Genomic DNA, 56,989 nt, shown 5'->3' with positions numbered 1-56,989 from the left:
GACGATGCCCAGGTCGCACACCCCTTGGGCAATCAGCCCCGGGATATCGTCGTCCCGCACCAGCAACAGATCCACCGGCTCGCCTTCACCGAAGCAGAACAGCTTGTCGCGGCTCTGGCGGAAGCTGAGACCACAGCGATTGAGCAGGTCCAGCGCCGGCTCGGTCAGCCGGCCGGATTTCTGCATCGCGATACGCAGGCGATCCCTGGGTTTCATGCGCGTGTCCTTTTTACCGCCGTGCGGGCGCGCGTGGCGCGCGCCGCCGCAGCGAGATAACCGCCGCTGCCCTGATTGAGATAGCGGGCCACGCGCCCGATGGTGGTGATGCTCACCGCCGTGCGGTCGTGAATCTCACGATAGGACACGCCCTCCAGCAGGTACGGCACCACCCGCCAGCGATCCACCAGTACCTCCAGCTCGGCCGGGGTGCACAGGTCGTTGAGGAAGGCGTTCATCTCCTCCGCATTCTTCAGCGAGAGCAAGGCGCGGCACAGGCTGAGCCTGGCGGATTCTTCCGGGGTTTCGGGGTCGATCGATCGGCGCTTCATAATGTACTAACGCGTTAATACAGTGGAGCGCATTCTAATGGCCGGGCAGAGATCGCGCAAGCCGTAGGCTGGGATGCCAATCCCAGCATCGTTTGCGCTGCATGCATGGCAATGCTGGGATTGCCATCCCAGCCTACCTAAGCCTGTCAGCGCCGGTATGATGAAAGGATTGGCGCCCTCCGCCCTTACAAGGAGACGTTATGGACCGCGGAGTTGCCTCCCCGGTAATGCGCCCCGCGGCTCACCTGATGATCATTGCGGTGATTGCGTTTGCTGCCGTCTGCGGTGCGGCACAGTTCTGGCGCACGGACCTGGATCCCATCGCCGTGCCATTGAGCATCTATCTCACCGGCCCAGGCGGTGCGTATGTGCGCTTGACGTATTACTTGATGGGCGTAGCGCTGATCTTCTTTGCCGTGGGCGCCTATCGCGCAACGACGCCACCGCTACGAAGCATTCTGGCGCTTGCGCTGTTTGCCCTGCCCGGACTGCTGCTACCCATTGTGGCGGCCACCGAACTGTTCAAAGGCAGCGCCTACGAAAACCTCGCCGCACTGATTCACGGCTTGTCGGCACAAGCGACCTTTCTCATGCTGAGCTTCGGCATGCTGATGCTTTCCAGCCGCTGGCGACGCGACCCGCGCTTGAGTGCGAGCCGCCTCGCCGGCCTGCTGCTCGCGTGGCTGGGCACGGCCGTGCTGTGGATGCAGGTGTTCCTGCCCAAGCTTCCGCACGGACTCATGCAGAAGCTGACGATCGTATTGATCCTGCTGTGGCTCGGCTGGGCGGCACGGCAGTTGCTGCGCGTGCCCCAGCCTTCCCGCGTTCGCGTTTAGGCGCCCGCAAACGCCCGCTGCTGCACCAGCTCGCACACGGTACGCACGTCCCCATCCATGGCGCGGTCGCGATGCATGAACCGGATGTGCTTGCGCAAGGTTTCATATGCCTTGCGTACCGTCTCACCCGCGTGGAACTCGCCGACTTCGGCGAGCGCAGCGGTGAGCTGCTGCACTTCTTGTGCAAACTGCGCGTAATGCACATGGTCTTCGCGCGGCGCGTTGCTCACCTTGGAAGCCAGCGCCTGCCAATCACCTTGCGCGGCAAGGCGGCGGGCGGCATTGAGCATTTCCTGGCGATAGTCCAGCGCCTGCGCGGCCGTGTACAGCTCCAATGCCAGTACGTGGCTCAGGTCTTCGGTCATCTCAAGGACATGGCGCGCTTCGTTGGCGCCCATCGAAACATGATCCTCGGCGTTGGCGCTGGTCGGCACCGAATACACGCTGGCCGGATGGGCACGCGTGGCCAGGTCGTTCACCAGCGCGGCGGCCGTGTACTGCACGATCATGAAACCGGAATCGGTGCCGTCCTCGTTGCCGGTGAGGAAGGCCGGCAGGCCGTCGTTGGTGGCCGGGTCGACCAGCTTGTTGAGGCGGCGCTCGGAGATCGAGGCCAGCACCGGAATCGCGGCCTTCACGTAGCTCATCGCCAGCGCCAGCGGCATGCCATGGAAATGGCCGGCGGAGATCACCTGCTCCTCGATGTGCTTGGCGTCGGTGTTGTCCGGGAAGATCAGCGGGTTGTCGGTAACGGCGTTCAACTCGATATCGATGATGCGACAGGCCTGCGCCCAGGCATCGCGTACCGCGCCATGTACCTGCGGCATGCAACGCAAGCAGTACGCATCCTGCGGCTGGTGCTTCTTACCGCCCTTGAACGGCAGGAAACGGCTGTAGAACGCCTCGCGGCCATGGCGCTGGTTGGCAGGCACCCAATCCCAGCCGATGTCGAAGCTCAGCGCCTGGTCCTCCGGCTTGCTCCATGCCTCGGCGCTCCAGGGACGGAAGCGCGGCACCAGGTGATACGGGATATCGACCAGGGTGGAGCCGGCCAGCAGGTCGCGCACATGGTCGGCCGTCTGCACCTGGCCCGGATGCGGGCGCAGCGCATGCACTTCCGGGCGCAAGGCGCCGCTGCGGCCGGCAAAGGCGTCCAGGGTCATCGAGGCGGCCAGGTCCGCCACGTTGAGCAGATATTCCAGCGTATCCAGCGCCAACACCGCGGTAGCCAGCATCTGCGCCGTGCCATTGTTGAGCGCCAGACCTTCCTTGAAGGACAGACGGATCGGCTTGAGGCCGGCGCGCTGCAGCGCCTCCGCGCCCGGCAGGCGCTCGCCCTGGTAGAAGGCCTCGCCACCGCCGAGCAGCACGATCGCCAGATGCGACAGCGGCGCCAGGTCACCGCTCGCGCCTACCGAACCCTTTTCCGGCACCACCGGAATCACCTCGCGGTTGAGCAGCTCCGTCAGCGCCTCCAGCGTTTCCACACGAATGCCGGAATGGCCGCGCATCAGGGTATTGATGCGAATTACCAACAGCGCGCGCACCACTTCGGCGGAAAACGGCTTGCCAACGCACACGGCATGGGTCGTGATCAGGTTGTGCTGCAGCTCTTCCAGCAGAGTGCCTTCCGGCTTGTGCGGATTACCGCCGGGCAGTTCATCACGCAGGCGATAAGCGCCCAGCAACTTGTCCGCATTGCTGCCGAAACCGGTGGTGACGCCATAGGTCGGCTCGCCGCAGCTCACCTTCTCCGCCAGGAAATCCGCCGTGCGCCGCACCCGCGTGAGTTGATCCGGATCGAGCCGCACACCGTAGCCATGGCGCGCCACGGCTACGAGTTGCTGCCGGCTGAGGCTGTTGCCGTCGAGGAGAATGGTCTGTTTCACAAAAGCTCCAACGTATTAGTTATGTAGGCTGGGATGACAATCCCAGCTATAAAACGACGCTGAAATGCTGGGATAGGCATTCCAGCCTACGCGCGGTCAGTCAGCCCATTACCGCGGCTTGCTCCAGCTCCACCCGCAGCGTTTTCACCAACTCCGTCCGCGCCACCTCGAACTGATCCTCGCGGCGCAGGTCCTTCACCGTCACCACGCCCTTCGCCAGCTCGTCCTCACCCAGCACGAGCACAAAGCGAATGCCCGCGCGATCGGCGTACTTGAACTGCTTGCCGAGCTTGCCGCCGTCCAGCACCACCTCCGTGGCGATGCCGGCTGCGCGCAACTCACTGGCTACCGCCAGGTAGGCCGGCAGCTGCGCGGCATCCATCTGGGTGACGAGCACGTCCACCGTGCTGCGCGCGGTATGAATCAGGCCGGCATCGCGCAGCTGCCAATACAGGCGCGTGAGGCCGATGGAAATGCCCACGCCCGGCAGGTGCGACTTGGTGTACTGACCGGCCAGGTTCTCGTAGCGGCCGCCGGAACAGATCGAGCCGATCTGCGGATGGTCGTTGAGCGTGGTCTCGTAGACCGTGCCGGTGTAGTAGTCCAGCCCGCGCGCGATCGACAGGTTCAAGGCATAGTGCGTTTCCGGCACGCCGAAATCGCGGATCAGGCCCAGCACTTCTTTCAGCTCGGCGCGGCCCTGCTCCATCACCTCCGGACCGGGGCCCAGCGCATCGAGCTTGGCCAGCGCATCCTGCAGGGAACTGGAGCGCACCTGCACGAAATCGAGGATCTTTTGCGCCGCCTCGGCGCCCAGGCCGAAGGCCTCGCCGGTGAGGGTGTCGCGCACATAGTCGGCGCCGCGCTTGTCCAGCTTGTCCACCTCGCGCAGCACCAGCGTCTGTTGCTCCGGATCGGTCACGCCCAGGCTCTCGAAGTAGCCACGCATCAGCTTGCGGTTGTTGAGCTGGATGGTGAACGGGCCGATGTCCAACTCGCGGAAGACGCTATAGATCACCGCCGGCACTTCGGCGTCGTAACGGATCGACAGGCTGTCCTTGCCGATCACGTCGACGTCGCACTGGTAGAACTCGCGGAAACGCCCGCGCTGGGCGCGTTCGCCCCGGTACACGCGCTGCATCTGGTAGCGGCGGAAGGGAAAACTGAGGTCGTGCTCGTGCTCGGCCACATAGCGGGCGAGCGGCACGGTAAGGTCGAAGCGCAACGCCAGTTCGGGCTTTTCCCCCTGCTCCAGCGAACCGGTCGACTGCACGAAATACACCTGCCGCTCGGTCTCGCCGCCGGTCTTGGTCAGCAGCACGTCCGAATACTCGATCACCGGCGTCTCCACCGGCAGGAAGCCGAAGCGCTCGTAGTTGCGACGGATCACGTCGAGCATGCGCTGAAAAGCAATCTGGTCGAGCGGCAGCAGCTCGAGCACGCCGGGCATGGTGCGGGCCTGGGTAAGCGCCATGGAATCCTCTGCTTAAGGGTGAAAACATCGCGGAACGACAGCCCAATAGGGTAACAGATGCACCCGCCGCCCCCCTCGCCGGCCATGGGCGGGATGTCATCACCAGCGACCGCTACGCCTGTTGCCAAGCTCACCCGGGACCGTTAAGATACGCGGCTCCCGCGGGGTGTAGCTCAGCCTGGTAGAGCGCTACGTTCGGGACGTAGAAGTCGCATGTTCGAATCATGTCACCCCGACCAATGTTTCTGAAAAAAAGCCGGCCCTTGGGCCGGCTTTTTTCGTAGCTTGGGGTGCAAAACCCCAACATCGGGATGTGCGCGTAAACAGGTTGGGGTTTGCGCCCCAGCCTACGTGCAAGACACCATTTGCAACAAACACATCGCCACCTGCGGCCGGGGCGTGCCGCCTTTCGGTTAAAGGGATTTCAGCCCAACGCTGCTGCATGCTTGCGGGGTCGACCGCCCTTCCGCCCATTCTCGCGTGAAGATGCCGCCTTCGCCTCGCTGCTGCGACTGCCATGACTGGCAGCCACCACCGTGTTGGCCATGGCCATCAGCGACTTGCTGGCAGCCACCAGGCCGGTGATGGAGATATGCAGGTCGCGCTTATCCAGGCATAACGCACTACCGCCGAAGCCCACTTCCAAGCCTTTCAGTTCGGCGGCGCTCAACCCAGCCAGCTCCGGATAGTTCTTCACTGGCAACGCGACTGCACTGAGATCGGCGAAGCCCACCAGCAACGCATGAAGCTTCGAGACATAATTCACTGAGGTGGCATGCACGCCGATGTTCTTGCGCTGCTTCCCGCGTTCGATCGCACGATCCAGCACTTCATCCGTCACCGGCTGATCGAAGCGCACGGTTGCTTTGATCTTGCTCATAGCTCCAACTCCAAAGATTCGGGTTGCCCCTCTAACCTCAAGATAGTTTGGTACTTCGCAGCATCGAAGCGGGCTGACTGGATGTTTATCGCACTGGCTCGTTTCGCCTTCGGACTCACCACCTCTTGCGCCCGGACATCCCATTGCAGGCTGTCCAGACACATCGTCCGCATGGAACTCCACCACACCTCGCGAGCCTTGCTCAGATGAGCTGGCTTCATCAGCGTCTGGCGCAAGCCTTCCAGCACCTTGGCGGATGGTCTGTTTTGCACGGGCACGACGTCCCATAAGCACACGCTGTTATGCCAAAAGCTAAATTTAAAACGGGCTCTCCATCCAGAGGCCCCCACATGTACGTGGGGCGGGCAATGCTCGTCGCAGGTCAGGACGGCGAGCACCAGTCCGGCATATTTGCACACCTGCATAATAACCTATCCGTTAGGTTTTTCAAGCACGACCCACAGGTCATTCAGCTAGCACCGCAGCGTGCCACAGCACTTAAATCAACGCCGTCGCTCCATGGCGCGGGTGTGTGTCAGTGAAGAATTACATCACTCGTGACTCGCCTCTTGCGGATGATGGGTGTCCTGAAATCCGCTCTGAAATCCGCTGAAATCCGCTGACGCCCGCTCGTTTCGCCGTCGATCTGACTACCTCTTGCACCCAGGCATCCCATTGCAGGTTCTCCAGGGAATCCTCAACGCCCGTCGCTGAGATGCCATTGGCGGACAAACGCCAATGATTGGCTGACTACATGTATGAGTCGATAGCGGCGCGCGCTAAGTTTCGGGCTAACCAACCCAGGAAGCACCCATGTCCATCGCCTACCCATCCGACTGCTCCTCGCATGAACGCAACATCGACCTGATCCGACGCTTTATCGACGAAGTTTGGAATGCCGCCAATCCAGAGGCCGTACCGGCATTCGTAGACGACGCATACGTCGACCACGCCTATCAGCCAGCTGATGCACAAGGTCATATGGCCATGGTCAAGGTATTCAACGAGTCCTTCGCCAACGCCAGACACCGCATTGAGGAAATAACCGCCGACTCAGAACGTGTGGTAACGAGAATTCGCGTCGAAGCAACGCACGTTCGTTCCTTTCGTGGCATTGCCGCCACGGGCGCGACCATCGCCGTAGTTCAATACCGCAGCTTCCGCATCGCGAACGAGCACATCGCCGAACATCATGCGCTACTGGATACTGCCGCCTTGCTGCTGCAGATCGGAGGTTCGCTCGATGCCGCGCAAGCTTGCAAGCCAAGATGAACTACCCCACCCTTTGCCGATGGTATCCCATGCGTTCCACAAATTATTTGACGCGCCCGTTGACACCGGCGTTCGAACTTTTGACCAACCGTACTTGCTTTATGCCTCCTCGGGTGCCTTCCACCTGGAAACCGAAAGTCGGACGTTGCTATTGCTCCCGCATCGTGCTGCCCTGATCAGAAAGCAATGGCCGCTTCGCATCTGGACCGCCGGACCGGCCACATCTTCCTCGGTGTTATTCGATACCGTCCTGGATGCGTTATTGCCGGAACCTTGCCTGGTTGTGCCTGTAAGCCCGCTCATGGTGCATATGATCGGCTATGCCGCTCGCTGGGACCTGGAAGGCGCAACACGCGATCCGTCATCTGCCGTATTCCTCCAAGCCTTGGCGCACGTCGCCGTTGATGCAGCCAGAAAACCCGATCCCATGTGGTTTCCCAACGCGCAGTCAGCAGAATTGCGAAGGGCAATCGCATGGACAATGAAAGAACTCGGCTCGCCACTACGCTTCGCTGATGTGGCATCCGCGGCGGAAGTTTCCGAACGAACTTTGGCCCGCCGTTTTGCGGACGAACTCGGCCTAAGTTGGCAGCAGTTCCTGAAGCGTGTGAGGCTGATGCACGCAGCCAAGCTCCTCACTCTGACCGAAAAATCCGTTTCGGAGATTGCCTACGAGACGGGGATGGCCAGCTCGAGTGCCTTGGCCTCACACTTCAGCAAGTTGATGGGTGAAACACCCACCCAATACCGTCATCGGCTGCACAAGAAGTAAAGTCAAAGGGACCGGAGTGTATGCAACTACCCCGCGAGCCGTCTCCAATCCCATCTCCGTAATGCCCCGATAGCCCGTCGGCGAAGGCCCAACTTCGTGGCTGCCCCAGAGCCGCCCATGGCGATCACGCTAGCCCTTTGCTAGGTGCCCCAAATCTCCTCAGCCGGGAAACCATCTTCCGCAGAAAGAGATGGATTCCCGGCATTCATGTCGCATCGAATGCCGGGATGGCCATTGCCATGGCTAGCTACTCGTCATGCTTCGCAGCAATGGTATGCATGGGGCGGCACTGGCCGCCATCGCAGTCGATCACGATGCTGTACGTACCGCAAGGCGCGACGAAAGTCGTAGCGCCGTTGGCTTGAACCGCACCGCAACCGACCTGGCTTGCAACGGATTGGGCAACCGGCTCGATGGCTGCGGTGGCGGCAGATTCCTGCGAGCCCGTTGAAGCAATAACCGATGTAGCAGCGACAGATGGGGCCGGCGTAGAAGCTGGGGACGCCACTGCCGACCCTGGAGAATCAGTCACCGCGGCAGAGGCATTCGGGGCCATTGCCGCAACGCTGTTGCCGTAATGGTCAAGATGATTCCTGATGGCGAGTTGCACGGCATTCGACAGTGGATCCTCATCGCCATGTTTTTGCATCGATGCCACCGTCCGGGTAAACACGTTCTTCCCGTCAATATCCGTATCCAGGTAAATGACAAAGACGGAGGCTCGATCCGGGTTTTCCGAACTCGTATAAAATCCGCGCCGATACTCTTCCGATACGTCGAAGGCGTTCTCGTCGATGACCCGTGTCATGGAAGACGTATCATGGTTGGCGATCGAATTGCCTATCATCGCCCCGACCATGCCGCCAACCCCTGCGCCCACGGCCCCCGACCGAAGCTGCGACTTCGCGTTCACATAAATCACGAAATGATTGACGGTGACCTTGGGCAGCGGGTTCGCCGTGCTGAATTTCTGAAACGCCTGATACTGCAACAAGCGAACAGGGGGCGGCGACAGCTTGCCATCGCCCATCCGTATGATTCCGTATTCGCTGCTGGTGATCAGCAGGCTGAAAAGCTTCTTCTCCTTTTCACTGCTCGGCCTCATGTCGGCCACTTGCAGAGAGTCGGATTTGGCGATGTCCGGCACGTTGACTTTCACGGGAGCGCAGCCCGTGCAGGCCAGCATCAAAAGCACAGCAAAATATCGTTTCATGGTATCCCCTGTTTGTGAGCACTGAATTTCCTGATTGAACGGCTTAGTCACTCTTTGCTGACAACAACCCGCTCTTCTTCAAATCCCCCACGGAAACGCTCCTTTACGAGATGATGACCGGCAGATCGCCAACGGCAAGGCTCTGAAACGGGCTGGACTACTCGTCTATCCAGCGGCAGGCACGTTCAGAAATGAAATCCGCGGACGATCGAAACGGGAACGCTTCCCGTGCCACGTCGAAATAAGCGCGAAACCGACCCGCGGAACGGCGTCAGCGAAGAATTTGCGATCAACCTGCAAGCGCGCAGCGCTGCGAATATCCTTTTCATGACCGCCCCTGATTCGGTCAATACCCTTTGCGAAGGTTGATGCGGATCAAGCCCGGGGTCAATAGCACATCCGCCACGCTCCTCTTTCCGCTCGAAACGCGATGACTGGCTGCCACGCACTTTAATCGGCCACGTTTTCTACTTCTTACAGGCAGGAGCGGAGCTTGCGCACCCCATCCCGGATCTCCGCCACACTCGCCCCCGAATAGCCGAGTATCACCCCGCCCCGCTTGGGTGGCTTGGCATAGCAGATTGAGAGCGGCCGGGTGGAGATGCCCAGCTTGGCGGTCTTGATGGAAAGCGCGACGTCGTCGATGCCGCTTGGCAGTAGCGCGGCGAGTTGCATGCCGGCGTTGGTACCTACAACTTCGAGTTTGTCGTCCAGGTGCTGGGCGATGCCTTCGAGCAGGGCCACGCGCCGTTCGAGGTACATCGCGCGCATGCGGCGGATGTGCCGCGCGAATTGGCCTTCGCGGATGAAGTCGGTGAGCGCGGCCTGGTACAGGGTGGAGGAGAAGGTGTCGAAGGCGTCGCGTACTGCGGCGAAGCCTGTGACGAGATCTTTGGGGACGACGATGTAGCCAACGCGCAACGCGGGGAACATCACTTTGCTGAAGGTGCCAACGTAGATGACGCGGTCATCGGTGTCCATGCCTTGCAACGAGGCGAGTGGACGTCCGCCGAAGCGGAATTCGCTGTCGTAGTCGTCTTCGATGATCCATGCACCGGCGCGGGAAGCCCAGCTCAGCAGTTGCATGCGTCGCGCGGCGCTCATGGTTACGCCGAGGGGGAACTGGTGCGAGGGCGAGATGTAGGCGACGCGTGCATGGCGTTCGAGCCGGACGGCTTCGTCCACGTTCAGGCCTTCTTCGTCCACGGGCACCGGCACGATGGACGCATCCACGGTGTGGAAGGCCTGCCTGGCGCCGGGGTAACCTGGATCTTCCATCCACACGCGGTCCTTAGCTTCCAACAGCGCGTGCGCGCAGACCTGCAAGCCTTGTTGCGATCCGGTAGTGATGATGATTTGCGTGGCGTCGCAGCGCACGGCGCGCACAGTGCCGAGGTATTCGGCAATGGCTTCGCGTAGCGGCAGATAACCCATGGGGCTGCCGTAGATCATGTGCTCGAGCTTCGGCTGGCGCACATGGCGATGGATCAGCTTGGACCATGCCGCGGTTGGAAAGTGATCGATCGCGGGCAAGCCGACGCGAAATGCCCCGTTGTTGTCCGCCCAGGTTTGCGGCGGCGCGCGCAGCCCCGCCACGCGTTGGGCGATACGCCGCGGTGCGCTTGGTGCAAGCGATCGCTGCGATTCGCGCTGCGCGGGTTTCACCGGCTTGGTTTCGACGGGGATCGAACGGGCCACGCAGGTACCGGCGCCGACGAACGTTTGCAGATAACCCTCCGCGTACAGCTGTTCGTAGGCGCTCAGCACCGGCACGCGTGAAATGTTCAATTCCTTCGCCAGGCTGCGGGTGGAGGGCACACGCTGCCCCGGCCGCAAGCGCCCGTCGAGGATGGCGCGCCTAAACCATTCGGATAGCTGGTCATACATCGGTGCGGCATGGGCCGCATCGAGCGTGACCGGGGGCAGAAAACCTTTGGGCAACCGTTTCATGGCAGTGGTCTGAAGTGGTTGCCGCAGATCATACCGAAGTGGCTATTTCCGCCAACCACTCCCGGATTTAATTTATCGCCACCCCACCCCCCGACAATTTCCGGATGGCGAGCGTAGTGCCGGCAGCGGAAGCTGGCCGACATCCGATCCAGGGCTTCTCATGAGAACGCGGCAACGTACCGGACTTTTTCTCTCGCTTTGCATGCTTGGCTGTACCGCCCCCTTGAGCTCCTTCGCGCAGACGGCCAGCCCACCCTCGACGCAAGAAGCCATGAGCGATGCCTGGTGGACCGGCCCGATGCTGGCGAACTCCGCCGAAACGCTGCCGCCAGGGCACTTGCTGTTCGAGCCTTACGTTTACGACGTCCGCACTGCGCATACGGACGGTTTCGGCTCGCGTGCGTACATGCTTTACGGCCTGGTCAATCGCTTTTCGGTCGGCATGATTCCCGCCATCGGCTACAACAAAGTCAGCAACGGACCGAACAGCTCAAGCGTCGGCGTTGGCGATTGGACCCTGCAGGCACAGTACCGGCTCACCGAATTCCAGCAAGGCCGCTGGATACCGACCACGGCGATCCTGGTGCAGGAAACCTTTCCCACCGGCAAATACGACCAGTTGGGCAAGCGGCCCGGCGATGGCATGGGCAACGGCACCTATACCACCACCGTGTGGCTCAATTCGCAGATGTATTTCTGGCTGCCGAATGGCCGCATCCTGCGCACGCGCTTCAATGTGTCGGAGTCGTTTTCGCGCAGCGCACCGGTGAAAGGCGTGAGCGTATATGGCACGGATGAAGGCTTTCACGGCAGGGTAAAGCCCGGCAACGGCTTCTTTGCCGACCTGGCTTTCGAATACAGCCTGACGCAACGCTGGGTGCTGGCGATGGACCTTACCTACAGCCATAACAACAACACGCGTTTGGCCGGCGTGGATATGGTAGATCCCAACAATGTGCCGTATCCGCAGCCTGTATCCTCGAATTCGGGCACCAGCACAGCGTTTGGCGTGGCCCCTGCGATCGAGTACAACTGGTCGCCGGCGATCGGTGTGCTGCTGGGAACGCGGGTGATTTTCGGGGGGCACAACAGTACCGGGAGTGTCACGCCGGCGTTGGCGATCAACTACGTTTATTGACGATTGCCACGATGTCCTCCCTCCCCAGCATGCAGGGGAGGGCCAGGGTGGGGTAGCTTGCGCTTGCCGCATTGTTTGAATGTAACGCGAGGTTGCTTCACCCCACCCCAGCCCTCCCCTACTACACGTAGGGGAGGGAGCGGGTCACGGCGAAAAGCGAGTACTCCACCACCACGCTCATGCAAGCGCTAACGAAGTGAGCTGGTCCAGCTCGGCCTCATCGAAGCCCGCCTGCAAGCGCGCAGGCCGGTTGAATGGCCCGCGCAAGTTCCGCCCCATGTAATCGCGCACCAGATCCAGAAACGTCTCGCGTGGATCCACGCCGTCACGCTCGCAGCACCACTTGAACCAGCGCGTACCGGCTGCAACGTGGGCAACCTCTTCGCGCAGGATCACTTCCAGTATCGCGATGGTGCTTTCATCGCCCACACCGCGCAGGCGTTCGATCATCCCTGGCGTAACGTCCAGGCCACGAGCTTCCAGTACACGCGGCACCAGCGCCATGCGAGCGGTATCGCGATGCGCGGTTTTCTCCGCCATTTCCCACAGGCCGTTGTGCGCATCGAAATCGCCGTACACATGGCCGAGTTCGGCAAGGCGGCGGGACAACATGGCGAAATGGCGCGCTTCGTCGTTGGCGCAGCTGGCCCAGTCTCGGTAGTAGTCCAGCGGCATGCCGCGGTAGCGGTAGACCGCGTCCCAGGCGAGGTTGATGGCGTTGAATTCAATGTGTGCAACGGCGTGCACGAGTGCCGCGCGGCCTTCGGCCGTACCCAGGCCCCGGTGGGGTACCTGGCGTTGTGGAACCAGATGAGGGCGCAGCGGGCGGCCGGGAGCGCTGATGGGCTCGGCGGCGGGTGAACCTGCATCCGGCTGCAGCGCGCCCGATTGCAGGCCGTCCCAGGCCGAGTGGGTAAGGCGCAGCTTCTCCGCCGGATCGGTAGCGTCGAGACAGCGTTTCGCAGCGGCGTGAAGGTCGGTCATGACGCGAAGCATAGTAGGCTGGGTTGTAAAACCCAGCATCGCCATACATGCAACCGGCGCGATGCTGGGATTGTCATCCCAGCCTACATGCAGAGGAGGAAACTAAACTCAAGCGCTGCGCCGCGCCGCCTTCGCATCATCCGAACGCAGCATCTCGATCTGCTCCAGGTAATGCTGCTCCAGGCCGGTGATGTACTCGCCGGAGAAGCACGAAGTGTCGAAACGCTTGAGGCTTTCGTTGCCGTCCTGCACCGCCCAGATCAGGTCCTGCAGATCCTGGTAGATCAGCCAGTCGGCGCCGAGCATCTTTTCCACTTCGCCCACGGTGTGGCCGGCGGCAACCAGTTCGGATGCGGCTGGCATGTCGATGCCGTACACGTTCGGGTAGCGCACCGGCGGCGCGGCGGAAGCGAAGTACACGTTCCGGGCGCCGGCATCGCGCGCCATCTGGATGATCTGGCGCGAGGTGGTGCCGCGCACGATGGAATCGTCCACCAGCAGCACGTTCTTCTTGCGGAACTCCAGTTCCACCGCGTTGAGCTTGCGGCGCACGGATTTCACGCGCTCGCCCTGCCCCGGCATGATAAAGGTGCGGCCGATGTAGCGGTTCTTGACGAAACCTTCGCGGAACGGCACGCCGAGCATTTCGGCCAGCGCGCTGGCTGCCGTGCGCGCCGTGTCGGGAATCGGAATCACCGCTTCGATGCCATGATCGGGACGTTCGCGCAGGATCTTCTCGGCCAGCTTCTGGCCCATGCGCAGGCGCGCCTTGTACACGGACACGTTTTCGATCATCGAGTCGGGGCGCGCCAGGTACACGTATTCGAAGATGCACGGCGCATGCACACCACCTTCCGCGCACATGCGCGTGTGAAGCTGGCCGTCGTTGGTGATGAACACCGCTTCGCCCGGCGCCACATCGCGCAGGCGCTTGAAGCCCAGGATGTCCAGCGCCACCGATTCGGAGGCGAGCGCATATTCACGCCCTTCCGAGGTCACGCGTTCGCCCAGCACCAGCGGACGAATGCCGTTCGGATCGCGGAAACCCAGCAAGCCGTAGCCGAGCAGCAACGCCAGGCAGGCATAACCGCCGCGCGCACGCGCGTGTACGCCTGCTACGGCCTTGAAGATCTGGTCCGGCGTGAGCGCCATGCGGTCCTGGATCTGCAGCTCGTGTGCAAGCACGTTGAGTAGCACTTCCGAATCGGAATCGGTGTTGATATGGCGGCGATCGTCCTCGAACATCTCGCGCCGCAGCGTTTCGGTGTTCACCAGATTGCCGTTGTGCGCGAAGGCGATGCCGTAGGGCGAGTTCACGTAGAACGGCTGCGCCTCGGTGGCGCCTTCGGAACCTGCCGTGGGATAGCGGCAATGGCCGATACCCACCCGGCCGCGCAGCCGGTTCATGGCTGTCTGGTTGAAGACGTCGCGCACCAGGCCGTTTTCCTTGTGCAGTCTCAGTCGCGCACCGTCCACGGTGGCGATCCCGGCCGCGTCCTGCCCGCGATGCTGCAGGACGGTGAGGCCGTCATAAAGCGCCGATGCCACCTCGGTGGTACCGACTATGCCGATGATTCCGCACATGGTGTTGCTACCCGTTAGTGTGATGCGTTGTGCCGGCCGCGCTCGAAGCTGCAGCCGGTGAAGTGGAAATGTGCGCCGGCAGTCCATCCAGCTGCACTTTGGGCAGGTGCACCGGGAAGTTCTCCGCGTGCAGGTGCTCGCGTACGTTCGGCGGCATTTCGCTTTCCAGCCAGGCCGCCATGCTCTTGAACTGCGGCAGCAGGGTCGATTGCTGCCACAACGGCTCGTGCGCGAAACCGGTCTGGCTGACCAGGAACACCAGCAACGTCACCAGCAGCACGCCGCGCGCAAACCCAAAAACCATGCCGAGCAGACGATCCGTGCCGCCCAGTCCCGTGCCGTCCACCAGCGCCCGGATCGCAAACCGCAGCAGGGCACCGACAATCAGCACGGCGATGAAACACAATCCGTAGCCTACCGCCAGGCGCAGCAACTGGGTCTGGATCGAATGCTCGAAGTGCATCGACACCACCGGGCCATACGCCAAAGCCACCCAGAACGCGGCGATCCACGTCACCAGCGCCAGCACCTCGGATATGAGGCCGCGCCACAGTCCCACAAGGACCGAAAGCGCCAGCACCGCCACGATGATGAGGTCAACCGCGTTCATCGATGAATTCGCTTCCGGCCGGCCAGGAGACTCAATGGGCGCTTACGACGTTGCCGTCGAGGCCCAGCTTGGCCTTGATCTGGTCGCGCAGGGATACCGCGTCGCTACGTTGGGTTTGCGGACCGGCACGCACGCGCCACAGCTGGCGACCGCCGGCATTCACCGTATCCACGAAACCGTCGAAACCGCTGGCGCGCAGCTTGTCGCGCAGGGCCACCGCTTCCGTCTGGCTGCCCATCGCCGCCACTTGCACGGCCCAGGCGCCAGCCCTGGCCGGCGCACCCGCGGCCGGCGCCGGCTCGTCGCCCTGCGGGGTAGTGGCGCCGCTTTCCAGGCGGGCGGGCACGCTGGGGATGCCCTGGCTGATCCTTAGCCGCGCCGCTTCGGCCTGCGCCCGGGTTTCGAACGGGCCGGCGCTGACCAGGGTCAGCGTCTTGCCGGCGCGCTGGATGGTTTGTCCCCGCACCGGATAGCCCATGGCGCGCACTTTCTGCATCAGGCGGTTGGCGCCATCGGCGGCGTAAGCACTGAGATTGACAGCGTAGATGCCGCGCGCTGCCGTGGCCGGCGGGGTATCCGGGATGACTGGCGCGACGGTCGGTGCTGACGGGGGCGCCGTGGGGTGGGTCGCCGTTGCCACGTGTTTCGGCGGCATCGCTGGAATGATGGGTTGCGGTGGCTGGGGCGTCGGCTGTGGCGGAGCCGCCGGGGTCGGAGCCGGCGGCGCCGTGCTAGCGGCGGCCGCCTGCACGGGCGTCATGCCTTCCACATTCGCCGCCGTGCTGGCTGGCGCCGGCGTGGTGCTGCCCGCGGCGGCGGCCTGGCCGGAAAGGTTCATCGTCTTGGTCTGCAGGTCGCGGTCGGGAGCCGGGGGAATCGCCAGGCTTACCGATTGATCGCCGCTGGTGGTCGACGGCGGCTTGCTCGAAAACATCATCGGCACGAACAGGATGGCCAGCGCAACGAGTACGGCAGCTCCCAACAGGCGTGTGTTCAAGATGGACTCCAGACAACCAACTTGTGCGTGACGCGGCGGATTATACCTGCCCGTGCCCGTCCATATGACAAACCGACGATGATTGGCCACGTAGGCTGCGACGGTCATCGTAAGCTGGGTTGCGAAACCCAGCATTGCCATGTAGTCAACCCGCGCGACGCCGGGATTCGCATCCCGGTCATCTCGCGATCAACGAGTGTCGGGCTTTCCGTTACGTGCCGGCTTCGTTCAGCACCGCGGCAGCCACGAAGAACGAGCCGAACGCAAGAATGCGCTCGCCGCGGCGTGCCACAGCGCGTGCTGCGACAAGTGCCTGCCGCACATCGGCGTGCGTATCGAAATGCGCGCGCGGCAATACCTGATGCAATACGCCAGCCAGTACCCCGGCGGTAAGCCCGCGCGGAGTGTCCTGCTCCAGGCCGGCCAGATGCCAATGGGCGACGCGCGATCCCAGCGCGGCCATCACGCCGCCTACATCCTTGTCGGAAAGCGCTCCGTATACGGCATGGACGCGGCCTCCGGGCTGCGCATCCAGCCAGTCTGCCAATGCCCGCGCCGCTTGCGGGTTGTGGCCGACATCGACGATCAAGGCCGGATCCCCGCCCAGCGATTGCAAGCGGGCCGGCACGCGCGCAAAGTGCAGACCCAACGCGGCAATGCGCTCCAATTCGAATGGATCGACCACCTTCAAGGCGTGCAGCGCGGCTATCGCGGCCGAGGCGTTCGCATATTGCACCGGCGCGGCGAGTTCCGGCGCAGGCAGATGCAGCACGCTGCCGTCACGATGATGCCAGCGCCAGCGAGGTCCTTCGCGCTCTCCATGGAAATCTTGCCCGGCCCGCTCAAGGTAGGCGCCCTCCTTGGCGAGCGCTTCCAGCAAGCCCCTGGGCGGGTCGGTTTCCCCCACAATGGCAGGACGGTCGCGGCGGGCGATGCCGGCTTTTTCGCGGCCGATGCTGTCGCGGTCCGGCCCCAGCCACTCCACATGGTCCAGATCCACCGTGGTGATGATGACTGCATCCGCGTCGATGAGGTTGACCGCGTCCAGGCGCCCGCCTAGCCCCACTTCCAGTACGGCCGTGTCAAGTTCCGCACGCGCAAACTGGTCCAGCGCGGCCAGCGTGCCGAACTCGAAATAGGTCAGTGTGATATCGCCGCGCGCCCGATCGATGCGCTCGAAGCTGTCGATCAGCATCTCGTCATCGGCATCGGTGTCGGCGATACGCACGCGCTCGTTGTAGTGAAGCAGATGCGGCGAGGTGTAACAGCCTACGCGCTGCCCCGCTGCCGCCAGCATGGCTTCGAGAAACGCCACCGTCGAACCCTTGCCGTTGGTACCGCCTACCGTGATCACCCGCTGCGCGATAGCCGGCGCGCCCATGCGTTGCCACACGGCGCGCACCCGGTCCAGCCCCAGATCCACGCCCAACGCATGGATGTTTTGTTGATAGTCCAGCCATTCGGCAAGGGTGGTCGGTCTCACGCGCAGCTCCGGTTTCAAGCCCGCGCAACATATAGGCAGTGGCGTGGCTGCACAATCCTAATACTCTGGGACGACGAGCGTAGGCTAGGGTTTTCACCCCGACCTACGAGAAGGTGTGCATCCCGTGAAACACCCAATACATGGCGAACGCAGTCCAGAACATGCGTTTCAGCGCTTTGCCCGCCAGGAAGGCGGCCAGCAGGCCAATCAGCCAGGGCATGTATTTGTCGAGCGTGCTGCGTGTGTCGTTGATGGTGTTCATGACTGACCCTCCCGCACCCCGTTGGTGCGGGAGAAATCATCGGCTTGAAGGGTTTGCGGCGGCAGGTGCGCGAGTCATCGGTCGTATCTGACAGACGTCATGAGTCTCGGTGCTTGCCACAATGCGCTCCCTCCTCTGCATGCACCTGATTAATGTCGAATCTCAGTTGCTTGATAGGCAGTTCCCTCCCCTGCTTACACAGGGGAGGGTTAGGGTGGGGTTGCACGAGCTTGCTGCAGTCCTTGAGCTCACCTCGAGGTTGCTTCACCCCACCCCGGCCCTCCCCTACTACACGTAGGGGAGGGAGCGGACCATGGCCGCAACGAAATCCTACGACCCCTTGTCCAGCAAAGGCCTCAACAAATCCAGCGGCAGCGGAAACACGATGGTGCTGGATTGCCCGCTACTGGCCATGCCCGCCAGCGTCTGCAAATAACGCAGCTGCAATGACTGCGGCTGCTGCGACAGCATCGCCGCGGCGTCGCGCAGTTTTTCGGCGGCCTGCAATTCACCTTCGGCATGGATCACTTTCGCGCGGCGTTCGCGTTCGGCTTCGGCCTGGCGGGCGATCGCCCGTACCATGGTTTCGTTGAGATCCACGTCCTTGATCTCGACATTGGTGATCTTGATGCCCCACGGGTCGGTCGCCTCGTCGAGAATCTGCTGCAGGCTGTGGTTGATCGAATCGCGCTGCGAGAGGATTTCGTCCAGCTCGTGCTGGCCCAGCACCGAGCGCAAGCGTGTCTGCGAAAGCTGGCTGGTGGCCTGGTAGAAGTTCTCCACCTTCAGCACCGATTTGTCCGGCTCCACCACGCGGAAATACACCACCGCGTTCACGCGCACCGAGACGTTGTCGCGGGAAATAACATCCTGCGGCGGCACATCCATGACCGCCACACGCAAATCCACGCGTATCATCCGCTGCACCATCGGCACCAGGAAAAAAAGGCCCGGCCCTTTGGTACCGGTGTAGCGGCCCAGCGTCAGCACCACGCCACGCTGGTATTCCGGCAGCACCTTGATCGAGGAAGACATCAGCGCAATCACGAAAATCACGATAACGCCAGCAAAACCGATCATGAAGACTCTCCTTCACCTGTACGTAACGAGGTTACCCGCAGCAGCAAGCCCCGGCGGCCGGTCACCCGCACCCGCGCGCCGGCGGGAAGTGCAGCTTCGCTCTGCACACGCCAGCGTTCTCCGCCGATGCGTGCCCAGCCTTGTTCACCCGCCCCGATGGTCTCAAGCAGTTCGCCCGTATCTTGCAGCATCTGCTCTTCGCCGTTGAAGGCTCGTGCGCGGCGCGCGCGCATCACCAGGCGCAGCAGCATCGCGAGTATCGCCATGGCGCACAAGCCGATGCCGGCGATCACCCCAAGGTTCACCGAATAGCCCGGCACATCAGTGCGAAACAACAGGATCGAGCCCAGCACGAAAGCGATCACGCCGCCTACACCCAGCACACCTGCCGTGGGTATGAACACCTCCGCCAGCAACAGCGCTACGCCCAGCGCCATCAGCGTCAACCCGGCGTAGCTGACCGGCAACAGTTGCAGGGCATACAGGCCGATCAACAGGCAGATGCCGCCGGTCACGCCCGGATAGAACGAGCCGGGATGGAAGGCTTCCAGGATCAATCCATAGATGCCCGCCAGCAGCAATACGTACGCGATGGTCGGGTTGGTGATGACGCCGAGAAAACGTGCGCGCCAGTCCGGCAGGTAATCGCGCAAGGGCAGTCCGCGTAAAGCGAGCGTGAGGTTGCTACCGTTCACATGCACGGTACGGCCGTCGGCCTGCGCCAGCAGCGCTTGCGTATCGGGCGCAACGAAATCGATCACGTGCTGCGCAGCCGCTTCGCTTGCGGTAAGCGTCGCCGCCCCACGCACAGCCTGTTCGGCCCATACCGCGTTGCGCCCATGCATCTGCGCAAGCGCGCGGATGTTGGCAATGGCATCGTTGAGGATCTTGTGGCTTTCTGCGTCGTCCGCGTGTTCGCCGCCGGCCTTGTCACTGGACTTGCTGGACGAAGGCAAGCCGTTATCCAGCGGTGAAGGCATGGGCGAGCGGCCGCCCAAGGTCACTGGAGTCGCCGCGCCCAAGTGCGTCGCGGGCGCCATCGCCGCGATCGGGCAGGCATAAAGTATATACGTGCCGGCCGAAGCGGCGCGCGCACCGCTTGGCGCTACGTAGCCGAGCACAGGGATCTTCGCCGCCAGGATGCCGCCGATGATGTCGCGCATGGAATCCAGCAAGCCGCCCGGCGTATCCAGCTGAAGCACGATCGCTTTCGCACCGTCGTCGGTAGCACGCTCAATGGCGCGGTCGACGTATTCGGCGGCGGCCGGACCAATCGGGCCATTCAGTTCAATGCGAGCCACGAAGGCTTCGTCGGCCGGCGCTTCCACCGTCGGGCGCGTCCACGCCAGCGCCAACGCAGCCGCCAGGATGGCCCCCCATACGATCCAGCCCTTCCGTGACATGGCATTTGCCCTCGGCCGGCATGTTCAACGCGCAGCCGTCGTGCGTGGCGGCTATGGATGGGATATTACGCCGACCTTGTCACGATGCGCTCCCTCCCCTGCTCGCAGGGGAGGGCTGGGGTGGGGTTGCTTGAGCTTGCCGCCCTGTGTGAACTCTCCGCGAGGTTGCTTCACCCCACCCCAGCCCTCCCCTACTACACGTAGGGGAGGGAGCAGTTTGCATTCCAAATTACTTCCCGACGTAATCCACCCGCCAGATCGAATTGGATCCGTCGTCGGTCACCAGCAGCGAACCATCCGGCGCAGTGGTGATGCTCACCGGCCTGCCCCACACACGTCCGTCCGGCAACACGAAACCGGTGAGGAAATCTTCGTATTCACCACTCGCCTTGCCGGTGTGATGGCGCGGGATACGGATCACTTCGTAACCGGCCCGCGTGGCCTTGTTCCAGGAACCGTGCTCGGCGGCGAACAGATCGCCCTGGTATTCGCCGGGGAAATGCCTGGCTTCATAGAAGCTGATCTGGAGCGACGCGTTGTGCGGCTGCAGGACCACGTCAGGGGTGATCACCTTGTCTTTCAGCTCCGGATGCTTGCCCTGGTGGCGCGGATCCTGATGGCCACCCATGTACCACCATGGCCATCCGTAGAAACCGCCTTCGCGCACGGAAGTGATGTAGTCCGGCACGAGGTTGTCACCCAGGCCGTCGCGCTCGTTGACCGTGGTCCACAATTGTCCGTTCTGTGGATCGACGGCGATGCCGGAAGGATTGCGGATGCCTGCTGCATAAACCCGTTTGCCTGAACCATCCGGCTTGAAAGCGAGGATATTCGCGCGCTCCCTCTCGGCCGGTGTGGTATCCGGATCGTCCACATTGGAAGCCGAGCCCACCGCCACGAACAAGGTCTTGTCGTCGAGCGAAAACGCCAGATCGCGCGTCCAATGGCCACCGCCGGGCAGATCCGCGATGTGTTCGGCCGGTCCGCGTGCCTTCAGGTCGCCGTTGCGGTACGGAAAACGGATCACGGCATCGGTGTTGCCCACATAGACCCATTGCGGATGCGGCCCCTGTGGATAAAACGCAATGCCATACGGCTGCTTCAGACCGGTCGCGAATACGGCGCTTTGCGCAGGCGTTCCGTCCGCACCGATGCCGCGGTAGATGCGGATCTGTCCGCTACCGCTTTCGGCAAGGAAGATATCGCCATTGGGCGCGGTGCGAATCACGCGCGGCGTATCCAGGCCTTGCGCAAAAAGATTCACCTTGAAGCCCGCCGGCGCGATGGGCAACACGCTCGCGGGACGCGGCACCATTTGCGGTGCATTGCCGGCCGAATGTGTGGCGTAAGGCGGCGGCAAATCGTTCAACGTGATCTTGCGCGACCGGCCTGGTGCCTCGTAGCGGAAATCGGTGAACGGTGGCGTTGGCGGCGGCGTGGTGATGGTGGAACCGGTGACGGCGGCCGCTTCTGCCGCGGCGGTTTTCACCTCGGGCAGCGTTTTCAGATACGCCACGATCTGCCAGCGCTGCTGCTCCGGCAGACTCGCCCAGGAGGGCATCCCATTGGCTACCGCGCCCTGGGTAATGAACCAGAACAGCGAACCCTCCGTGACCTGCTGCGCGGGTCCTTGCCGCAACGCCGGGATATTGCCGCTACCCTGCCCCACCGTGCCGTGGCAACTGGCGCAATACGTTGCATACAGTTGACCGCCGGCATGAATTGCGCCCGCCTGGGCGCGATAAGGATTGAGCACGGACGACGCACCGGCCGGCGCGTCATGAAAGCTCTCGGCCGCATACGCGGTGGCCGCCAACGCGAGGCACGCTGCTAGAGCAAGTGCGCGCGATGTTGCCGACCACAGAAAAGAATGCTTCGCCATGACTGCCTCGGAATCGCGATGAACGGGGGTTGCGCCATGCGCGTCGATCGGCGCCAGCCGCTGCGATTGTCAGCCCGCCAACATGGCAGGTGAGTGCACGATGCTACGGGAAAATTGTCGGTTCCCGTCATCCCTGCCATAGGTCATGCGTTGAACCGATCGCTCAGGCTTCCGAATCGTCGTCGGGTTCCGTGTCGATTTCGCGGAAGTAATGGTCGATCAGGCCTTGCGCTTCCGCTTCCCAGTGCTCGCTGCCGCCGCTGGCCACGATATGGCGCGTGGGATCGTCCGGAAAGTAGATGACGCCGCTGCGGGAATCAGCGCCCCCGTTGTACTCGTGCATGAACTTGATGCCGCGGTACTCGCCGAAGTGCTGGTCGGAACTCATGCGCTGCGTGCCTGCCGGTGGTCAGTAGGCCGCAAGTGTAAGCGCGTAGGCTGGGATGGCAATCCCAGCATCGGGATGCCGCGTGGAAAGCTGGGATTATCGTCTCAGCCTACGCGCTCCATCCAGCGTTCAGCGGATACCTGTGCCTGCCCGGGTGACGTTGGGCGCCAGGGACCGGTGGTCAGAAACTGACACACTGAGTACGCCGAGCATGAGGCCGACCAGCGCCAACGCCAGACCAGAGGGTACCTCGGAGAGGAAACGGACCAACTTGGCGGCTCCGTACCAGGAATGCGGATTGTTCATGAAATCGCAGGCCCCTGGGCAAACGCCGTGAATCCAGGTCATGACCGGCGGCTGCCTGGTCCAATGCCCGTCATGCAGCCACTGCAGCCCCTGAAAGCCCAGCCACAGCACCGAAGCCATGTTCAGCATCACCGCAGCCAGCCACAACGAGAAGGACAACCCTTCCCAAGCCAGTTCTTCAAAGCGCTTCGTTGTCATGGCAATACCTGCGAAACCCACGTACGGATGCGTGGATTCATGCATAGGTCGTGCCTGCTTCCGGTTCTTGCAACCAGCACACTGAAGCTGCCCGCGCCACCGCCGATAGACGCTTACCGTCCTCGCAAACCCCAGCACTGCCGTGTACGCGCATCGCGATGCTGGGATTTGCGGCCCAGCCTACCGCTGCAACAGCCTCAGCAATGCCTCATAAAAAAAGGGCGCAGGGCGCCCTTTTTGTGTAGCGGTCTGCTGTTCTTACTTGCCGGCGGACGAAGCCGGCGCCGGCGCCGCGCTATCCGTTGCCGGCTGCTTGGGCGCATCGGCTGCGCCCGCGCTCTTGCCACCCTGTCCGCGCGTATACACGATTGCCTTGCTGCCACCATCACACTGGCCAACCACCTTGCCGTCGCCCGCCTGATCCTTGGCCACCACGTCGAGCGAGTAGTCCGACACCCCATTGGCCTTGATCTTGGCATCGATGCCGGACTTCACGTCATCGCAGGATGCGTGGGCAACGAACGATGCGGACAGCAGCGCCAGAGCGATAAAGCTGAGCCGGATTTTCATGCAAACCTCCTTGGTAGTGATGAAGGGCTGAGTTTAGGGCAGCGGCGGCGAGTTACCAAGTGACGGCCGTGCCGTTTTTGCCCTTGCATCTCACGGCTGAGAAGACAGCGCATCCTTGATCGCCTGCCTCGCCAACTTGCCCATCACGGCATAACCGTCCGGATTGGGATGAACCCCATCGATCGCCAGCTTGGGCGTGAAACCACGACGGCCGTCGTCCAGCGCAGCGAAGTAGTCGACGTAGATCAGCCCGTTCTGTTTGGCATACGCCTGCATCCAGTCATTGAGCGCGCGGATGGTCTCGACCGGCTGGACCGACGGCTGCCACGGATACCGCGCGACCGGCGTAATCGAAGCAAGAATGACGCGGATATGCTGCGCGCGTGCCAGCTCCACCATGCTCTGGAGATTGTTTTCGATCGCCGTGAGGGAAGTGGGCCCGGTATTGCCGGCGACATCGTTGGTACCCGCAAGAATTTGCACCACGGCCGGATGCAGGTCGATCACGTCCTGCCGGAAGCGCAGCAGTATCTGCGGTGTCGTTTGTCCGGCCACGCCGCGATCGATCACGTCGTCGGCGAACAGGCTCGGATCCGCATCGATCCAGGCTTGCGTGATGGAATCGCCCATGAAGACCACGCGGTGCGAGGTGGCCTGCGGCAGCTTCGCATTGGCTTCACGATAGCGGCACAGACTGCCGAAATCGAATTTCATCCGCTGGTCTTCCCAGGCCTTGGAAGCCGCGGCCAAGGCCGCCCTGGGTTGCGGTTGCAACGGACGGTGCGCAATGGCAGGGCCGGCAGGCGTTTCGGGGGGAGGAAGCAAGGCATCACAGGGCTTGTCCATCACACCGACAGGTGCTGCCGGGGCATCGGTGGACGAGGCTGCTGCTGGAGTGGAGGGTGCAGCATAGGTGTTGCAGGCAACCGCAAGGGTCAGGGCCAAACCGGCTATTGCCGAAACTTTCACATCAAATCTCCCCGTTATTGGCCAGCAGCAGACCGCTGTCTTGACGGACTAGTTCCCGCGCGGGTCCGAATGCGGGCGTGCGCTGTCGGCGACCGCCGAATATACCTCTTCCTTCTCGATTTGAGCACGCCAGGACAGACCCTGCTGTAAGCAACTGCCTCTGCTACCGATGAGTTTTGCCTGCCGCGCCGGTCATACAGGCAAGAACAGCATTTATGGCTACCCCAGCAGCAGGAGAACAGCATGTCCCTCTTGAAAGGCAAGAACATGGTCGTGATCGGCGGAAGCGGTGGTGTAGGACGACGGATCGTGGAGTCCGGTATCCGCAACGGCGCCGCTGTATTGGCTGTGGCACGGAAGGAGGAAGCGCTACGGCAACTGGTCAAGGATGTCGGCGGCGCACAAATGCTGTCGCTCGATGCAAGCGATGAGGGCGCGCCCTCCAGGGTGTTCGACATTCTCCCACCTCATGTGCTCGTTTTGAGTGGTGGAGCGTTTCCACCCGTTGCACCGTTGCACGAACTGAGCTGGCCGGAGTTTGCCGTCAATTGGGAGGCCGACGTCAAAATCGCATTTCACTTCTGCAAGGCGGCCCTCTCGCAGCCGTTGCCCGCAGGTACCCTGGTCATCCTGCTCGCCAGCGGTGCCGCCCTCGCAGGATCCCCGATTTCAGGCGGGTATGCCGGGGCCAAACGCACCCAGCTGTTCATGGCCAGCTATGCCCAGAAGGAATCCGACCGGCTCGGGCTCGGCTTGCGATTCGTGGCCCTTGCACCACGCATCATGCCGGACACCGAACTGGGAAAGCATGCAGTGGCAGGCTATTCCCGTTACTTAGGGTTATCGGCGGCTGATTTCATTCAAGGCATGGACACGCCGCCCAGCTCATTCGATGTCGCCACGGCAGTCATCGAGCTGGCGACGAATCCGCACCGCTGCAAAGGAAATGCTTTCGTCGTTTCCGGCAAAGGGCTTGAGGCAGTGCCATGATTGAGCCGACGAAAGCACCCTCACTACGAGAGCGCGACTTGAAGTACACCAGCCAGGCGTTTGAAAAGCTTGCCGAGCCCTTGCGTCAGGAACTCAAACGGCACTGCTACAGCATGCTGGGCTCCGTGCATGAGGCTGAAGACCTCGTGCAGGAGACCTTTCTGCGCGCCTGGCGAAGTTTCGATGGCTTCGAGGGACGCGGATCGCTACGCGCGTGGCTGTATCAGATCGCCACGAACGCCTGCCTCAATGCGCTGGCCGCTCGCAAGAACGCCCAACGCCTGCTGCCTGATCAACGCGCCCCTGCCAGCACACGGATGCCGGACGGGAAACCTTCGACCGAGATTACCTGGCTGGAGCCTTATCCGGACTCGAATCTGCAAGGTATGGTTGATGACACGCCGGATCCCGCAGCGCGTTACGCCTCCGCTGAAGTGGTACGGCTTGCTTTTGCTGCCGTTATCCAACAGCTGCCGCCGCGCCAGCGCGCTGCGCTTTTACTATGCGATGTCGTGGGCTGGTCCGCCGTGGAAACGGCAGCTCTGCTTGGCGGTTCGACGGCATCGATCAACAGTGCCTTGCAACGAGCGCGCGAGACGCTCGCCAAACGCTTTCCCCAAGGGCTGCCACCCGCTGCACCTGCCACGACTTCAGTCCAGCAGGCACTCCTCCACCGCTACGTGCAGGCTTGGGAGGGAATGGATCTGGCAAGCTTCGTGGCGCTGCTGAAGGAAGATGCCCACTACACCATGCCGCCGGTGTCTCAATGGTATGCGGGGAGGCAGGCCATCGGCGCATTTTTCGAGTGGGCCTGGAAGGCCTACGGCAGCTTCCGGCTGATACCGACGGCCGCCAACCGGCAACCCGCTTTTGCCGCGTATTCCCGCGCCGGTGCGCAGGCCCCATGGATGGCGCATTCCATCCATGTGCTTACGCTTGAGGAAGATCGGATTGCGGCGCTCACGCTGTTCGTCAAACCCACCGGCCCGCAACTGTTTCAAGCGTTTGGCTTGCCGTTGACGTCCACCAGCTTGTGAAAAAGCTCGTGCCGTCAATCCGTGACGGCACGAGCCATCAAGCCGTCAAACTCAAGGCTTTTCGAGTTTCAGGGTAACGTGCAGGGTTTCGGTCCACTGGGAGCCGTCGGCACCGCTGCCAGGCTTGGAAATCTCGCCCGAATAGTCCCAGTGGTCGCGCTGCGGAGAGGTGACCAGCCCCAGATTGAATGCCGACGGAAGCGCCTTGATGCCGTCGTACATTCGCTGCGCCGACTGGATTTCCAGGTTGTGCACCGTTTTTTCGGCATCACTGGGATCAGCATGCGGATCGATCTCCGGACGCGGCCCCAGACTGGGCAGCAGATTGAAATCCAGGGCGAACTTGCGCTTGTCGGATTGGCCGGCCTCCGGATCGAGCAAGGAGGCTTGGGTGGCCTCATCGCTTTTCATCACCATGCCTTGTGACGTAGTGGAGACTGTCGAAGCCTTGCCGCCAAGAACCGCCTCCAGACGTATCGATACTTCATCGCCCGCGCCCAGCAGGGAGCGCTTGATGGAAATACTGGGAAATTCCGTAATCGGTCCGCTGAAAGAAGATTCTTCATGCTCTTTGACCAAAGTATTGCCGCCGGGATCATTCAAATCCAGCTGCCCCTTTTCGGTGGCGGTAGCATCGATATGTGTACTGGCAGGGTCAACTTCGCTCAAGCTCAGCCCACCGTCTGGCTGGTCGCTTACGGTCACCAGCTGCGAAAATTTGCCTTCGGTCGTCAGCTCGATCTGCCTGGCCAGCTTGGAGGTGGACGCAGGCGGGCTGGCAAGGCTCACGTGCCTTACGAACTTGAATTCGCCGACCAGGCGCATCTTGTTCTGATCCGACTGCTGCTCGTGTGCCGTTGAAGACGCTTCGGCCGGTCCGCTTTTACCGCTGCAGCCGCCCAGCACGGTAGAGAGCGCAATGACGCTTGCCGTGCCAAGCACGGCCATGAATGGATGTTTCATCGAGTGGTTGTTTCCCTGGCTAGTGGATGGGGCCTCAGTGCGTGGCCCCGCAAGCGTTCCTTGTCGTTCTTCCACCACGAGAAGGCTGACAGACCCCGCCTGATCCGGAGTATGCCATGTGAATCATGGGTTACCTCATTGAAGCCTGCGCGTAGGAAGACAAAGCGCAGCCGCCGCTGCTACTTGATCGTTCCGGCCACGAGAATGTCGATGAGGCGATGCGCCCTGACCACGACATCCGGCTGCTGGTCGACACTCACAAATCCGTACAACGCGTACAGAAGATCCAGCGCATGGACGTCCTGTTTGATATCGCCGTTTTCGATCGCGCGCTGCACCAGCAGATGGGATGCAGTCCTCACTTGTCCTGAGGAATACGCCGTGAGTTCCGAGGTATCGCACGCGGATGCCTTGAGCGCCGGCAAGATGAGCTTCTTCGTCGCGATGTAGTCGACGAACAGGCGCAGCCACGCTCGCAAGGCTTCGACCGGTTCGGTCTTTTCAAGCAGGTTCGATGCAGCCTCGCCCAGTTGCTCGGCCTCCTGGCGATAGATCGCCTCCAGGATGGCGTCGCGGGTCGGGAAATGCCGGTACAGCGTGCCGATGCCGACGCCGGCGCGACGGGCGATCTCGTCCAGGCTCACGTCGGCGCCCTGCTCCGTAAACGCAGCTTTGGCCACCTCGGCCAGCCGGCGGCGATTGCGCTGCGCATCCGCGCGAGGCTTCCGTATTGTTTTTGAAGGTTTTTTTTCGTCTTCCATGGACAGCCCTTGAAAAACGGAGGAATCCTCCGCATAAAATATCCGGAGAGACTCTCCGGTTAGATGCCCATCATAGCGAAGCCGGACGCCGAAGTACCGCGGCAGCCACCCGGCCCGCCGACCAGCAAACAGTGAGGCAAACATGAGCAAGACATTCAGTGCCACCTCGACCACCAACCAAGTGCTCGAAGGTGTCGAGTTGAACGGCAAGCGGGTATTGATCACCGGCGTTTCGGCCGGCCTGGGGGTAGAAACGGCACGTTCGTTGGCAGCCCACGGTGCGCATGTCGTCGGTGCGGTGCGCAACATCGCCAAAGCCAAGGGCGCCACCCAGAGCGTGCTTGCCGATGCCAAGGGATCGGGTGGCCTCGAACTGATCGAAATGGATCTGAACTCCCTAGCCAGCGTGCGCCGCTGCGCCGATCAGCTGCTGGCCAAGGGCGAAAAATTCGATCTGGTGATTGCCAATGCCGGCATCATGGCCTGCCCGTTCGGCAAGACCGAAGATGGCTTCGAGCTGCAGTTCGGCACCAATCACCTGGGACATTTCGTGCTGGTGAACCGCATCGTATCGCTGATGAAAAACGGCAGCCGCCTGGTGAACCTGTCGTCGGCCGGCCATCGCTATTCGGACGTGGACCTGGACGATCCCAACTTCGAACGCACGCCGTACACCGAATTCGGCGCGTATGGCCGCTCGAAAACCGCCAACGTGCTGTTTGCCGTCGAATTCGACCGCCGTCATAAACAGCATGGCATTCGTGCGACAGCCGTGCATCCGGGCGGCATCCGGACCGAGCTGACGCGCCATATGGACGAAGCCGCGCTGCAAAAACGCATCGGTGAAGTCAACGAGCAAAACAAAGCCGCCGGCCAGCCGCTTTTTCAATGGAAGACGGTCGAGCAGGGAGCCGCCACCACGGTCTGGGCTGCCGCGGTCGCGGATGCGAACGTCGTGGGCGGACGCTATTGCGAAGATTGCCACGTGGGCGAATGGGTGACCCAGGAAGGCGCGGGCTTGATGCGTGGAGGCGTACGCTCTTATGCGCTGGACCCCGAGCGTGCGAAAGCGCTGTGGGCGAAGAGCGAGGAGATGGTTGGAGAGCGTTTCTAGCAAGCTCCCTCCCCTGCTTGCAGGGGAGGGTCGGGGTGGGGTTGCACGAGCTTGCCACGATGTTTGAGTTCAACGCGAGGTTGCTTCACCCCACCCCAGCCCTCCCCTACTACACGTAGGGGAGGGAGTTGATCAGGCAAGCCGGAAGGTGCTTACCACACCCCGCCCAACGCCTTGATCAAGCCAACATCCGCCGCAAACCGACGCCGTGACAGCTCCACCAACGCACGCGTCTGCGCCAGATTGACGCTTTGCGTGGTGACTACTTCCAGATAATCCGTGGCGCCGTCCTGATAGCGGGTCATCGCCAGCTGCGCGGCCCGTGACGAAGCATCCACCGCGCGTTGCTGGGCTACCGCTTCATCCGCAAGCACGTGCAGCGACGCAAGCTTGTCCTCCACTTCCTGGAACGCGCCCAACACAGTCTGACGATAATCCGCTGCCGCGGCATCGCGCCGTGCTTCGGCCGCGGACAATTGGGCGTGGCGACGGCCGCCATCGAACAAGGTGCCGACCAGGGCCGGGCCGATCGCCCAGAAGCGGCTGGGCAGCATGGCCCATTGCGCGAAGTGCGAGGCTTCCAGCCCGCCCGTTGCCGAAAGCATCAAATCCGGGAAAAACGCCGAGGTGGCTTCGCCAACATCGGCGTTCGCGGCGGCAACCCTGCGTTCCGCCGCGGCGATGTCGGGACGACGCTGCAGCAAGGTGGAAGGCAGCCCGGCGGGAATTTCCGGCAGCGGCAAGGAATGGTCGACCGGAGCCAAGCTGAAATCCGTCGGCGCAACGCCCATCAGCACCGCGATGGCATGCTCGCGTTGCGCACGCGCTTCGCCCAGATCGATCAACTGCGCCTTGGCCACCTGCAGTTGCGTTTGCGCCTGCTGCAGCTCCGACTCCGAAGCAATGCCGCCGTCGAATTGCGTCTGCACCAGCTGCTTGGCCTGCACGTAGTTGTCCACCAGCTGTTTCAGCAAGGCGGCTTCCGCATCGATCTGGCGCAGGTCCACATAATCCAGCGCCAACTCCGCGTGCATGCTCAAGCTGACCGAGGCGAGATCCGCCTCGCTGGCTTGCGCGCGTGCGTTGGCGGCATCGACGGCGTGGCCGATACGATCGAACAGATCCGGCTCCCAGGTAGCCGTCACACCCATCGAATAGTCCTGCACAGTGCGCCCGGCCAGCGAATGCCCTACCAGGTCCTTGGAAGTGTGATTGATGTTGGCATCGGCACCTGCCGTCACCTGCGGAAAGTACGACGACCGCGCCACGCCGATCTGCGCGCGTGCTTGGCGCATATCGGCCAGGCTCTTCTGGATGGTCTGGTTGCCTGCATCGACGCGTGCTTCCAGCTTATCCAGGACAGGATCGGCAAACACTTGCCACCAGTTGCCACGGTCCGCGGCGTCACCTGGCCGTGCCGTTACCCAGCCTTGCGGCGACGCGCTCTCCTTGTAGTGGACCGGAACGCTCACCGAAGGCCGCACGTAAGCGGGGCCAGGGGTGCAACCGGACATCGCTACAACACACAAACCCGCGGCGAACAGGTAACCGAGCTTTACTGACTGCTTGCCTACACACATGACTGTTCCCCACCGATCATGCCGAACCGGCCGGATGCTGGCTGATGCGCACGGCCTGCCCTGCACTGATGGCATCGCTAGGGTTGACCACCACCTGCTCGTTGCCCGCCAGGCCGTCACGGATTTCCACCCGCGTGCCGAAGTCGCGGCCCAACTGCACCGTTTTGAGGCGCACCACGCCGCCGGCATCGACCACTGCCACCTGCACGCCCTGCGGGCGGAACAACAAGGCATTGGCCGGCAGGGAAAGTCCCGGCTGCGAGCTGCTCAGCGTCAGGCTGACTTGAGCAAAAGCGCCGGGCAGCAGGGTCCCATCCGGGTTATCCATGTCCACTTCCACGCGCAGTGTGCGGCTGCGTGGGTCGATGGCGCCGGATGTGCGCGCCACCGTGCCGGAGAACGTACGGCCCTGATACTGCGATAACGTCAACTGTGCCGGCGTACCGGCTGCGATGTAAGGCGCATCGTCCTGCGGCACATTCACGAACACGCGCAGGCGATCGGTTTGCGCCAGTTCGAACAATGCCGCGGGCGGACCGCTGTTGCCGGCATCGATCAAGGCGCCGACGTCCACATTGCGCACAGTGATCACGCCGTCGAAAGGCGCACGTACGTTTTCGTAGGACTGCAGTTGCTCCAGCCGCTTCACATTGGCCTGCGCCGCAGCCAGCGTGGCCTGCTTCGCCTTCATCAGGCTGATGTTCTCTTCGGCCGACTGCCTGGATACCGCATTCTTCTTGAGCATGTCCGCCCAGCGGTCCGCCGTGACCTTGGCGATTTCGTAGTTGGCCGAAGCCATGGCTGCATCCGAACGCGCCTGCTCCAGCTGCGCATCCACCTCGGGCGCTTCGATCTGCGCCAGCAGCTGGCCGCTGTGCACGTGGGTGCCGATATCCGCCTGCCAGCTCTTCAGGTAGCCACTGGTGCGCGCATAGATGCTTGCTCGCTGATACGCCTGGATATCGCCGGGCAACATCAGCTTCTGTTGTTCAGGTGCCCGGATGGGAGTTATCACCGATACGCTGGGCTTGCCCAGGGCCGCGGTCTGTTGCTCGACCTGGTCGCGTGCGGCCAACCGCGGGAGGCCACCGATGGCGAGCGCCGTGCATACGGCCACCGCGATCAGCGTCGTACTCAACCTGGATTTCGAAAGATACATGGCTCGGCTCCCTTCAAACCGATGGATAAGGCAACGAGGCAGCAGGCTCATCGCCAGATGTGCCCTGGCGCGCACGCAACCACTGATGCACAGCTGCGAACACCGTCGGCACGAACACCAGCGTGGCCAGCGTGCCGAACATCAAGCCGCCGATCACCGCGCGGCCCAGCGGCGCGTTCTGCTCACCGCCGTCGCCGAGGCCCAGCGACATCGGCAGCATGCCGATCAGCATGGCCAGCGCCGTCATCAGCACTGGGCGGAAGCGCGTAGCGCCGGCCTCAAAGGCTGCCTCCAGCGGAGTGGCGCCGGCGGCCAGGCGTTCGCGCGCAAAACTCACTACCAGGATGCTGTTGGCCGTGGCGATGCCGACGCACATGATCGCGCCGGTCAAAGCCGGCACACTGACGGTGGTGTGCGTGATGAATAACATCCAGGTGATGCCGGCCAACGCGCCAGGCAGACCACTGATGATCACCAGCGGGTCCACCCACGACTGGAAATTCACCACCATCAGCGCGTACACCAGCAGCACCGCGAACAGCAGGCCCACCACCAAGCCCTGGAACGACGACTGCATGGTCTGCACCACGCCGCGCACGACGATGCTGGAACCGGCCGGCAATTGCGTTTGGGCCTGTTTGACCTGCTTCTGGACGTCGGCTGACACCGAGCCGAGGTCGCGGCCCTGCACGCCGGCAAAAAGGTCGAGCACCGGCTGTACGTTGTAATGCGACACCACCGCATCCTGTGACGTACGCGACAAGCTGCTGAGCGAACCCAGGATCGGCGGCAGGCCCTGCGGACTCGTGCCCGATGTGATGCTCAGCGGAATATTGCTCAGCGCTTGCAGCGAGTCGATGGTGTATTGAGGCGTTTCCGTCATCAGCGGATAGCTCACACCGTTCTTGGGGTTGAGCCAGAAATTGGGGGAGGTCTGCGAACTGCCGGACAGCGCAATCAGCAGATCCTGGGCGATCGTGCGCTGCTGAAAGCCTGCCTCCAGTGCCTTGACGCGATCGACGCTCACGTTGATCGAAGGCGCATCATCAGGTTGCTGGATACGCGGATCGACCAGGCCCGGTACCGTGCGCAACGAGCGCAACAGGCTTTCCGCCACCCTGCGGTTGCCGGCGCTGTCCTTGCCAACGATTTGCACATCGATCGGCGAAGGCAACCCGAAATCCAGCGTCTGGCTGATGATGTCCGCGGGCAGGAACGAGAATGTGATGCCGGGAAAATCCTGGTTGAGGCGATCACGCAGCAAGTTCACGTACTGCGAGGTGGGCTGGTGGCCAGCCTTCAGGCTGACCAGGATGTCCGCATCGGAGCTGCCCACCGGCAGCGAGGAGTCATACGTCAGATTGATGCCGCTGACCGGCAGACCGATGTTGTCCAGCACCGTGTCCAACTGAGCAGCCGGAATCAGGGTGCGGATGTGCTGCTCCACCTGATCCACCATGCGTGCGGTCTGCTCGATGCGCGTACCCGTTTGCGCGCGCAGGTGCAGCCGGATCTCGCCAGTGTCGGAGCTGGGAAAGAAATCGCGTCCCAACAGCGGCAGCAGCAGCAACGAGCCGCCACAGGCGAGCGCAAAAATCAGCGCAACGCGTTTCGGGTTTGCGATGGCAACGCGCACCGTCTGTTGGTACCTGCCGTGCAACGAATCGAAACCACGTTCGAAGCGTTGCTGAAATCGGCGCAAAGCCTGGAACCGCCCTGTCATGCCCTCCCCTCCATGCAGCTCGTGCTTGAGCATGTACATGGCCAGCGTGGGAATCAGCGTGCGCGAGAAGAAATACGAAGCCAGCATGGCGAACACCACTGCTTCGGCCAGCGGTACGAACAGATAGCGCGCCACGCCCGACAGCAGGAACATCGGCAGGAACACGATGCAGATGGAGAGCGTCGATACCAGCGTGGGCACGGCGATCTGTGCTGACGCATCGATGATCGCCTGCATCAGGCTCTTGCCCGACTCGCGGTGATGGCTGATGGCCTCGATCGCGACCGTGGCGTCATCCACCAGGATACCCACCGCCAGCGCCAGGCCACCCAGCGTCATGATGTTGATGGTCTGGCCGAGCGCCGACAGCACGATCAGCGAGCTGATCACCGACAGCGGGATGGTGATGGCAATGATCAGCGTGGAGCGCCAGCTGCCCAGGAACAGCAGGATCATCATGGCGGTGAGTCCAGCCGCGATCACGCCCTCGCGTACTACCCCCGCCACCGCGGAACTCACGAAGATCGACTGGTCGGAAATCGGCTTGACCTGGAGTGCCTTCGGCAAGCCGGCAGCAATCTTCGGTAGCAGGTTTTTCACGTTCTGGATGATGTCCAGGGTCGATGCATCGCCGCTCTTTTCCACCTGCAGCAGCGCCGAGCGCGTACCGTTCACGCGCACGATATTGGTTTGCGGTGCAAAGGCGTCGCGCACTGTGGCCACGTCACGCAAATAGGTCACGCCGCCGGGCGTGGCCTTCACCGGCATGTCGTTGAGCTCGGCCACCGTGGCCGGACTGCCGTTCATGTTGACGTTGTATTCGCGCGCGCCGATCTTCGCCGTGCCGCCAGGGAGGATCAGGTTCTGCGCGTTCACGGCGTTGACGACATCCAACGGCGACAAGCCGCGCGCCTGCATGGCCTGCGAGTTGATGTCCACCATCACCTGACGCACCTTGCCGCCGAACGGCAACGGCACGGCAGCACCCTGCACGGTAGCCAGCTGTGTTCGAATGAAGTTGTTGCCCAGGTCGTACAGTTCCTGCTCCGACAACGTTTTGCTGGACAGCGCCAGTTGCAGGATCGGCACGGTGGAGGCGTTGTAGGAGATCACCAGCGGCGGCAAGGTGCCGGGTGGCATCACGCGGAGGATCGATTGCGCACTGGAGACTGCTTCGGCGATTGCGCGGTTGATGTCCGCCCCCTGGTGAAAATACACCTTGATCACGGCGGTGCCGTTGACGGTCTGCGACTCGACGTGTTCGATGTTGTCCACGTCGGAAGTGAGCGCGCGCTCGAACGGAGTGGTGATCCGGTTGGCCATGTCATCGGCGGAAAAGCCGTTGTAGGTCCACACGATGCTCAACACCGGGATATTGATGTTGGGAAAGATGTCGGTCGGCGTACGCAGGATCATCAACGGCCCGATGATGAACAGCAGCAGGGCCAGCACGATAAAGGTGTAGGGTCGGCGCAATGCCAGGTGAACGATCCACATCGGGGACCTCTTGGCCGGCTCGTGGCCTGTGAACGGAGGATGGTCCAGAGGCTAGATCCCTAGCGCTTGCCGGGTGCTGACGAGCAGCTGACGATTCTGTAATCGCTAGGCCCGTTCCAAGTAGCTAAGATCGTCATCGGATGATGATGATGCGGACGAGTGCGCAACTGACTCCCTCCCCTACGTGTAGTAGGGGAGGGTCGGGGTGGGGTGAAGCAGCCTCGCGTTGAATTCAAACAACGCGGCAAGCTCAAGCAACCCCACCCCGGCCCTCCCCTGCAAGCAGGGGAGGGAGCCCTGAAACTGAGAGATTCCCCCATGCGCCTGCTTGTGGTCGAAGACGAAAAAAAGGCCGGCGAGTACCTGAAGAAAGGGCTCGAGGAATCCGGCTTTACCGTCGATATCGCCACCAATGGCGTCGATGGCCTGCATAACGCGCTAGAAGAAGACTACGCGCTGATCGTGCTGGACATCATGCTGCCGGGCATGGACGGCTGGGAGGTGTTGAAGCGCCTGCGCGCCAAGCGCGATACACCGGTGCTGTTCCTCACCGCCATGGACGAACTGGAGGAGCGGGTGCGTGGCCTGGAGCTCGGCGCCGATGATTACCTGGTGAAGCCGTTCGCCTTCGTGGAACTGCTGGCGCGCATCCGCACCCTGCTCCGCCGCGGCCCGCCCAGGGACGTGGAGCACATGCACATCGGTGACCTGGAAATCGACGCCATCCGGCGGCGCGTGCGACGCGCTGGCCAGCGCATCGATCTGACGCCGCGCGAATTCTCGCTGCTGCAGTTGCTGGCGCGCCGGCGCGGCGAAGTGCTGAGCCGCAGCCAGATCGCCTCCTACGTGTGGGACATGAACTTCGACAGCGACACCAACGTGGTGGAGGTGGCGATCCGGCGGCTGCGCGCGAAGATTGACGATGGCCATGAGGTAAAGCTGATCCACACCGTGCGCGGCATGGGGTACGTGCTCGATCTCGAACACGAGGGCGAGTGATGCGCCTTTCGCTCACCGCGCGGCTCAGCATCACCTTCGTGGTGATCACGGTGGCCTGCTTCAGCGTGGTGGGCCTGCTGTTGTTCAAGGCGGTATCGCGGCGCGTCTACATCCACGACCAGACCAACATCATGCTCGATGCGCGGCATCTGCGTCGCCTGGCGCAGGAACTGCAATCGCCGGCAGACGTCGTGGCCCACCAGGATCGGCTGATCGCGCTGATGCTGGGCGATCAGGCCAATGGCTTGCGAGTCATCGACCGCGGCGGCCGGGTGCTGATCGATCGCGTGCCCATGGGCTACGAGCTTCCTACCCAACCAGTCGTTCCGGCCGACCAGCGCATCGTCCCTGCAAGCATCCGGTCCTGGAAAGACCGCGATGGCAATGAAATCCGCGGTGTCGCCACGGCAGCCACCCTGCAAAACGGTGAATCGGTGACCATCGCCGTGGCGCGTTCGCTGGCCGATCGCACGGCCTTGCTCGCCAGGTACCGCAGTGACGTATCGCTGTCCTTGCTCACCGGCTTGCTGATCGCGGTGTTGCTGAGCTATCTGCTGGTGCGCCGCGCCCTGCGTCCGTTGCGATGCATGGCCGAAAGCGCCTCCGCCATTACCGCCCAGCGCCTGAGCAAGCGCATGCCGCTCAAGGACGCCCCCGCCGAATTGCTGGCGCTGGCCACGTCATTGAACGAAATGCTCGCCCGCCTTGAGCAAGGCTTTGCACGCGTGTGGCAGTTCACGGTAGACCTGGCACACGACCTGCGTACCCCCATCGGCAATTTGCGCGGCGCCAACGAAGTGGCCTTGAACCGCCAGCGCTCGCTGGCCGAATACGAAGCGCTGCTCGGCTCCAACATCGAGGAATGCGACCGTGTCAGCCGCACGATCGAAAGCGTGTTGTTCCTGGCACGCGCCGAAAGCCCGCAATTCGCGCTGCAGCGTATAGCGCTGGATACGGCACAGGAACTGCATCGCATCGCCGACTACTTTGAAGGACTGTCTTCCGAAGCCGGCGTCTCCATTTCGGTAGCGGCCTCCGCCAAGGTCTACGCCGATCGCGATCTGTTCCGCCGCGCGGTGAACAATTTGCTGTCCAATGCCCTGCGCTATACCCCACGGGGCGAAACCATCCATTTGCAGGCGGTGGAGTGCGAACAGGGCATAGAGGTCAGCGTGGACAATCCAGGCCCCGGCATCGATCCGGAGCACCTGGACAAGCTGTTCGACCGCTTCTATCGCGTGGATAGGTCGCGCAGCGATTCGGCCAGCTCCACCGGCTTGGGGCTATCCATCGTCAAAAGCATCATGGAACTGCATGGGGGTTCGGTGTCGGTTCGAAGCACGGCACAACTTACGTCTTTCACCCTCCATTTTCCCCAGTCGCCTTCCACCTAGGCTGGGATGCCAATCCCAGCTTTCCGGCGGCTACCCCAGGCTGGGATGGTCATCCCAGCCTACGTGCTGGCGTGATTCAAAGATCCACGTAAGCCTCATCCTTGCCGGCGATGTAGAGCCTCACGCCTTTGCGCGGATAATCGCAGACATCGTGTTCCAGTCGCTGCCCCACGACAAAGAACACCAAGGGCTCACTACCCGTATTGGTGAGCACATGCGCCGGCCCGCCTCGCGCAAAGCCGAGAAAATCTCCCGCCCCCACGCTGCACACCTGATCCCCGATCGTGGCCTCTCCCCGCCCCGAAAGGATGTACACGCACTCCTCTTCGTAGTGATGCCGGTGATACTCCGACGATTCATGACCCGGCATGAGCGTGATGACGAGAGCACCCAGTTGCGTCATCCCTACCCGATCGCCCAGAGGTTTCTTGTGCCGAATGGCATTGGAATTGAGGTCATGCACGGATACCGTGGCGCTCATGGCCGCGATGTCGGCGGCCGTCAATAGCTCGCGTGGCTGGTTCAAGCTGGCATACCTCGTTTTCCCAGGGTCCTGCCAATGGTACTAGTATCCCGTGAACCATCCTTCCCGGAGCCGTCGATGACCCTGGCGTTGTCCCGCATCATTTTTTACGTGCATGACGTAAACCTGCTGAAGGCGTTCTATGTCAGGCACTTCGATCTCAGCATCGTCGAGGAAATCGAGCCCGAATGGGCGGTCATGCAGGCCGGAGCGATCGAGATCGCGCTGCACCGGGTGGGCCGGGCGTATCGCGGCGGGCAAGCGCCTTATACCGCTCTTTCCAACACGAAGCTGGTATTCACCCTGGCATTCGGTCTGGCCGAACGGCGTGAGCAAATGATTTCCGCAGGCATTGCCATGCGTGATCTCAAACGCTATGACGGGTTCCCTTATCTTCTGTGCGACGGAGAAGACCCGGAGGGTAACGTCTTCCAGCTCATGCAGCACGATTGACGGCACGCGCCACTCCCGCGCGACTGTTCGTCCGCGACAGGATCGTCGACGTGCAGCGGATGTATGGATCCTGTGTGCATAACGAAGTGAGATTTCGTCCCGGTGTTCTAGCGCATCTTTAACGCTCCCTGTGGTTCGCTTGTAGCCGAGTACGCCAGCACCAGGGGTTACCGATGTACGACGCACTCATGACCTCGATTGACGCATGCAGCAGACAGGTTCTCGCAACGATCGATGCATGCCTTGATGGGCATGCGCAGCTTGACGTGAGCGGAGCGGACTACGCGCACCGCGGCCGCAACTTGTCCAGGAGCTGCCAGGCGATTCCGTTGCACCTACACGGTGGCGAGCTAAACCAATGCCGTCGTTTTCAACATGACCTGGGGCGGTGGTTCTCTGAACCGCATAAAATCGAGCTCGAAGTATCCGCCACGTAACTTCCCGGTCATCCGGCGTCATTCCCCTTCCCCGCAAGAGATCTCTTGGCATGTCAGACATTGCAATCATCGGCGGCGGCGCCGCCGGCGCGGCCTTGTTCGGCGCACTGATTTCCCGTGATACGCCCGATTGCGTGCATTGGCTGACCGGGGGTGCGCTGCCCGTGGGCCGGGGCGTCGCCTACGGCACACCGCACGATCACCACTTGTTGAACGTGCGCGCCGCCGGCATGGGCCTTTATCTCGATCCGCACGAGGATTTTGTCGGATACAGCGCCCGGCACCGTCCAGGGACCATGCCCACCGACTTCCTTCCGCGCCGCCTGTTCGGCGAATACATCCAATCGCAACTGGACCAGCGCATACGCAGCGCGGACCAACAGGGTCGACGTTTCGCGATCCTTCCTTCCATGGCCGCAAGCATCAAGCACACTCACAACGGTTACCAAATCGCGCTCGACAACGGCGACACCGTGACGGCCAAGCAGGTCGTACTGGCGCTGGGTGCATTGTCACCCCGTCCGTTACGCACCATTTCGAAGCGCGCGCTCGCCAGCGGCGCCTATGTGCTCGATCCATGGAGCCTCGCCTTGCGCCCGGTCCATCCGCGCCGGCTGATTGTGATCGGCACCGGACTGACAGCGATCGACACGTTGATATCGGCTTCCATCCGCTGGCCGGATATCGAACTCGTCGCCGTCTCCCGCCACGGCTTGCTGCCGTTCGTGCATCCGGTGCTTCCGGTCGATCCGTTCCCCCTGCAGGCCGAACTCAACGCCCGTCTGCTGGCATGCGACGGCCCTGCGGCCGTCCTCGGCGAGATCCGGCGAACGTTTCGTGAGCACCAGGACATGGACTGGCGCAGCGTGATCGATGGCATGCGCCCGATCAACACCAGGCTCTGGCAGGCTTTCACGCCACGTCAGCGCAAGCAGTTTCTTCGCCATGTGCGATGGGTATGGGAATCATCGCGTCACCGCCTTGCGCCCCAGTCGGCCGAAATCATCCAGCAGTTGCGCGATGAAGGGCGATTACAGATCTATGCCGCCCGCGTACTCGACGTGGATGGCGAAGGCCCGCTCGACGTTACCGTTCGTTCCCGCGCCAACCAGATCGTGACCACGCTGCAGTCGGATCTTGTCGTGCAGGCAACCGGCCTGGATACCGCGGTCGCTTTCGCCGAACACCCCATGCTGTCGGTGCTCTTGCACGAGGGTCTCGCTGTCCCCGATCCCTTGCAGCTTGGCGTACTTGCCCAGTCCGATGGACGGCTGATCAACGCTGCCGGCGAAATACAGCACGGGCTCTACGCCATCGGGTCGCTGCTGCGCGGCAATCTGTGGGAATGCACGGCCATGCCGGAGATTCGCAGCACGGCCGATACTTTGGCAACACGGTTGACGCTACCGCGTATGGCAAAGGAAGCATCATTCACCCTGTCGGCTTAGGGCTGGGCGTAGGCTGGGATGACAATCCCAGCATCGCGCGTGCTGCTGCATGGCAATGCTGGGTTTTGCAACCCAGCCTACGCTCCGTCAACCGCTGCAGGCAACTCGGCCGCAAGGTGATCAAGGAAGGCATTCACCGAGGGCAAGCGGCCATGCCGATAGGGCATCAAGGCCGTCAAGGTGGAATCTCCCGCGATCCATGCCGGCAATACTCGGCGCAGCGCACCTGATTTCACTTCCGCGCGACAGGTATAGCCCGGCAACGCGACGATACCCAGGCCGCTCATGGCCGCCCGCTTCAAGGCCGAGATGTCATCGCTGAGCAGGCGTGGCGTCAAGTCGACGCTTACCACCTCCCTTTTTCTGCTTGCATGGCGTAGCCGCCATGCCGGCGCGACGTTATTGCGTAGCATGAAAAGCGAAGGATGCTTGCGCAGATCCTCCGGCGTTTCCAGCGCCTGCCGCGTGTCGAGATAGGCCGCGCCTGCAAACAGAAACCACGGCACCGGCGCCAGCGTGCGTTGAATCAGGGTCGAGTCCAGCAGCGGTTCGGAGTGGCCACGAATCGCGACATCGAAATGTTCGCTGATCATGTCGACATATTGATCGGTCGCGTGAGCCACCACGTTCACCTTCGGGTAGCGCTGCAGGAAAGTCGCTACAAGTTCATCCAGGGCGAATTGCATCGTCACCAAGCCCGCGGTGAATCGCACTGTTCCGCTCGGTTCGACCAGCCGCTGCCGGATGGAATCCTCGGCCCGCTCCGCTTCGCGCAGCATGGCCATCGCGTGGGCGAAAAACTCGCTGCCCGCGTCCGTCATGCCGAAATGGCGCGAGGTGCGATTGAGCAAGCGCACGCCAAGCTCGGACTCCAGCTTCTGGATGCGATGGCTGAGCGTGGACTTCGGAATCTGCAGCATGCGGCTGGCCGCGGTGAAGCCGCCCCGATCCACCACCTGCACGAACAGGAAGAAGTCATTCAGGTCCAGCACCAGGCACTCCATCGTCCAATGGATGGGACGCTAAGTCCCATATTCACCCACTTCTTGGCCCATCGTCCACTGCCTACGATGCCAAGGCACGTCCAAGGAGACTGTCATGTCCGATGCAAAAACCACCTACAGCCCGCTGACATCCGAAAACGCCGCCCTGGTTCTGGTCGATCATCAGGTCGGCCTGATGACTGGAGTGCGTGACTATTCCACGGGAGAGCTCAAGCACAACGTCGTCGCCCTCGCCAAAGCCGCCAAGGCACTGATGCTGCCGATCGTCGTCACCACCACGGCGCGTGACAGCATGTGGGGTCCCACCTTTCCGGAACTGGTGGAAGCCCTTCCCGGCGTTGCGATCATCGATCGCTCATCCGTGAATGCTTTCGACGACCCCACCGTAGCCAAGGCCATCCTGGACACCGGCCGCAACAAACTGATCTTCGCCGGCATCTCGCTGGAAGTCTGTGCTGCCTTTCCGGCCATGACCGCCCTGAGCAAAGGACTGGATGCCTATGTTGCCGTCGATGCATCCGGTACGTTTTCCGAAACCAAACGCCAGGTCGGCTTGATGCGCATGCAGCAAGCAGGCGTGATCCTTTCCGACTACGCGACCCTTATGGTCGAAATTTTGAAAGACAACGCACGGCCGGAAGCGCTCGAAGTCTATGCGGCGATGGATATGGGCTGGGCCAAGCTGGTGGGGCAGGTAGCGCAGGCTTATGGCAAGTAATCAGGAGCGGGCCCCCGATCTCCTGCATCAAACCACCACGTCGACGCCCTGCACCAAACGCTGAGCCAGACGTGGCTGACGCAGCTGCGACAGCCACCAATCCATGGCGCGGCCCGTATGATCGCTGCGCCACGCTACGTAAAGAACATTAGGCTCGCGGGCGTCGGCCACCCGCTTCTCCACCAAATCACCTTGCTTGAGCAACGCCTGTACGCGTCGACGGGGCAACCAGCCGATGCCGAGGCCATCGCGTTGCAAAAGGATCTTGGCGCGCATGCTGGGGGCGGCCAATGTCTGCTGACCCGACAACCAGCCGTAGCCACGGCGCTCGGTGGTGCGTGACGAGTCGGCCACCACCACGGCGCGGTAAGGCAGCAATTGCTCCTGCTGCAACGGCTCGCGGACTTTTGCCAGAGGATGACGTGGCGACACCGCAAACACCCATTCCATCACACCCAGTTCGAACCATCGCAATTTGGGAATGGCGGGTGGTTCGTTGGTCGCGCCGATCACCAGATCCGCGCGCCCGTCACGCAAGGCCTCCCAGGTTCCGTTCAGCACTTCATGCGTAATACGCAAGACCACACCCGACTGCAGGACATCGAAGGCGCGAATCACCGGCACCAGCGTTTCGAACTCCATAATTTCATCGATCACGATCCACAGCCGGTCTTCCCAGCCGCCCGCCACCTGCTTCACGCGACGGGTGAGCCGCGAGACATCCAACGCCAATCGCTGTGCTTCCTGGGCCAACAGCTGACCGGCAGGCGTCAGTTGCAGCCGGTAGCGCCGCCGGTCGAACAACAGCGCGTCGAAGCGCGCCTCCAGCTGACGGGCGGCGTGCGAAACGGTTGACGGTGCCTTGCCCAGTACGGCAGCCGCACGGGTAAGGCTTCCGGTGTCACCAATAGCCTGAATCAAGGCCAATTCGTCGTCGGACAACATGTTCGATACCTTCGAACGAGTGCGTCGAAGGCATGGTACGGCAAATCGGGGGTGGGCGCGCAGGATACGTCCATCCCAACCAACTCCCTCAAGGAGACACAGCATGAATCGCTTCAACGACAAAACCGTACTCGTTACCGGCGGCAACAGCGGCATCGGCCTGGCAGCGGCCAAGGCCTATGCCGCGGAAGGCGCCCGTATTGTCATCACCGGGCGTGATACTGCGACGCTGGAAAAGGCCAGTGCCGAAATCGGCAAGCATGTCATCGCGCTGCGTAGCGATGCCGCTTCCCTGCCGGAGGCCAGGCAGCTGGGCGAAGCACTGAAGCAGCAAGGCATTCGTCTCGATGCGGTGTTCATCAATGCCGGCATCGCCAAGTTCGCCCCGTTTGCCGAGGTGGATGAAGCCCTGTGGGACCAGACTTTCGACATCAACGCGAAGGGTGCGTATTTCCAGATCCAGTCGCTGTTGCCGGTGCTCAATCGGGGCGCGGCCATCGTGATCAACGGCTCGATCAATGCGCACATCGGCATGCCGGGGTCGAGCATTTACGCGGCGAGCAAGGCGGCGGTGATTTCGCTGGCCAAGACCTTGTCGGCCGAACTGTTGCCGCAAGGCATCCGCGTGAACGTGGTAAGCCCTGGCCCGATCACCACGCCGCTGCACGGCAAGCTGGGGTTCGACGCCGCCTCGCTCGATGACACCGTCAAACAGATCCAGGCGCAGGTACCGCTCGGCCGCTTTGGCACGGCTGAAGAACTTGCCACCACGGTACTGCATCTGACCGCGCCGGAGTCGGCCTTCATCGTCGGCACTGAAGTGATCGTCGACGGCGGCATGAGCCAGCTTTGACCCAAGCCGCGACCGGCCCGATTCGGGCCGGTCGCGCACGCGGTGCTCACGCTTCTCGCCTGAGCGAAGGGGAGCGATCCCAAAAAGCTCATCAAGTGCAATGGCGACAGCACCGTAAGCGTGTAGGGATTTGTCGGCCATCTAACGAGAAGGCACAGCCAATATTCCTACAAAACGGGGCGCCATCCTCGTTCTTGCTCGCTTCCAGCACTGGCTCCTAATATGAGTAGAACGATGCCGCCGAGGGGCTCTGCGGGAAACGCCGGTCAGGCATGCAGCGCCCCTAAAAGTCGGCACTCAACCGCCAGACCTGCTTCGGCGGCCACGTCACGCATGGAGTGACTGGATGATGAGAATGTTGCTCTGTTGCGGCATGGGCACGGGCGTTTTGCTGGCGAGCCCCGCCTGGGCAGCAAGCTGTCACCTGGGAAAATACGGCACCTTGCCGGTGGACATGGAAGGTGGAAAAGCCACGACCATGGTCAAGATCAACGGCAACGATACGCGCCTTGCCCTCGACACGGGGGCCTTCTTCAACATCATGCCTAAGTCCACTGCGCTGTCACTGGGACTCAAGCTGCGGAACTTGCCATTCGGTTTTCGCATCAGCGGTGTCGGGGGCACTGCCGATGCCCAGTTCACCGACGTCAAGGAATTGGGCGTGCTCGACACGACGCTGCGCAAAATTGATTTCATTGTCGGCGGCACGGACATCGGCTATGGGCTGCTTGGCGCCAACTTGCTCGATATGGCAGACCTTGAGATGGACTTGGCCCACGGCAAATTGACCCTGTTCGAATCGGACCACTGCAAGAAGGCGTCGCTGGCGTATTGGTCCGGAGATGGCATCTACAACGTTGCCGATATCGAGCGGGCCGACTACCCGATGGATCGGCGCACTTTTCTTCACGTATCGATAAATGGCAAGCAGGTGCGGGCGCTGCTCGATTCGGGGGCCTCGGCCACTGTTCTAACCCGTAGTGCTGCCGAACGAATCGGCATCGATCTCAAGGCGCCGGATGTCCAGGCTGGCAGTCACAGCTTCGGCCTGGGCGGCAAGATGGTGAAGACATGGATCGTCCCTGTCGACACGTTCTCGGTCGGCACAGAAACCATCCAGCACAGCCAGATGCAGGTCATTGACGGAACCATGGGGGACCGCAGTACGGACATGCTGCTCGGCGTGGATTTCATCCTCGCCCATCACATGTTCATTGCCAACAGCCAGAGGAAGGCCTATTTCACCTACAACGGCGGACGCGTGTTTGCACTCGCTGCAGCGCCAAGCGACAGCGACAACTCCGGCACTGGCACTGTCGCGGGCGATACGCCCAAGACTGCAAACGATTACGCCCTGCGTGGCGACGCGCACCTGTCTCGCGGTGAACCGAAGGCTGCCGTAGCCGATCTGGATGAAGCCATCCGTATGGCGCCCGGGCAAGCGGCTTACTATGCGGCCCGTGCAAGAGCGCGCACGACGGACAACCAGCCCGACGCGGCACTCGCCGACCTGGACAAATCCCTGAGCCTGGAACCGAAAAACCTTGATGCGCTGCTGCTGCGCGCCGAACTTCGCTTGAAGCGCAAGGACCGCACGGATGCCGCAACCGACGTAACGGCGGCACGAGCCCTGGCACCTGCCGGATCCATCCAGGAGCGATTGATTGCCGGTTTGTATGTCGAGCTCGACCAACCCGCCATGGCACTGCCCATGCTCGACGATTGGATCCATCTGCATGGCAATGACGCCTTGCTCGGCACCGCGCTCAATGAGCGCTGCTGGGCGCGTGCGCTGAGCAATCAGATACTCGACGATGCACTGAAAGATTGCCGCAAAGCCATCAAGCGCGATGGCGAAAATCCGGACTATCTGGACAGTCTTGGCCTGGTGCAGCTGCGGCTCGGGCATTATCCCGAATCGATCAAGGCCTACGAGCAGGCTCTCATGCATGAACCTCATTCCGCCTGGTCGCGCTACGGTCTGGGCCTGGCGAAAATTCGCAATGGCCAGATGGACGCCGGCCATGCCGATCTGGCCGCCGCGCACGCGCTTGATCCGGAGATCGAAGCACGCGCCAGCAAATATGGCTTGACCGCAGCGGGACCGTAGGGCGCGCCCAAAATGTTGGGGCCGCACCGTGTGCGTGCCTGGCTAACGTAGGCTGGGATGGCAATCCCAGCTTCCGCGCGGCATCCCGATGCTGGGATTGCCGTCCCAGCCTACGCGCTTATTACCTTTCAGGTAATTGGCGCGCTGAACACATACAAATAAGGTTCCTCCACCGCCATCGATGTCGATGGGTCTATTCAGCGAGGACAACCATGCCTGCTTTCCCTATCCATACGGTCGAATCCGCACCGCCACGGTCCAAACCACCGCTTGAAGCGCTGCGGGGCGCATTTGGCGTCATCCCGAATATCGCCGGCGCCATGGCGACGTCTCCCGTCCTAATCGACAGTCTGGTCGGACTTTTTGGCAAGATTCATAGCGGCAGCTTCTCCGAAGCACAGATTCAAATCGTCCTGCTTACCAACGCCGTGACCAATGCTTGCTCCTGGGCTGTGGCGTTCCACTCCTTCCTGGCCATGAAGGAAGGCGTTGACGTGGCGGATGTCGACGCCATTCGCGAACGCCGGCTTCCCCGCGAAGCGAAGAACGCCGCCCTTTCCACACTTGCACGGACGCTCATCGAGAGACGCGGGCATCTTGGCGATCAGGACGCATCGGCATTCCTGCAAGCCGGTTTCGATGAGCATCATCTGCTGGAAGTGGTCGCGATAGTTGCCGCATCCACCATCACCAACTACACAGGTAATATCACCCATCCTCCCCTGGAGGAGACACTCCAGGCATCTCGCTGGCACACCCGGAAAGATTGATCGTTCATCCGGTTGTCACCGGGAGATGGCCCGGCGAACGTACAGGGCAAGGCCACATGGCACGCTCAAGCGGTTATCGTGAACATCACCAGCTGGACGTGCTTTGGAGGTTTACATGGGCAACCTTCGTACGGATCGGATGCATGCATCCAATGATTTGGGCCTGTTGTTGCGCCATTGGCGAGAGCTGCGGGGCACCAGCCAAATGGGTTTGGCACTTGACGCGGGCATTTCACAGCGGCATCTAAGCTTTATCGAAAGCGGCCGCAGTGTGCCGAGTCGCCATGCGTTGACGAGCATCGTCCAGTCGCTGGACGTGCCATTGCGCGAACGAAATGCAGTCTTCCTGGCTGCCGGCTATGCCCCGGCCTACTCGGAAGCCGCCTGGGATGCCAAGGAGATGCAGGGAATCAAGCGCGCGCTTGATCGCATGCTTCGCCAGCACGATCCCTTCCCGGCCATTGTCATGGATCGCTATTGGAATGTACTGACCACTAACGCATCCTCACCGCGCTTTTTCGGATCGTTTATCGACATGGAAGCACGCACGGGGCCACGAAACATGCTGCATCTCTTCTTTGATCCCGAGGGCGTTCGACCGTTCCTCGTGAATTGGAAAACGGTAGCCAGAAGCCTCATTCATCGCGTGAATCGGGAACTGGTCGGAGGCGTTCTGGACGAACGAAGCCGCACACTACTGGATGAACTGTTTGCCTATCCAGGGGTTGATCCATCATGGCGACTGCGAGGCTCTGTCGATTCCGCATCGAATCTGCCGATGATCCCCATGGATTTTACAAAGCATGGCAAAACGCTCAGGTACTTTTCGATGGTGACCAGCGTAGGAGCACCTCAAAGCGTCGCTGCCCAGGAACTCCGTATCGAATCAATGTTTCCCGCGGATGAGGAAACAGAAGCGCTGCATGAGGAATGCATGTTTGCCCTTGATCCACCCTCGGCAAGATGAAGCATTCAAGCTATTCTCGACCGGCGTGGCTCTGTGACGAGCCCGGCACCGTTTGGCTCATTTTCTCCATAAGAAAATCAGCAAACACCGCCACCGCAGGCGGCACTGGTGGACGGCTCGTGTAGACGAGCTGCAGGCCCAGTTCAGTGCTTGCGCGCCGATAGCTCGGCAGCACACGCACGAGTTGCCCCTTCGCGACGAGGGGTTCAGTCATCAACTGAGGTAACAGCGCAATACCCAGCCCGGCCGTGCAAGCTTGCACCAGCACGCGCATGTCGTTGACCGCGAAGCGGCTGTTGATAGATACCTCCTGGCTACCGCGTGGCCCCTGCAGGCGCCACGTGCTACGCCCTTGGCGATTGGAAATCGTCAGGCAATCGTGTTCAGCCAGTTCGCGCAGTGTGCGTGGCGCAGGACGCCGTGCCAGATAGGTCGGACTTGCTGCGAGGATCAGTGCGTTCGGCGCCAGCCGGCGTACCTTGAAGCTGCTACCGGTCTCGATGCCCATGCGCAAGGCCAGATCGATGCGCTCGGCGATCAGGTCGGTGGGCGTGTCGTCGAGCAGGAAGTTGATGCTGATGTGCGGATAGCGCCGGTAAAACTCGACCAGCCATTCCATGCGAAAGAATTCGAACAGCCCGGCCATCGCGGTGACGCGAACCGAGCCCGACGGTGTCTGCGCGTCGGCATGCAGCCGTTCGATCTCGAAGATCTGGTCCAGCGCCGGCGCATAACGCTCGAACAGCGCCTGCCCTTCCGCACTCGGCGCGAGTTTGCGTGTCGAGCGATGCAGCAGGCGTGTGCCGAGCTGCCCTTCGAGCTGGTCGATGCGCCGGCTCAGCGTATTGGCCGGCATGCGCAGGCGCCGCGCCGCCTCGGAGAAGCTGCCGGCGCGGACCACCTGGACGAACATCGCCAGGTCATTCAGGTCGAGCACGCGATTTCTCCAAAAATGGATTAATCCAATCCGTTTTTACCATCTTATGTGAGACGGCTTCAATCCCCACACTTGCGCCATCACCCGGCAGGCAGACGATTCCAAGCCGCCCGCCCGGCAACTCAACGCTACAAGGAGAGGGATATGAACAAGCATCTGATGATCGCAGCGGGCGCACTGGCCGCCTCGCTATCGCTTTCGGCCTACGCGGACGGGTCGACCTACCAGTTTGATCCGACCCACACCTACCCCAGCTTCGAGGCCGACCACTTCGGTGGCCTGTCGGTCTGGCGCGGCAAGTTCGACACGTCGCAAGGCACGGTAAGGCTCGACCGGGCGGCAAAGACCGGCACGGTGGAAGTGACGACCGCCATTGCATCGGTCCACACCGGCAACGCGAAGCTCGATCAGGCGCTGCAGTCGGCGCAGTTCTTCGACATATCAAAGTTCCCGCAAGCCACCTACCAAGGCACGATCAAGTTCGAGGGCGACAAGCCGGTTTCGGTCGTCGGCAATCTGACCCTGCACGGCGTGACCAAGCCGCTGACACTGACGATCAACTCGTTCAAGTGCGTGCCGCATCCGATGCTCAAGCGCGAAGTCTGCGGTGTCGACGCGTTCGGCGAATTCGATCGCGGTGATTTCGGCGTCGGCTACGGCAAGGCTTACGGCTTCAGCATGAAGACCAGGCTGCTCATTTCGGCCGAAGCGCTCAAGCAGTAAATCCCTTCGGAGATGAATTCCATGAAACTGCTACACATCGATTCCAGCATCCTCGGGCAAGGTTCCGTCAGCCGCGATTTGTCCGCGGATGTCGTCGAGGCCTTCCGGGGACGCCATCGCGACCTTGCGATCACTCGCCTGGACCTTGCCGCCACACCGATCGGCCACCTGACGGCAGCCCACCTCGCTGCCGCCCAGGGCGCTCCGGTCGACGAGGCCTTGCAGTCCGACCTTGCCAGGGGCCAGGCCGCGCTGGAGGAATTCCTGGCAGCCGACATCGTGGTGCTCGGCGCACCGATGTACAACCTGGGCATTCCTTCTCAACTGAAGGCCTGGATCGACCGCATTTCCGTCGCCGGAAAGACGTTCCGCTACGGCGAGCACGGTCCGGTCGGCCTGTGCGGCGGCAAGAAGCTGGTTATCGCCTCGTCACGCGGCGGCATTTATAGCGCGGGTTCGCCCGCCGCGTTCTTCGATCATCAGGAAACCTATCTGAAGGCGGCCTTCGGCTTCCTGGGCATCACGGACATCACCTTCATTCGCGCCGAAGGCGTGGCGATGGGTTCGGATGCTCGCAATGGGGCCATCGCCTCGGCGAAGAAGGAGAGCGCCGCACTCGCTGCGTAAACGGGCACCGCCATGTCCGTGCTACGCGTGCCCTCTTGAACAAAACCAAAGAGCCCCTGCATGCCCTACTCCATCCATCCCAACAAACGCTGGCTGGCGTTGATCATGCAGTGCCTTTTCTGGGGTGACCCCAATTGCATCAATTGCGTGCGTCCACTGTCCCCTGTTCGGCCAGTGAGCCAATCAGCTCGACTTTTGCACGTCTGGCATAGTCCGTGATGATAGAGAGTTCCTGTTGACTCAGATCACAGCTGTCAAAGAACCACGCTATGCTCGGAGTGAGGTAGACCAGGCAGGTTGTTCCGACAAAACGCATACGCTTGACTCCAGACCATGCGATGCGAGTTTCTATTTCGCCGCCCTTACAGGCGGCACCTTCCTCGTCGAACGAAAATGTGGGAAGACCAAGCTTGCGTGACAAACTCATAATCTTCCACGCTTGCAAGACCAAGAGCAAAGGAACCATTGCAACGGCCCACGCAAGCCCTCCAAGGATTGCCAGCCATAGCGGCGCCAAGGTATTAAAGGCGAGCGCCATAACCGCAGCCAACCCAGTCAGGAAAAGGTAGCTCCACTTCGTTCGCAACCACAATTTGATGACAACCATAAAGCTGTTGAAGAACGTTCGCTTCGCCTTGAAAGTCACTACGCCAATCATCCTTACCCTCTGGATCTCTTAAATTCATGCTTAAAGCAACAAACCCGACACGAGAAGCTGGCTCGCTGCTCCCATGGCCTAAAGCCTATTGTGAGTGCTTATTTTCGAAAGCGCGCAACCGCCCAGCCATCGCAGTTCATGGGATCCCCTAAAAAGTGGGCATTGGGAAGCGAGCATGCCAATAACCAGAATCCTAGCCGAGGCTACCAGACATCGATCATAGATAGGACACAAGACGATTCATTGCGATGTCACGGCGAGCTTGCCGGGGATCGCCAAGTCACTATCACCGCCCCAAGGCAATCCGATCATGACGATCATGGTACGCCCCGCCACAACCGAAGACCTGCCAACATTACGCGAGCTGTTCCTACAATCGCGCCGGGAGATCTTCAACTGGCAACCGCCCGAAGCATTCCGGCTGGAGGACTTTGATGCACAGACACAAGGCGAATTGTTGATCGTCGCAGCCAAAGGTGAGCGGCTTGCCGGCTTTATCTCGGTGTGGGAGCCGGATCATTTTATTCACCATCTTTACGTGGATCGGCTGCACTTCCGGCGCGGCATCGGACGCGCGCTGCTGCATGCACTACCCGGTTGGCCAACAACGCGCTATGGGCTCAAATGCCTTCGCCAGAACGAATCAGCACTCGCGTTCTATCAGGCGTGCTGCTTCACGGAGGTCGGCATGGGCACAGCGGATGATGGCGAGTATCTGCTACTCCAGTCTGGCCACCTGTAGGGGCATCCACTATTTGAACGCGTGTCGGTGAAGGCCAACAACCGTCCGGGGAAAATCGCACAGCTCAATCCGTGCCGGAAGCAGGCTCCTCCCCCTGCTTGCAGGGGGAGGTTGGGAGGGGGTGAAGCAACCTCGCGGTGAAATCGAACGCGGCCGCAAGCTCAAGCAACCCCACCCCAACCCTCCCCTGTGCAAACAGGGGAGGGAGCCGTTTCCGGTTAGCTCGTCCGTCCCGCTTTGAGCTCATTTTTCTGAGCCGCTTGCTACCTGGATGCACGCGAAAGCATCGAACATCAAGCGTTTGCCACGGCGTCTGCGAATTTTCCCCGGACAGCAGTGAGCCTTCAACAGGATGACGACTCGCTTTGAAACGGCATCAACATAACGCTGATTTTTGCGAGGATGGTTTCCAAAAAAAGTGGGGATGCCTCAGCCCCAGTACTTTTTTTCGATTTGCATTTACTCGACCCTCATTCTTGGCCGCTTATACGCTATCCGCACCACCGAACCCTCCGAGAAATACACAACGAATTCAGCGCCCGCCGGCTTGATGGAGCCCACTTCGAACGACCAAATATCGTAACTTCCAAGTGCCCCATATTCGTTGTTGTCAGGCTTATCTATCACGAACCATGATCCATTATCGCTACTAACAATCTCATGCACTGAAAGTGCATGATCGCCGCTGAGCATCTTTCTCATGTTGACGACAAAATCTTCAGATGAATCGCCCACAGAAATGGAAGAAGGAGGACTTGAGTCACCCAGAACGCTTCGGCGGGATACCTTGCAGTGCGCAATCGTGTAAACCACCTTCAAGCCATGCCCATCATCCAGCTCCATAGCCCGACCATTGCCTGGAGCGACGAGCGCACCTAGATTCAAATAGCTATAGTCAGGAGCTGCATTCAGGATGGGACGAATCGCATGAACGTGATTGCGTTGCGCAATCTCCAAAACCTGTTGCTTGCTCATGCCAATATCGAAATTCCACACCGCACCCTTCGTAATGTCTTTCGACTCAACAAACATTCCATTGGTGCAACCGACACCTCCAACCAGGATGGCCGCAAAAATTACTGATCTGCGAAGTAGCCGAATTAATGCAAAGGTGTTCAAGCATTATTCCCCACAACCTTGTGAAAGCGGCATCCGGGGGCTCGCCGAAGCCGTCATGGCTCAGGACCGCTCTGAGCGGCAATCCAATTAGCCAGGGTCAGGCGCTGGACGCCGCCAGCATCGAAATTTTCTGGCGCCAGCCATCGTTCGAATCCCGTTCGAATGGCTGGCCAGTCACGGTCGATCATCGCGTACCAGGCGGTGTCGCGTGAGCGGCCCTTATACACCACGGCCTGCCTGAAGATGCCCTCGTATTGGAAGCCATAGCGCAGCGCGGCAGAGCGCGATGGCGCATTCAAGTGATCGCACTTCCATTCACACCTGCGGTAGCCAAGGTCGTCAAAGACGTGACGCAAGAGCAAGAACATTGCTTCGGTCGCTGCAGAGGTCCGCCTCATCAGGGGTGAATAAGCCACATGACCTATTTCGATGACGCCGTTGCCGCGATCGATGCGCATCAGGGCGAGCATGCCCACCGGTTCATGCGCGGCCAGATCGATGATGGTGTAGTGGAGAGGATCGCGGCTAGCGGCGGCCTTGGTCAGGTGACTACGGAAGCTCGCCGCATCGGGGAACGGACCGGCATTCATATAGGTCCAATCCCGCCCGTCGGGTGCTGCACTGTATGCCCTATACAGACCTTCCGCGTGGCGATCAATGTCGACGGGCTCGACGCGGCAAAATTGACCGCTCAGCGGCGTATGGGGTGGTTCCGGGCGCGCAGTCCAGTGCGGCAAGGGTGGGCCGATGGGCTGCTGAAAGGGATTCATCGTCACTTCTTCACGATCTACACGGCTATTCACGCGCCCATGTCTCCTGGAAAAAACGTCTATTTGCCGGTCAAGCCTTCGATCAACAGCGCAGTGACGCGTTGCGATGCACGTTCGACGAATAGAGCATCATCGGAGCCTGTAACGCGCCTTCCGCAGATCAGCAGCGCCAAGCCGTGCACCAAAGACCAGGCCGCCAAGGCAAGCTCTGCAGGATCGCCCGCACGGAACTTGCCCTTCTCCTGGCCCGACGTAATGATTTCGGTAAGCGCTGCGTATAACGCGTCACTCGCCTCAACAAGGCCAGGATAGCGTTTCCAGTCCGCAATCGCCGCGCCGAACATCAACTGCAAAAGATGCGGCTGCGCGACGCCGAAATGCACGTAGGCGCTGCCGGCGGCTTGCAGTTTCCGGGTAACCCCTCCTGGGATGGAGGCCATGGCATCCCGCATCGATGCGTTCAGTTCGCGAAACCCAGCTTCGGCCAGGTCTGCCATCACGGCCTCCTTGTCGGCGTAATGCCGATAGGCCGCGGTGTGGCTGACGCCCGCGATCTGCGCGATTTCACGCAAGCTGACAGTGTCAACGCCACGTTCCGCGATCAAACTGGAGGCGGCTGAGCGCAACGCGCTCTTCAGATCGCCGTGATGGTATGCCGGGCGTTTGCCGGGCCTGGTAGAACGATTCACTTGCTCACTTCACCCATGTTGACAGCGGAAACATTGTCACCCTAGCATCACCATGTTTCCACTGGCAACAACAACCGTTTCCCTACGGATATAGCCATGCTGACCGTCCACCATCTCAACCAATCCCGCTCGCAACGTATTCTTTGGATGCTTGAAGAGCTGGGCGTCGACTACGACATCGTGCGCTACCAGCGCAACCCGAAAACGCTGCTCGCGCCCCCGGAACTACGTGCCATTCACCCGCTGGGCAAAGCCCCGGTGGTAACGGACGGCCCACATACCCTGGCCGAATCCGGCGCGATTCTCGAATACCTGGTGGAGCGCTATGGCGAGGGCCGATTTGTGCCTCCGCAGGGTTCGCCCGAACATTTGCGTTATCGCTATTGGATGCACTACGCCGAAGGATCGGCGATGCCCCCGCTGTTGCTCAAACTGATCACAGGAAGAATCGCCAGTGCCCCGGTTCCCTTCTTTATGAAACCCATCACCTGCAAGATTGCCAACTCACTACAGACCGGCTTCGTCGACCCTCAGCTCGCTCTGCACTTCGGCTACATCGCTGAAGAACTCAAGCACAGCGGCTGGTTTGCCGGCAATGAGTTCACCGCCGCCGATGTTCAAATGAGTTATCCGATCGAATCCGGCGTGGCGCGGGCGGGTGCGGGGGCGCATCCGTCGATACGTGCATTTCTGGAGCGCATACAAGCTCGCCCTGCCTACCAGCGCGCCGTGGCCCGAGGCGGCGACAGCACCCCATTGAGCTGAGCATCGCAGAACAACGAATCATGTCCAAACGCAAGCTAGCATGTGCGCGCTACTTGGCCGGCGGGCTGCTGTCGTTGACAGGGCTCTTGGCCTCTGTCCCGGCACATGCTGATCTTACCGATGAAATTCAGGTCTACGACGACAGCATCAATCATCGGGGAAGGTTGGGATTGGAGCTGCACTTGAACAGCACGCTCGATGGTCGATCGACGCCCGACTATCCTGGTGAGATTCCACCCCATCGTGGCTTTCGCACTACGATGGAGTGGTCATATGGCATCACCGATACGCTGGAAGCGGGGCTTTACCTGCCGTTTCTGCACGATGCCGCAGGCACCAACTATTTTGCCGGCCCACGCTTTCGGCTCAAATGGGTGCCCCTGCGACCGGCCGAAGGCGGTTCAGGACCCTTTTTTGGCTTGAATATGGAACTGTCCGCGGTGAACCAACGATTGGAGCAAGGCCGCCCCGCCGTTGAGCTGCGGCCCATCGTCGGCTATCGCAGCCCGTTGTGGCTGGTTGCTTTCAATCCCGTTGTCGACGCTACCTTTCGTCCGCGCTATGGCAGCAGCCATGCGGATTTCGCACCGGCGCTGAAAATAGCCAGAACCGTGTGGAACGGCACTGCGCTGGGCGTCGAGTACTACAACAATTTCGGCCGCATTGGCCATTTCGATCCGGCGCGCAAGCAAAGCCAGTTGCTGTTCGCGGCCGTAGACGTAAGCCAAGGACCTATTCCGTTCAATTTTGGTATCGGCCGAGGATTGAACGGTAGCAGTGACAAGTGGACGGTCAAGGCCATTCTGGAAGTGCCGATCTGAATCGGCATGGCGCTGGGCGGATTGATTTTTCACCTTCGGCTCCAACACCGTGTTGAAAACTCAAGGATGCGAGCCATCCCATCGCTCTGCCCGACATCACGCCCTATCGAAAATGCGGACCAGTTCCTTATCAGCGAAAGTGACCCTGGCCCAATTTCCGCGTTCGGGTGGCAAGCCGGTACTTTTGGCCGTCCGCGGTAATAAAGTAAGCTAGCAGCGTACGCTTCGCCAAGATGCAAGGAGCAGGACCGTGAATCGTTTTCGCCGTTATCTGGTTGTAGCCGTTGCAGCCTTAGCCTGGAGTTCGACAAGCCAGGCGACCGAAGTATTCGGCATCACGCTCCATGCGCCGTTGACCATGCCCGAATGCCTCAAGCGGCAAGATGCGTATCTTTCCGACGATCATGAGCAGTGCTTCAAGTTGACCAACCCTGCGGCATCGGACGACACGCTACCGAAAGAGGGGCAAGTCATCGTCAACATACCCGTAGAGGATCGCCCCAACTACATGAGCGGCGCGGATGTCGTGGTGGGCCTGAAAGACGGGCTAGTGGTAAGTGCTTCAGTGAAAACGCATGGCACCATGCGCGACGGCTACGATGTCCGTTGGCTGCAGGAAGCTTTCGGTAAGCCCCAAGCCAATCCTGTGATACAGAACATCCCAGAAAATCATTTCACTTCCGCGCAGGCCGCTTGGTCTTTACCAGACGGTGCCACGGTCTATTACAACAGCGGAGAGTGGGGACCCTACTATGGTTTGGTGCGCGTGCAGCTGCCTTCGGCGAGCCCGCATCAGATGGGCGTGTGGGATTAAGGAAAGTAAGGCTCCAAAATTCCTGATAAGAAGGATTTGAGCAGTCCGTTCGAAATGGGCCGCCCCCTGTGGTATCCCCACGTTTTTTAGCCTGTATCGTAAGCTCCCCCAGGTCCTGGACATGCGGGAAGTAGAACTTTCTGGCATCTTTTCCGCCAGGAGGTGTCATGAAGAAATCCAAATTCAGCGAG

55 protein-coding genes and 1 tRNA gene (1 of these 56 cut by a window edge) are annotated in these 56,989 nt (G+C 61.4%); 23 read left to right on the top strand and 33 right to left on the bottom strand.

The annotated features are described in order from the left end of the window. Together hisG and EKH80_RS17965 are read right to left on the bottom strand one after the other, a co-directional pair. Positions 1-216, bottom strand: partial view of an ATP phosphoribosyltransferase gene (hisG, locus tag EKH80_RS17970; RefSeq protein ID WP_126686170.1) — the start only. The gene continues 678 nt to the left of window position 1, outside the view; the window shows 216 of its 894 coding nt (coding positions 1-216); the start codon lies at positions 214-216; its stop codon lies beyond the left edge, outside the window. After that, positions 213-548: a YerC/YecD family TrpR-related protein gene (locus tag EKH80_RS17965; RefSeq protein WP_126686169.1), complete on the bottom strand. Its 336-nt coding sequence runs from the start codon at positions 546-548 to the stop codon at positions 213-215. Before EKH80_RS17965 ends, hisG begins: the two co-directional genes overlap by 4 nt. A 200-nt stretch (positions 549-748) precedes the next feature. On the opposite strand from EKH80_RS17965, the gene EKH80_RS17960 reads away from it, so the two are divergent. After that, positions 749-1,384: a DUF998 domain-containing protein gene (locus tag EKH80_RS17960; RefSeq protein WP_126686168.1), complete on the top strand. Its 636-nt coding sequence runs from the start codon at positions 749-751 to the stop codon at positions 1,382-1,384. Here the strand turns inward: EKH80_RS17960 and EKH80_RS17955 are convergent. Together EKH80_RS17955 and hisS are read right to left on the bottom strand one after the other, a co-directional pair. Next, positions 1,381-3,273 carry an HAL/PAL/TAL family ammonia-lyase gene (locus EKH80_RS17955; protein ID WP_126686167.1) on the bottom strand — a complete coding sequence of 631 codons (1,893 nt, stop codon included), beginning with the start codon at positions 3,271-3,273 and terminating at the stop codon, positions 1,381-1,383. The two genes, EKH80_RS17960 and EKH80_RS17955, sit on opposite strands and share 4 nt — an antisense overlap. A 100-nt stretch (positions 3,274-3,373) precedes the next feature. After that, entirely contained in the window at positions 3,374-4,747 is a 1,374-nt protein-coding gene (hisS, locus tag EKH80_RS17950) for a histidine--tRNA ligase (RefSeq protein WP_126686166.1), read from the bottom strand. Between the two features lie 162 nt (positions 4,748-4,909). Here hisS and EKH80_RS17945 point away from each other — a divergent pair. Continuing rightward, positions 4,910-4,986: transfer RNA gene (locus EKH80_RS17945), tRNA-Pro, on the top strand. A 185-nt stretch (positions 4,987-5,171) separates the two neighbouring features. On the opposite strand, the gene EKH80_RS17940 is transcribed toward EKH80_RS17945, so the two are convergent. Then, a complete protein-coding gene (locus EKH80_RS17940; RefSeq protein WP_126686165.1) occupies positions 5,172-5,627 on the bottom strand; it encodes a DUF2442 domain-containing protein in 456 nt (151 codons plus the stop codon). A gap of 813 nt (positions 5,628-6,440) precedes the next feature. Between EKH80_RS17940 and EKH80_RS17930 the strand changes: the two genes are divergently transcribed. Together EKH80_RS17930 and EKH80_RS17925 are read left to right on the top strand one after the other, a co-directional pair. Then, positions 6,441-6,899 carry an ester cyclase gene (locus tag EKH80_RS17930; RefSeq protein ID WP_126686163.1) on the top strand — a complete coding sequence of 153 codons (459 nt, stop codon included), beginning with the start codon at positions 6,441-6,443 and terminating at the stop codon, positions 6,897-6,899. After that, the gene (locus EKH80_RS17925) at positions 6,871-7,671 is read left to right on the top strand and encodes an AraC family transcriptional regulator (RefSeq protein WP_158628876.1); all 801 of its coding nucleotides are present in this window, start codon (positions 6,871-6,873) and stop codon (positions 7,669-7,671) included. The genes EKH80_RS17930 and EKH80_RS17925 overlap by 29 nt, the downstream gene beginning before the upstream one ends. 247 nt (positions 7,672-7,918) lie before the next feature. Here EKH80_RS17925 and EKH80_RS17920 read toward each other — a convergent pair whose 3' ends face one another. Together EKH80_RS17920 and pdxR are read right to left on the bottom strand one after the other, a co-directional pair. Further along, complete coding sequence (locus EKH80_RS17920) at positions 7,919-8,884, bottom strand: hypothetical protein (protein ID WP_126686161.1); 966 nt, start codon at positions 8,882-8,884, stop codon at positions 7,919-7,921. A 474-nt stretch (positions 8,885-9,358) separates the two neighbouring features. After that, positions 9,359-10,834 carry a MocR-like pyridoxine biosynthesis transcription factor PdxR gene (gene pdxR, locus EKH80_RS17915; RefSeq protein WP_126686160.1) on the bottom strand — a complete coding sequence of 492 codons (1,476 nt, stop codon included), beginning with the start codon at positions 10,832-10,834 and terminating at the stop codon, positions 9,359-9,361. 271 nt (positions 10,835-11,105) lie between these two features. Here pdxR and EKH80_RS17910 point away from each other — a divergent pair, with 271 nt between their 5' ends. Beyond that, positions 11,106-11,972 (top strand): transporter, encoded by an 867-nt coding sequence (locus EKH80_RS17910; RefSeq protein ID WP_230473793.1) that lies wholly within the window; start codon positions 11,106-11,108, stop codon positions 11,970-11,972. A gap of 177 nt (positions 11,973-12,149) precedes the next feature. Here the strand turns inward: EKH80_RS17910 and EKH80_RS17905 are convergent, their stop codons facing one another. The 13 genes from EKH80_RS17905 to EKH80_RS17850 all read right to left on the bottom strand — a co-directional run bounded on the left by EKH80_RS17905 (position 12,150) and on the right by EKH80_RS17850 (position 24,688). Then, positions 12,150-12,956 (bottom strand): ferritin-like domain-containing protein, encoded by an 807-nt coding sequence (locus EKH80_RS17905; RefSeq protein ID WP_126686158.1) that lies wholly within the window; start codon positions 12,954-12,956, stop codon positions 12,150-12,152. Positions 12,957-13,064: 108 nt separating this feature from the next. Further along, on the bottom strand, positions 13,065-14,540 hold the full coding sequence (purF, locus tag EKH80_RS17900; protein ID WP_126686157.1) for an amidophosphoribosyltransferase: 1,476 nt from the start codon (positions 14,538-14,540) through the stop codon (positions 13,065-13,067). Between the two features lie 7 nt (positions 14,541-14,547). Continuing rightward, positions 14,548-15,150: a CvpA family protein gene (locus tag EKH80_RS17895; RefSeq protein WP_126686156.1), complete on the bottom strand. Its 603-nt coding sequence runs from the start codon at positions 15,148-15,150 to the stop codon at positions 14,548-14,550. Positions 15,151-15,181: 31 nt separating this feature from the next. Further along, positions 15,182-16,147, bottom strand: coding sequence for an SPOR domain-containing protein (locus tag EKH80_RS17890; protein WP_126686155.1), 966 nt, complete (start codon positions 16,145-16,147; stop codon positions 15,182-15,184). 211 nt (positions 16,148-16,358) lie between these two features. After that, on the bottom strand, positions 16,359-17,630 hold the full coding sequence (gene folC, locus EKH80_RS17885) for a bifunctional tetrahydrofolate synthase/dihydrofolate synthase (RefSeq protein WP_126686154.1): 1,272 nt from the start codon (positions 17,628-17,630) through the stop codon (positions 16,359-16,361). 103 nt (positions 17,631-17,733) lie between these two features. After that, positions 17,734-17,892 carry a hypothetical protein gene (locus EKH80_RS23995; protein WP_196240407.1) on the bottom strand — a complete coding sequence of 53 codons (159 nt, stop codon included), beginning with the start codon at positions 17,890-17,892 and terminating at the stop codon, positions 17,734-17,736. A 330-nt stretch (positions 17,893-18,222) separates the two neighbouring features. Then, on the bottom strand, positions 18,223-18,972 hold the full coding sequence (locus tag EKH80_RS17880; RefSeq protein WP_126686153.1) for a slipin family protein: 750 nt from the start codon (positions 18,970-18,972) through the stop codon (positions 18,223-18,225). Then, a complete protein-coding gene (locus EKH80_RS17875; protein ID WP_126686152.1) occupies positions 18,969-20,375 on the bottom strand; it encodes an NfeD family protein in 1,407 nt (468 codons plus the stop codon). Before EKH80_RS17875 ends, EKH80_RS17880 begins: the two co-directional genes overlap by 4 nt. Before the next feature lie 229 nt (positions 20,376-20,604). Further along, positions 20,605-22,257, bottom strand: coding sequence for a PQQ-dependent sugar dehydrogenase (locus tag EKH80_RS17870; protein WP_126686151.1), 1,653 nt, complete (start codon positions 22,255-22,257; stop codon positions 20,605-20,607). Between the two features lie 163 nt (positions 22,258-22,420). Beyond that, a complete protein-coding gene (locus tag EKH80_RS17865) occupies positions 22,421-22,645 on the bottom strand; it encodes a hypothetical protein (protein ID WP_126686150.1) in 225 nt (74 codons plus the stop codon). A gap of 129 nt (positions 22,646-22,774) precedes the next feature. Further along, positions 22,775-23,149 (bottom strand): hypothetical protein, encoded by a 375-nt coding sequence (locus EKH80_RS17860; protein ID WP_126686149.1) that lies wholly within the window; start codon positions 23,147-23,149, stop codon positions 22,775-22,777. Positions 23,150-23,407: 258 nt separating this feature from the next. Continuing rightward, a complete protein-coding gene (locus EKH80_RS17855; protein WP_126686148.1) occupies positions 23,408-23,719 on the bottom strand; it encodes a DUF1161 domain-containing protein in 312 nt (103 codons plus the stop codon). Positions 23,720-23,809: 90 nt separating this feature from the next. Next, the gene (locus EKH80_RS17850) at positions 23,810-24,688 is read right to left on the bottom strand and encodes an SGNH/GDSL hydrolase family protein (protein WP_126686147.1); all 879 of its coding nucleotides are present in this window, start codon (positions 24,686-24,688) and stop codon (positions 23,810-23,812) included. A gap of 243 nt (positions 24,689-24,931) precedes the next feature. Between EKH80_RS17850 and EKH80_RS17845 the strand changes: the two genes are divergently transcribed. Together EKH80_RS17845 and EKH80_RS17840 are read left to right on the top strand one after the other, a co-directional pair. Next, complete coding sequence (locus tag EKH80_RS17845) at positions 24,932-25,678, top strand: SDR family NAD(P)-dependent oxidoreductase (RefSeq protein WP_126686146.1); 747 nt, start codon at positions 24,932-24,934, stop codon at positions 25,676-25,678. 38 nt (positions 25,679-25,716) lie between these two features. Beyond that, on the top strand, positions 25,717-26,715 hold the full coding sequence (locus tag EKH80_RS17840) for a sigma-70 family RNA polymerase sigma factor (RefSeq protein WP_230473792.1): 999 nt from the start codon (positions 25,717-25,719) through the stop codon (positions 26,713-26,715). A 51-nt stretch (positions 26,716-26,766) separates the two neighbouring features. Here the strand turns inward: EKH80_RS17840 and EKH80_RS17835 are convergent, their stop codons facing one another. Together EKH80_RS17835 and EKH80_RS17830 are read right to left on the bottom strand one after the other, a co-directional pair. After that, positions 26,767-27,678, bottom strand: coding sequence for a hypothetical protein (locus EKH80_RS17835; RefSeq protein WP_126686144.1), 912 nt, complete (start codon positions 27,676-27,678; stop codon positions 26,767-26,769). A 179-nt stretch (positions 27,679-27,857) separates the two neighbouring features. Further along, positions 27,858-28,583 (bottom strand): TetR/AcrR family transcriptional regulator, encoded by a 726-nt coding sequence (locus EKH80_RS17830; protein ID WP_230473791.1) that lies wholly within the window; start codon positions 28,581-28,583, stop codon positions 27,858-27,860. Here EKH80_RS17830 and EKH80_RS17825 point away from each other — a divergent pair. Further along, entirely contained in the window at positions 28,582-29,553 is a 972-nt protein-coding gene (locus EKH80_RS17825; protein WP_126686143.1) for an SDR family NAD(P)-dependent oxidoreductase, read from the top strand. The two genes, EKH80_RS17830 and EKH80_RS17825, sit on opposite strands and share 2 nt — an antisense overlap. Positions 29,554-29,705: 152 nt before the next feature. Here EKH80_RS17825 and EKH80_RS17820 read toward each other — a convergent pair whose 3' ends face one another. From EKH80_RS17820 to EKH80_RS17810, 3 genes are read right to left on the bottom strand one after another with little or no spacing between them, the layout of a single operon-like run. Further along, complete coding sequence (locus EKH80_RS17820) at positions 29,706-31,133, bottom strand: efflux transporter outer membrane subunit (RefSeq protein ID WP_126686142.1); 1,428 nt, start codon at positions 31,131-31,133, stop codon at positions 29,706-29,708. A 16-nt stretch (positions 31,134-31,149) separates the two neighbouring features. Then, positions 31,150-32,292, bottom strand: coding sequence for an efflux RND transporter periplasmic adaptor subunit (locus EKH80_RS17815; RefSeq protein WP_158628875.1), 1,143 nt, complete (start codon positions 32,290-32,292; stop codon positions 31,150-31,152). Between the two features lie 13 nt (positions 32,293-32,305). After that, entirely contained in the window at positions 32,306-35,512 is a 3,207-nt protein-coding gene (locus tag EKH80_RS17810) for an efflux RND transporter permease subunit (RefSeq protein WP_126686140.1), read from the bottom strand. 318 nt (positions 35,513-35,830) lie between these two features. Here EKH80_RS17810 and EKH80_RS17805 point away from each other — a divergent pair, with 318 nt between their 5' ends. Together EKH80_RS17805 and EKH80_RS17800 are read left to right on the top strand one after the other, a co-directional pair. Next, positions 35,831-36,511: a heavy metal response regulator transcription factor gene (locus EKH80_RS17805; protein ID WP_126686139.1), complete on the top strand. Its 681-nt coding sequence runs from the start codon at positions 35,831-35,833 to the stop codon at positions 36,509-36,511. Then, positions 36,511-37,905, top strand: coding sequence for a heavy metal sensor histidine kinase (locus EKH80_RS17800; RefSeq protein ID WP_230473790.1), 1,395 nt, complete (start codon positions 36,511-36,513; stop codon positions 37,903-37,905). The genes EKH80_RS17805 and EKH80_RS17800 overlap by 1 nt, the downstream gene beginning before the upstream one ends. A gap of 76 nt (positions 37,906-37,981) precedes the next feature. On the opposite strand, the gene EKH80_RS17795 is transcribed toward EKH80_RS17800, so the two are convergent. Then, positions 37,982-38,431 carry a cupin domain-containing protein gene (locus EKH80_RS17795; RefSeq protein ID WP_230473788.1) on the bottom strand — a complete coding sequence of 150 codons (450 nt, stop codon included), beginning with the start codon at positions 38,429-38,431 and terminating at the stop codon, positions 37,982-37,984. A gap of 75 nt (positions 38,432-38,506) precedes the next feature. Here EKH80_RS17795 and EKH80_RS17790 point away from each other — a divergent pair, with 75 nt between their 5' ends. Both EKH80_RS17790 and EKH80_RS17785 read left to right on the top strand, forming a co-directional pair. After that, positions 38,507-38,881 (top strand): VOC family protein, encoded by a 375-nt coding sequence (locus tag EKH80_RS17790; protein WP_126686137.1) that lies wholly within the window; start codon positions 38,507-38,509, stop codon positions 38,879-38,881. A 487-nt stretch (positions 38,882-39,368) separates the two neighbouring features. Then, positions 39,369-40,766 (top strand): FAD/NAD(P)-binding protein, encoded by a 1,398-nt coding sequence (locus EKH80_RS17785; protein ID WP_126686136.1) that lies wholly within the window; start codon positions 39,369-39,371, stop codon positions 40,764-40,766. A 77-nt stretch (positions 40,767-40,843) separates the two neighbouring features. Here the strand turns inward: EKH80_RS17785 and EKH80_RS17780 are convergent, their stop codons facing one another. Next, a complete protein-coding gene (locus tag EKH80_RS17780; RefSeq protein WP_126686135.1) occupies positions 40,844-41,758 on the bottom strand; it encodes a LysR substrate-binding domain-containing protein in 915 nt (304 codons plus the stop codon). Positions 41,759-41,864: 106 nt separating this feature from the next. Between EKH80_RS17780 and EKH80_RS17775 the strand changes: the two genes are divergently transcribed. Then, positions 41,865-42,488, top strand: a complete 624-nt coding sequence (locus tag EKH80_RS17775) for an isochorismatase family protein (RefSeq protein WP_126686134.1) — start codon at positions 41,865-41,867, stop codon at positions 42,486-42,488. 27 nt (positions 42,489-42,515) lie between these two features. Here EKH80_RS17775 and EKH80_RS17770 read toward each other — a convergent pair whose 3' ends face one another. Further along, entirely contained in the window at positions 42,516-43,433 is a 918-nt protein-coding gene (locus EKH80_RS17770) for a LysR family transcriptional regulator (protein ID WP_126686133.1), read from the bottom strand. A gap of 103 nt (positions 43,434-43,536) precedes the next feature. On the opposite strand from EKH80_RS17770, the gene EKH80_RS17765 reads away from it, so the two are divergent. The 4 genes from EKH80_RS17765 (at position 43,537) to EKH80_RS17750 (ending at position 48,133) form a co-directional block, all read left to right on the top strand. Beyond that, the gene (locus EKH80_RS17765; protein ID WP_126686132.1) at positions 43,537-44,286 is read left to right on the top strand and encodes an SDR family oxidoreductase; all 750 of its coding nucleotides are present in this window, start codon (positions 43,537-43,539) and stop codon (positions 44,284-44,286) included. A 346-nt stretch (positions 44,287-44,632) separates the two neighbouring features. Next, positions 44,633-46,396 (top strand): aspartyl protease family protein, encoded by a 1,764-nt coding sequence (locus EKH80_RS17760; RefSeq protein ID WP_230473787.1) that lies wholly within the window; start codon positions 44,633-44,635, stop codon positions 46,394-46,396. Positions 46,397-46,608: 212 nt separating this feature from the next. After that, on the top strand, positions 46,609-47,166 hold the full coding sequence (locus tag EKH80_RS17755; protein WP_126686131.1) for a carboxymuconolactone decarboxylase family protein: 558 nt from the start codon (positions 46,609-46,611) through the stop codon (positions 47,164-47,166). A 115-nt stretch (positions 47,167-47,281) separates the two neighbouring features. Then, on the top strand, positions 47,282-48,133 hold the full coding sequence (locus EKH80_RS17750; protein WP_126686130.1) for a helix-turn-helix domain-containing protein: 852 nt from the start codon (positions 47,282-47,284) through the stop codon (positions 48,131-48,133). A gap of 10 nt (positions 48,134-48,143) precedes the next feature. Here the strand turns inward: EKH80_RS17750 and EKH80_RS17745 are convergent, their stop codons facing one another. Then, entirely contained in the window at positions 48,144-49,070 is a 927-nt protein-coding gene (locus EKH80_RS17745) for a LysR family transcriptional regulator (RefSeq protein WP_126686129.1), read from the bottom strand. Between the two features lie 144 nt (positions 49,071-49,214). Here EKH80_RS17745 and EKH80_RS17740 point away from each other — a divergent pair, with 144 nt between their 5' ends. Beyond that, positions 49,215-49,793: a YceI family protein gene (locus EKH80_RS17740; RefSeq protein ID WP_126686128.1), complete on the top strand. Its 579-nt coding sequence runs from the start codon at positions 49,215-49,217 to the stop codon at positions 49,791-49,793. Between the two features lie 21 nt (positions 49,794-49,814). Next, entirely contained in the window at positions 49,815-50,420 is a 606-nt protein-coding gene (locus EKH80_RS17735) for an FMN-dependent NADH-azoreductase (protein WP_126686127.1), read from the top strand. Positions 50,421-50,559: 139 nt separating this feature from the next. On the opposite strand, the gene EKH80_RS17730 is transcribed toward EKH80_RS17735, so the two are convergent. Then, positions 50,560-51,066, bottom strand: a complete 507-nt coding sequence (locus EKH80_RS17730; RefSeq protein WP_126686126.1) for a hypothetical protein — start codon at positions 51,064-51,066, stop codon at positions 50,560-50,562. A gap of 322 nt (positions 51,067-51,388) precedes the next feature. On the opposite strand from EKH80_RS17730, the gene EKH80_RS17725 reads away from it, so the two are divergent. After that, positions 51,389-51,820 carry a GNAT family N-acetyltransferase gene (locus EKH80_RS17725; RefSeq protein WP_126686125.1) on the top strand — a complete coding sequence of 144 codons (432 nt, stop codon included), beginning with the start codon at positions 51,389-51,391 and terminating at the stop codon, positions 51,818-51,820. A 459-nt stretch (positions 51,821-52,279) separates the two neighbouring features. Here the strand turns inward: EKH80_RS17725 and EKH80_RS17720 are convergent, their stop codons facing one another. Genes EKH80_RS17720 through EKH80_RS17710 form a run of 3 tightly spaced genes read right to left on the bottom strand, consistent with a single transcriptional unit; the run spans position 52,280 to position 54,398 of the window. After that, positions 52,280-52,939 (bottom strand): hypothetical protein, encoded by a 660-nt coding sequence (locus EKH80_RS17720; protein WP_126686124.1) that lies wholly within the window; start codon positions 52,937-52,939, stop codon positions 52,280-52,282. A gap of 53 nt (positions 52,940-52,992) precedes the next feature. Continuing rightward, positions 52,993-53,709, bottom strand: coding sequence for a GNAT family N-acetyltransferase (locus EKH80_RS17715; RefSeq protein WP_126686211.1), 717 nt, complete (start codon positions 53,707-53,709; stop codon positions 52,993-52,995). 59 nt (positions 53,710-53,768) lie between these two features. Further along, positions 53,769-54,398, bottom strand: a complete 630-nt coding sequence (locus EKH80_RS17710; RefSeq protein ID WP_126686123.1) for a TetR/AcrR family transcriptional regulator — start codon at positions 54,396-54,398, stop codon at positions 53,769-53,771. A 96-nt stretch (positions 54,399-54,494) separates the two neighbouring features. Between EKH80_RS17710 and EKH80_RS17705 the strand changes: the two genes are divergently transcribed. The 3 genes from EKH80_RS17705 (at position 54,495) to EKH80_RS17695 (ending at position 56,798) form a co-directional block, all read left to right on the top strand. Next, entirely contained in the window at positions 54,495-55,163 is a 669-nt protein-coding gene (locus EKH80_RS17705) for a glutathione S-transferase family protein (RefSeq protein ID WP_126686122.1), read from the top strand. Positions 55,164-55,345: 182 nt separating this feature from the next. Then, positions 55,346-55,984, top strand: coding sequence for a hypothetical protein (locus tag EKH80_RS17700; protein ID WP_126686121.1), 639 nt, complete (start codon positions 55,346-55,348; stop codon positions 55,982-55,984). 250 nt (positions 55,985-56,234) lie between these two features. Further along, positions 56,235-56,798 carry a hypothetical protein gene (locus tag EKH80_RS17695; protein WP_126686120.1) on the top strand — a complete coding sequence of 188 codons (564 nt, stop codon included), beginning with the start codon at positions 56,235-56,237 and terminating at the stop codon, positions 56,796-56,798. The last annotated feature ends 191 nt before the right edge of the window (positions 56,799-56,989 follow it).

It is taken from the genome of Dyella choica, assembly GCF_003977665.1.
In the GTDB taxonomy this organism is placed as follows: Bacteria; Pseudomonadota; Gammaproteobacteria; order Xanthomonadales; family Rhodanobacteraceae; genus Dyella_B; species Dyella_B choica.
Note: the sequence above shows the minus strand (reverse complement) of the source record. Positions and strands in the feature narration are given on the sequence as shown.

Excerpts from the sequence above, each read along its gene's own strand:
- EKH80_RS17965 (WP_126686169.1), bottom strand. The coding sequence starts at position 548 with ATGAAGCGCCGATCGATCGACCCCGAAACCCCGGAAGAATCCGCCAGG.
- EKH80_RS17960 (WP_126686168.1), top strand. The coding sequence starts at position 749 with ATGGACCGCGGAGTTGCCTCCCCGGTAATGCGCCCCGCGGCTCACCTG.
- hisS (WP_126686166.1), bottom strand. The coding sequence starts at position 4,747 with ATGGCGCTTACCCAGGCCCGCACCATGCCCGGCGTGCTCGAGCTGCTG.
- EKH80_RS17940 (WP_126686165.1), bottom strand. The coding sequence starts at position 5,627 with ATGAGCAAGATCAAAGCAACCGTGCGCTTCGATCAGCCGGTGACGGAT.
- EKH80_RS17930 (WP_126686163.1), top strand. The coding sequence starts at position 6,441 with ATGTCCATCGCCTACCCATCCGACTGCTCCTCGCATGAACGCAACATC.
- EKH80_RS17925 (WP_158628876.1), top strand. The coding sequence starts at position 6,871 with ATGCCGCGCAAGCTTGCAAGCCAAGATGAACTACCCCACCCTTTGCCG.
- EKH80_RS17920 (WP_126686161.1), bottom strand. The coding sequence starts at position 8,884 with ATGAAACGATATTTTGCTGTGCTTTTGATGCTGGCCTGCACGGGCTGC.
- pdxR (WP_126686160.1), bottom strand. The coding sequence starts at position 10,834 with ATGAAACGGTTGCCCAAAGGTTTTCTGCCCCCGGTCACGCTCGATGCG.
- EKH80_RS17910 (WP_230473793.1), top strand. The coding sequence starts at position 11,106 with ATGAGCGATGCCTGGTGGACCGGCCCGATGCTGGCGAACTCCGCCGAA.
- EKH80_RS17905 (WP_126686158.1), bottom strand. The coding sequence starts at position 12,956 with ATGACCGACCTTCACGCCGCTGCGAAACGCTGTCTCGACGCTACCGAT.
- purF (WP_126686157.1), bottom strand. The coding sequence starts at position 14,540 with ATGTGCGGAATCATCGGCATAGTCGGTACCACCGAGGTGGCATCGGCG.
- EKH80_RS17895 (WP_126686156.1), bottom strand. The coding sequence starts at position 15,150 with ATGAACGCGGTTGACCTCATCATCGTGGCGGTGCTGGCGCTTTCGGTC.
- EKH80_RS23995 (WP_196240407.1), bottom strand. The coding sequence starts at position 17,892 with ATGAACACCATCAACGACACACGCAGCACGCTCGACAAATACATGCCC.
- EKH80_RS17880 (WP_126686153.1), bottom strand. The coding sequence starts at position 18,972 with ATGATCGGTTTTGCTGGCGTTATCGTGATTTTCGTGATTGCGCTGATG.
- EKH80_RS17875 (WP_126686152.1), bottom strand. The coding sequence starts at position 20,375 with ATGTCACGGAAGGGCTGGATCGTATGGGGGGCCATCCTGGCGGCTGCG.
- EKH80_RS17870 (WP_126686151.1), bottom strand. The coding sequence starts at position 22,257 with ATGGCGAAGCATTCTTTTCTGTGGTCGGCAACATCGCGCGCACTTGCT.
- EKH80_RS17865 (WP_126686150.1), bottom strand. The coding sequence starts at position 22,645 with ATGAGTTCCGACCAGCACTTCGGCGAGTACCGCGGCATCAAGTTCATG.
- EKH80_RS17860 (WP_126686149.1), bottom strand. The coding sequence starts at position 23,149 with ATGACAACGAAGCGCTTTGAAGAACTGGCTTGGGAAGGGTTGTCCTTC.
- EKH80_RS17855 (WP_126686148.1), bottom strand. The coding sequence starts at position 23,719 with ATGAAAATCCGGCTCAGCTTTATCGCTCTGGCGCTGCTGTCCGCATCG.
- EKH80_RS17845 (WP_126686146.1), top strand. The coding sequence starts at position 24,932 with ATGTCCCTCTTGAAAGGCAAGAACATGGTCGTGATCGGCGGAAGCGGT.
- EKH80_RS17835 (WP_126686144.1), bottom strand. The coding sequence starts at position 27,678 with ATGAAACATCCATTCATGGCCGTGCTTGGCACGGCAAGCGTCATTGCG.
- EKH80_RS17825 (WP_126686143.1), top strand. The coding sequence starts at position 28,582 with ATGAGCAAGACATTCAGTGCCACCTCGACCACCAACCAAGTGCTCGAA.
- EKH80_RS17830 (WP_230473791.1), bottom strand. The coding sequence starts at position 28,583 with ATGTTTGCCTCACTGTTTGCTGGTCGGCGGGCCGGGTGGCTGCCGCGG.
- EKH80_RS17820 (WP_126686142.1), bottom strand. The coding sequence starts at position 31,133 with ATGTGTGTAGGCAAGCAGTCAGTAAAGCTCGGTTACCTGTTCGCCGCG.
- EKH80_RS17815 (WP_158628875.1), bottom strand. The coding sequence starts at position 32,292 with ATGTATCTTTCGAAATCCAGGTTGAGTACGACGCTGATCGCGGTGGCC.
- EKH80_RS17810 (WP_126686140.1), bottom strand. The coding sequence starts at position 35,512 with ATGTGGATCGTTCACCTGGCATTGCGCCGACCCTACACCTTTATCGTG.
- EKH80_RS17805 (WP_126686139.1), top strand. The coding sequence starts at position 35,831 with ATGCGCCTGCTTGTGGTCGAAGACGAAAAAAAGGCCGGCGAGTACCTG.
- EKH80_RS17800 (WP_230473790.1), top strand. The coding sequence starts at position 36,511 with ATGCGCCTTTCGCTCACCGCGCGGCTCAGCATCACCTTCGTGGTGATC.
- EKH80_RS17790 (WP_126686137.1), top strand. The coding sequence starts at position 38,507 with ATGACCCTGGCGTTGTCCCGCATCATTTTTTACGTGCATGACGTAAAC.
- EKH80_RS17785 (WP_126686136.1), top strand. The coding sequence starts at position 39,369 with ATGTCAGACATTGCAATCATCGGCGGCGGCGCCGCCGGCGCGGCCTTG.
- EKH80_RS17775 (WP_126686134.1), top strand. The coding sequence starts at position 41,865 with ATGTCCGATGCAAAAACCACCTACAGCCCGCTGACATCCGAAAACGCC.
- EKH80_RS17770 (WP_126686133.1), bottom strand. The coding sequence starts at position 43,433 with ATGTTGTCCGACGACGAATTGGCCTTGATTCAGGCTATTGGTGACACC.
- EKH80_RS17765 (WP_126686132.1), top strand. The coding sequence starts at position 43,537 with ATGAATCGCTTCAACGACAAAACCGTACTCGTTACCGGCGGCAACAGC.
- EKH80_RS17760 (WP_230473787.1), top strand. The coding sequence starts at position 44,633 with ATGATGAGAATGTTGCTCTGTTGCGGCATGGGCACGGGCGTTTTGCTG.
- EKH80_RS17755 (WP_126686131.1), top strand. The coding sequence starts at position 46,609 with ATGCCTGCTTTCCCTATCCATACGGTCGAATCCGCACCGCCACGGTCC.
- EKH80_RS17750 (WP_126686130.1), top strand. The coding sequence starts at position 47,282 with ATGGGCAACCTTCGTACGGATCGGATGCATGCATCCAATGATTTGGGC.
- EKH80_RS17740 (WP_126686128.1), top strand. The coding sequence starts at position 49,215 with ATGAACAAGCATCTGATGATCGCAGCGGGCGCACTGGCCGCCTCGCTA.
- EKH80_RS17735 (WP_126686127.1), top strand. The coding sequence starts at position 49,815 with ATGAAACTGCTACACATCGATTCCAGCATCCTCGGGCAAGGTTCCGTC.
- EKH80_RS17725 (WP_126686125.1), top strand. The coding sequence starts at position 51,389 with ATGACGATCATGGTACGCCCCGCCACAACCGAAGACCTGCCAACATTA.
- EKH80_RS17715 (WP_126686211.1), bottom strand. The coding sequence starts at position 53,709 with ATGAATCCCTTTCAGCAGCCCATCGGCCCACCCTTGCCGCACTGGACT.
- EKH80_RS17705 (WP_126686122.1), top strand. The coding sequence starts at position 54,495 with ATGCTGACCGTCCACCATCTCAACCAATCCCGCTCGCAACGTATTCTT.